Source organism: Phascolarctobacterium faecium DSM 14760, assembly GCF_003269275.1.
GTDB classification, from domain to species: Bacteria; Bacillota; Negativicutes; order Acidaminococcales; family Acidaminococcaceae; genus Phascolarctobacterium; species Phascolarctobacterium faecium.
This window is the reverse complement of record NZ_QLTS01000001.1, coordinates 710439-768109: the sequence shown is the minus strand read 5'-3', so window position 1 is coordinate 768109 and position 57671 is coordinate 710439. Positions and strand designations below refer to the sequence as shown.

The 57671-nt window shown below is 44.5% G+C and carries 50 protein-coding genes and 2 other annotated features (2 of these 52 cut by a window edge); of the genes, 42 read left to right on the top strand and 8 right to left on the bottom strand.

The window, feature by feature from the left end; all coding sequences use genetic code 11:
* The 17 genes from C8D73_RS03720 to C8D73_RS03630 all read left to right on the top strand — a co-directional run.
* On the top strand, positions 1 to 288 hold the end of the coding sequence (locus tag C8D73_RS03720; protein WP_113077380.1) for an MFS transporter. Its footprint begins 1020 nt before the window's first position; only the last 288 of its 1308 coding nucleotides appear in the window; its start codon lies beyond the left edge, outside the window; it ends in the stop codon at positions 286 to 288.
* Positions 289 to 343: 55 nt separating this feature from the next.
* Positions 344 to 1009 (top strand): SGNH/GDSL hydrolase family protein, encoded by a 666-nt coding sequence (locus tag C8D73_RS03715; RefSeq protein WP_113077328.1) that lies wholly within the window; start codon positions 344 to 346, stop codon positions 1007 to 1009.
* Positions 1002 to 1553, top strand: a complete 552-nt coding sequence (locus C8D73_RS03710; protein ID WP_113077327.1) for a DUF4125 family protein — start codon at positions 1002 to 1004, stop codon at positions 1551 to 1553. The genes C8D73_RS03715 and C8D73_RS03710 overlap by 8 nt, the downstream gene beginning before the upstream one ends.
* A gap of 5 nt (positions 1554 to 1558) precedes the next feature.
* Positions 1559 to 2098: a DUF4125 family protein gene (locus C8D73_RS03705; protein ID WP_021717283.1), complete on the top strand. Its 540-nt coding sequence runs from the start codon at positions 1559 to 1561 to the stop codon at positions 2096 to 2098.
* A gap of 83 nt (positions 2099 to 2181) precedes the next feature.
* On the top strand, positions 2182 to 2784 hold the full coding sequence (locus C8D73_RS03700; RefSeq protein ID WP_146739217.1) for a hypothetical protein: 603 nt from the start codon (positions 2182 to 2184) through the stop codon (positions 2782 to 2784).
* A gap of 335 nt (positions 2785 to 3119) precedes the next feature.
* Positions 3120 to 3674, top strand: coding sequence for a GDSL-type esterase/lipase family protein (locus tag C8D73_RS03695; protein ID WP_113077325.1), 555 nt, complete (start codon positions 3120 to 3122; stop codon positions 3672 to 3674).
* A 121-nt stretch (positions 3675 to 3795) separates the two neighbouring features.
* A complete protein-coding gene (obgE, locus tag C8D73_RS03690; RefSeq protein WP_021717286.1) occupies positions 3796 to 5067 on the top strand; it encodes a GTPase ObgE in 1272 nt (423 codons plus the stop codon).
* A 25-nt stretch (positions 5068 to 5092) separates the two neighbouring features.
* Positions 5093 to 6226, top strand: coding sequence for a glutamate 5-kinase (gene proB / locus C8D73_RS03685; protein WP_021717287.1), 1134 nt, complete (start codon positions 5093 to 5095; stop codon positions 6224 to 6226).
* Between the two features lie 12 nt (positions 6227 to 6238).
* Positions 6239 to 7495 (top strand): glutamate-5-semialdehyde dehydrogenase, encoded by a 1257-nt coding sequence (locus tag C8D73_RS03680; RefSeq protein ID WP_113077324.1) that lies wholly within the window; start codon positions 6239 to 6241, stop codon positions 7493 to 7495.
* 212 nt (positions 7496 to 7707) lie between these two features.
* Positions 7708 to 8787 (top strand): efflux RND transporter periplasmic adaptor subunit, encoded by a 1080-nt coding sequence (locus tag C8D73_RS03670; RefSeq protein WP_231997949.1) that lies wholly within the window; start codon positions 7708 to 7710, stop codon positions 8785 to 8787.
* Between the two features lie 22 nt (positions 8788 to 8809).
* Positions 8810 to 9505, top strand: a complete 696-nt coding sequence (locus tag C8D73_RS03665) for an ABC transporter ATP-binding protein (protein ID WP_113077321.1) — start codon at positions 8810 to 8812, stop codon at positions 9503 to 9505.
* A complete protein-coding gene (locus tag C8D73_RS03660) occupies positions 9498 to 10712 on the top strand; it encodes an ABC transporter permease (RefSeq protein ID WP_113077320.1) in 1215 nt (404 codons plus the stop codon). Before C8D73_RS03665 ends, C8D73_RS03660 begins: the two co-directional genes overlap by 8 nt.
* Positions 10705 to 10905, top strand: coding sequence for a hypothetical protein (locus C8D73_RS03655; RefSeq protein WP_113077319.1), 201 nt, complete (start codon positions 10705 to 10707; stop codon positions 10903 to 10905). Before C8D73_RS03660 ends, C8D73_RS03655 begins: the two co-directional genes overlap by 8 nt.
* Positions 10906 to 11176: 271 nt before the next feature.
* Entirely contained in the window at positions 11177 to 12886 is a 1710-nt protein-coding gene (locus tag C8D73_RS03650; protein ID WP_113077318.1) for a ShlB/FhaC/HecB family hemolysin secretion/activation protein, read from the top strand.
* A 17-nt stretch (positions 12887 to 12903) separates the two neighbouring features.
* On the top strand, positions 12904 to 21192 hold the full coding sequence (locus C8D73_RS03645) for a two-partner secretion domain-containing protein (RefSeq protein WP_113077317.1): 8289 nt from the start codon (positions 12904 to 12906) through the stop codon (positions 21190 to 21192).
* Positions 21193 to 21637: 445 nt separating this feature from the next.
* The gene (locus tag C8D73_RS03635; protein WP_170123161.1) at positions 21638 to 22576 is read left to right on the top strand and encodes a hemagglutinin repeat-containing protein; all 939 of its coding nucleotides are present in this window, start codon (positions 21638 to 21640) and stop codon (positions 22574 to 22576) included.
* Between the two features lie 64 nt (positions 22577 to 22640).
* Complete coding sequence (locus C8D73_RS03630; protein ID WP_021717296.1) at positions 22641 to 23339, top strand: Bax inhibitor-1/YccA family protein; 699 nt, start codon at positions 22641 to 22643, stop codon at positions 23337 to 23339.
* 173 nt (positions 23340 to 23512) lie between these two features.
* Here the strand turns inward: C8D73_RS03630 and C8D73_RS03625 are convergent, their stop codons facing one another.
* The 4 genes from C8D73_RS03625 to C8D73_RS03610 all read right to left on the bottom strand — a co-directional run bounded on the left by C8D73_RS03625 (position 23513) and on the right by C8D73_RS03610 (position 28455).
* Positions 23513 to 25534, bottom strand: coding sequence for a TonB-dependent receptor plug domain-containing protein (locus tag C8D73_RS03625; protein WP_113077314.1), 2022 nt, complete (start codon positions 25532 to 25534; stop codon positions 23513 to 23515).
* 169 nt (positions 25535 to 25703) lie between these two features.
* Complete coding sequence (locus tag C8D73_RS03620) at positions 25704 to 26504, bottom strand: ABC transporter ATP-binding protein (RefSeq protein WP_113077313.1); 801 nt, start codon at positions 26502 to 26504, stop codon at positions 25704 to 25706.
* The gene (locus tag C8D73_RS03615; protein WP_346265865.1) at positions 26501 to 27496 is read right to left on the bottom strand and encodes a FecCD family ABC transporter permease; all 996 of its coding nucleotides are present in this window, start codon (positions 27494 to 27496) and stop codon (positions 26501 to 26503) included. The genes C8D73_RS03620 and C8D73_RS03615 overlap by 4 nt, the downstream gene beginning before the upstream one ends.
* 5 nt (positions 27497 to 27501) lie before the next feature.
* On the bottom strand, positions 27502 to 28455 hold the full coding sequence (locus C8D73_RS03610) for an ABC transporter substrate-binding protein (RefSeq protein WP_113077311.1): 954 nt from the start codon (positions 28453 to 28455) through the stop codon (positions 27502 to 27504).
* Positions 28456 to 28647: 192 nt separating this feature from the next.
* On the opposite strand from C8D73_RS03610, the gene nadD reads away from it, so the two are divergent.
* The 18 genes from nadD (at position 28648) to C8D73_RS03520 (ending at position 46359) form a co-directional block, all read left to right on the top strand.
* Positions 28648 to 29256: a nicotinate-nucleotide adenylyltransferase gene (nadD, locus tag C8D73_RS03605; RefSeq protein WP_113077310.1), complete on the top strand. Its 609-nt coding sequence runs from the start codon at positions 28648 to 28650 to the stop codon at positions 29254 to 29256.
* 23 nt (positions 29257 to 29279) lie between these two features.
* Positions 29280 to 29867: a bis(5'-nucleosyl)-tetraphosphatase (symmetrical) YqeK gene (gene yqeK, locus C8D73_RS03600; protein WP_231997951.1), complete on the top strand. Its 588-nt coding sequence runs from the start codon at positions 29280 to 29282 to the stop codon at positions 29865 to 29867.
* Positions 29868 to 29876: 9 nt separating this feature from the next.
* Positions 29877 to 30869: an LCP family protein gene (locus tag C8D73_RS03595; protein ID WP_021717299.1), complete on the top strand. Its 993-nt coding sequence runs from the start codon at positions 29877 to 29879 to the stop codon at positions 30867 to 30869.
* A gap of 13 nt (positions 30870 to 30882) precedes the next feature.
* Positions 30883 to 31245, top strand: a complete 363-nt coding sequence (gene rsfS / locus C8D73_RS03590) for a ribosome silencing factor (protein WP_113077309.1) — start codon at positions 30883 to 30885, stop codon at positions 31243 to 31245.
* Complete coding sequence (locus C8D73_RS03585; RefSeq protein WP_021717301.1) at positions 31238 to 32143, top strand: CvfB family protein; 906 nt, start codon at positions 31238 to 31240, stop codon at positions 32141 to 32143. Before rsfS ends, C8D73_RS03585 begins: the two co-directional genes overlap by 8 nt.
* A 150-nt stretch (positions 32144 to 32293) precedes the next feature.
* Positions 32294 to 35131: an ATP-binding protein gene (locus tag C8D73_RS03580; RefSeq protein WP_113077308.1), complete on the top strand. Its 2838-nt coding sequence runs from the start codon at positions 32294 to 32296 to the stop codon at positions 35129 to 35131.
* 87 nt (positions 35132 to 35218) lie between these two features.
* Positions 35219 to 35965 (top strand): sulfite exporter TauE/SafE family protein, encoded by a 747-nt coding sequence (locus C8D73_RS03575; RefSeq protein WP_021717303.1) that lies wholly within the window; start codon positions 35219 to 35221, stop codon positions 35963 to 35965.
* 398 nt (positions 35966 to 36363) lie between these two features.
* Positions 36364 to 37377: a 3-deoxy-7-phosphoheptulonate synthase gene (gene aroF / locus C8D73_RS03570; protein ID WP_021717304.1), complete on the top strand. Its 1014-nt coding sequence runs from the start codon at positions 36364 to 36366 to the stop codon at positions 37375 to 37377.
* 48 nt (positions 37378 to 37425) lie between these two features.
* The gene (gene aroF, locus C8D73_RS03565) at positions 37426 to 38439 is read left to right on the top strand and encodes a 3-deoxy-7-phosphoheptulonate synthase (RefSeq protein ID WP_021717305.1); all 1014 of its coding nucleotides are present in this window, start codon (positions 37426 to 37428) and stop codon (positions 38437 to 38439) included.
* Positions 38440 to 38547: 108 nt separating this feature from the next.
* Positions 38548 to 39420 carry a prephenate dehydrogenase gene (locus C8D73_RS03560; protein ID WP_231997953.1) on the top strand — a complete coding sequence of 291 codons (873 nt, stop codon included), beginning with the start codon at positions 38548 to 38550 and terminating at the stop codon, positions 39418 to 39420.
* Entirely contained in the window at positions 39420 to 40481 is a 1062-nt protein-coding gene (aroB, locus tag C8D73_RS03555) for a 3-dehydroquinate synthase (protein ID WP_113077307.1), read from the top strand. Before C8D73_RS03560 ends, aroB begins: the two co-directional genes overlap by 1 nt.
* 8 nt (positions 40482 to 40489) lie before the next feature.
* On the top strand, positions 40490 to 41803 hold the full coding sequence (aroA, locus tag C8D73_RS03550; protein ID WP_113077306.1) for a 3-phosphoshikimate 1-carboxyvinyltransferase: 1314 nt from the start codon (positions 40490 to 40492) through the stop codon (positions 41801 to 41803).
* Positions 41800 to 42897 (top strand): chorismate synthase, encoded by a 1098-nt coding sequence (aroC, locus tag C8D73_RS03545; RefSeq protein ID WP_113077305.1) that lies wholly within the window; start codon positions 41800 to 41802, stop codon positions 42895 to 42897. The genes aroA and aroC overlap by 4 nt, the downstream gene beginning before the upstream one ends.
* A 2-nt stretch (positions 42898 to 42899) precedes the next feature.
* The gene (gene pheA, locus C8D73_RS03540; protein ID WP_113077304.1) at positions 42900 to 44024 is read left to right on the top strand and encodes a prephenate dehydratase; all 1125 of its coding nucleotides are present in this window, start codon (positions 42900 to 42902) and stop codon (positions 44022 to 44024) included.
* 12 nt (positions 44025 to 44036) lie between these two features.
* Positions 44037 to 44858, top strand: a complete 822-nt coding sequence (locus tag C8D73_RS03535; protein WP_021717311.1) for a shikimate dehydrogenase family protein — start codon at positions 44037 to 44039, stop codon at positions 44856 to 44858.
* The gene (locus C8D73_RS03530; protein ID WP_021717312.1) at positions 44855 to 45352 is read left to right on the top strand and encodes a shikimate kinase; all 498 of its coding nucleotides are present in this window, start codon (positions 44855 to 44857) and stop codon (positions 45350 to 45352) included. The genes C8D73_RS03535 and C8D73_RS03530 overlap by 4 nt, the downstream gene beginning before the upstream one ends.
* Positions 45352 to 45783, top strand: coding sequence for a type II 3-dehydroquinate dehydratase (gene aroQ / locus C8D73_RS03525; protein ID WP_021717313.1), 432 nt, complete (start codon positions 45352 to 45354; stop codon positions 45781 to 45783). Before C8D73_RS03530 ends, aroQ begins: the two co-directional genes overlap by 1 nt.
* Positions 45784 to 46032: 249 nt before the next feature.
* Entirely contained in the window at positions 46033 to 46359 is a 327-nt protein-coding gene (locus C8D73_RS03520; RefSeq protein ID WP_021717314.1) for a helix-turn-helix domain-containing protein, read from the top strand.
* 58 nt (positions 46360 to 46417) lie between these two features.
* Here the strand turns inward: C8D73_RS03520 and C8D73_RS03515 are convergent, their stop codons facing one another.
* Genes C8D73_RS03515 through C8D73_RS03505 form a run of 3 tightly spaced genes read right to left on the bottom strand, consistent with a single transcriptional unit; the run spans position 46418 to position 51194 of the window.
* On the bottom strand, positions 46418 to 49453 hold the full coding sequence (locus C8D73_RS03515; protein ID WP_113077303.1) for an efflux RND transporter permease subunit: 3036 nt from the start codon (positions 49451 to 49453) through the stop codon (positions 46418 to 46420).
* The gene (locus C8D73_RS03510; RefSeq protein ID WP_113077302.1) at positions 49450 to 50571 is read right to left on the bottom strand and encodes an efflux RND transporter periplasmic adaptor subunit; all 1122 of its coding nucleotides are present in this window, start codon (positions 50569 to 50571) and stop codon (positions 49450 to 49452) included. Before C8D73_RS03510 ends, C8D73_RS03515 begins: the two co-directional genes overlap by 4 nt.
* 17 nt (positions 50572 to 50588) lie before the next feature.
* Positions 50589 to 51194, bottom strand: a complete 606-nt coding sequence (locus C8D73_RS03505; RefSeq protein WP_113077301.1) for a TetR/AcrR family transcriptional regulator — start codon at positions 51192 to 51194, stop codon at positions 50589 to 50591.
* Positions 51195 to 51354: 160 nt separating this feature from the next.
* On the opposite strand from C8D73_RS03505, the gene C8D73_RS03500 reads away from it, so the two are divergent.
* From C8D73_RS03500 to C8D73_RS11200, 4 genes are all read left to right on the top strand, one after another.
* Complete coding sequence (locus C8D73_RS03500) at positions 51355 to 52542, top strand: DNA recombination protein RmuC (protein WP_113077300.1); 1188 nt, start codon at positions 51355 to 51357, stop codon at positions 52540 to 52542.
* On the top strand, positions 52529 to 52750 hold the full coding sequence (locus tag C8D73_RS03495; protein WP_021717319.1) for a hypothetical protein: 222 nt from the start codon (positions 52529 to 52531) through the stop codon (positions 52748 to 52750). Before C8D73_RS03500 ends, C8D73_RS03495 begins: the two co-directional genes overlap by 14 nt.
* Positions 52751 to 52838: 88 nt before the next feature.
* Positions 52839 to 53043 (top strand) — a binding site (T-box leader).
* Positions 53044 to 53098: 55 nt separating this feature from the next.
* Positions 53099 to 54673: a phosphoglycerate dehydrogenase gene (gene serA / locus C8D73_RS03490; RefSeq protein ID WP_167457024.1), complete on the top strand. Its 1575-nt coding sequence runs from the start codon at positions 53099 to 53101 to the stop codon at positions 54671 to 54673.
* Positions 54670 to 54825, top strand: coding sequence for a hypothetical protein (locus C8D73_RS11200; RefSeq protein ID WP_021717321.1), 156 nt, complete (start codon positions 54670 to 54672; stop codon positions 54823 to 54825). The genes serA and C8D73_RS11200 overlap by 4 nt, the downstream gene beginning before the upstream one ends.
* 55 nt (positions 54826 to 54880) lie before the next feature.
* Here the strand turns inward: C8D73_RS11200 and C8D73_RS03485 are convergent, their stop codons facing one another.
* Positions 54881 to 55453: a xanthine phosphoribosyltransferase gene (locus C8D73_RS03485; protein ID WP_113077298.1), complete on the bottom strand. Its 573-nt coding sequence runs from the start codon at positions 55451 to 55453 to the stop codon at positions 54881 to 54883.
* A gap of 206 nt (positions 55454 to 55659) precedes the next feature.
* Positions 55660 to 55879: a binding site (T-box leader), on the top strand.
* Positions 55880 to 55933: 54 nt separating this feature from the next.
* Between C8D73_RS03485 and ilvN the strand changes: the two genes are divergently transcribed.
* The 3 genes from ilvN to leuC form a co-directional block, all read left to right on the top strand.
* Positions 55934 to 56473: an acetolactate synthase small subunit gene (gene ilvN, locus C8D73_RS03480; protein WP_021717323.1), complete on the top strand. Its 540-nt coding sequence runs from the start codon at positions 55934 to 55936 to the stop codon at positions 56471 to 56473.
* Between the two features lie 59 nt (positions 56474 to 56532).
* The gene (gene ilvC, locus C8D73_RS03475; RefSeq protein WP_113077297.1) at positions 56533 to 57525 is read left to right on the top strand and encodes a ketol-acid reductoisomerase; all 993 of its coding nucleotides are present in this window, start codon (positions 56533 to 56535) and stop codon (positions 57523 to 57525) included.
* Positions 57526 to 57599: 74 nt separating this feature from the next.
* Positions 57600 to 57671, top strand: partial view of a 3-isopropylmalate dehydratase large subunit gene (gene leuC / locus C8D73_RS03470; protein WP_113077296.1) — the 5' portion only. The gene runs 1191 nt beyond the window's last position; the window shows 72 of its 1263 coding nt (coding positions 1-72); the start codon lies at positions 57600 to 57602; its stop codon lies off the right edge, out of view.

Here is a 57671-nt window from a genome sequence, read left to right as displayed (position 1 = left end):
ATTGAACCGGGTGGCGTCGTTGGTTATGCCGGTGCTATCTATGGGCGCGTCAGTCTGGGCAAATTGTGGGGGCTTGCCACCCTGATTGTTATGGGTATAGGACCGGCGCTGGGCAGCTTTATGGGCGGATATCTTGCCGATACTACTGGTAACTTTATTGCTTCTATCAAATTTGCTCTCTGTTCTTTTGTTCTTTCGGCGATTATAGCTTTTATTTTACCGCTGAAAATAAAAGTGCCTGATCAACAGGGTGTAGTTTTAGAAGAAAACGAAGACTATACAGAATAAATAAGATTTTAAAACAGTACTGTATTTAGAAAATATTTGTTTAGGGGCTGGAAATATGAAAGTATTGGTAATTGGCGACAGCTACGGTTTACCGCGATATGCAAAAAACAGCTTTAATGTAGAACTCGATTACGCAGGAACATATCCCGAGCAGCTGCGCAGAATGCTCAGCGCAAATTTTACCGAGGATGTATGTCTGGTAAATCGCTGCCGCCATGCTAATACAAGTTTAAGTCTTATAAAAGGCGAGGCCAATGAAATAGAATTTTTACGCCCGGATTATACGATATTACAATTGGGTCTGGTAGATTTATGGCCGGCGGAAGGAAGAAAAATCTGGCCGCTTTACTCTGAACAATACGGTCGTGACCCTTGGGTAACGCCTGATGAATATAAAAATAATCTGCAGCTTTTTCTAAATTTTGCCAAGAGCAGAGGGAGCAAAGTGATTGTTATCAATAATCCTCCTGTAGAGAAAGTCCATCTGTTAAAACATGCAGGTTTAGAAAAAAAGATCGTTCTGTATAATAACCTGCTGACAAGATTAATGCTTGGTAAAAGCGTTAATCTACTGGACTGGTATGACAGGATAAAAAGTCTGGATGGGAAATGTATTTTTGGCAGTGATGGTATCCATCCTACCAGAGAAGCGGCAAATTTACTGGCACGATTGTTACTGCAGCAGATAAGCTTATTTGAGGACGGTGTTGTAAATGGATAGAAAACAGCTTTTGGAAAAGATTATCGCCCGTGAAGCAGCGATGTTTATCGCTGTTAAAGCCAGTGAACCAGCTGATTGCCAGGAAATGCTGAAAACTTTTTATCTGATGCGTGAAATGAGCCATTCGGTTTTAGCGGCTGATACACTGACATCGTATTTACAGGACCTGGAAACGGCAGCGGCGGCAGGGCGTAACTTAATGACAGAAAAATATGCCCGTATGGAAAATTTGATACCATCGTTAAATGAAAATGAACTGATTTACAAAATAGTAGATATCGAAAGAAAATGGCTTTCTGAAGTACATAAAAAATATCCTTTGACAATAGCTGTTGAAGGCGGCTTTACTACATACGCAGTTTGCGAATTGGAAACGTATTCTGATGCAACTTTAAATTTATATTATCGTGATATCTTTTTAGCCGCGACACAAAAACGTAATTTAGTTGAAGAACGTTACCAATATCTGTATGGTAATTTAGGATTTAAAGATTTGGAGGAAGTTGAAGCTTTAGCACAAAAGCGTGCTGCCGTAAAGGAGTGAAAAATATGCAGAGAAATGAGATCATGCAGCGGATCATTGATTTGGAGACCGAAATGTTTATGAGTGTCAATGCGGAAGAAGCTGTTCCTGCTAATACCATACCTGCATTTAAGGAAATGCGCCGTATGACATATTCTGTTTTATCGGATAAAACAGTTGCTTTGTGGCTGTGCGATTTGGAAACAGCGAAAAAAGACGGACGTAATGTTATGACTGAAAAATATGCTTTGATTGGTGATCAGATACCAACCCTGCGGGACAATCCACAGATCGAAAGGATCGTTGATATAGAAGAAAAGTGGATGAATGAATTAGCCTTTAAATATCCACATGCTGTTAAAAGAGAACGGGCTAATGCGGAACTTTTTAGAAAGTATGCGTTATGTGAATTGCAGACATGGTCACCTGCTGCAGTAAATTCGTATTTTGAAGATATAAAAAAAGCTATGGAAGAAGGACGAAATTTAGCAGAAGAACGTTATGATAATCTGTATCAGAATATTGGTAAGGGAAGATTGCGTGATGTGGAAGATTCATTAAAATAAAGTTTTCAGTAAGGTTTTTTGTTTATACAAAGAACCTTACTTTCTGTTATAATGGTAAACAGAACACTTAAGAACGGAGTGGTATGATGCTGCGGAAAATTTTATTATCGATGAGTTTGATTTTTATATTTTCAATAGGGGTTGCCTGCGCTGCTGAAAGAACATATGAAGTGACTGATGGTGGTTGTACTGTCAGCTTGCCTGAACAGTATGCAGTAACAGTTGTGGAAAGGCCGACCGATCCAAATGACGAACTTGGGGTTCAGGTCGCGCAGCTTTCAATAAGTGACCCTGTTAATAAATCGATGACAATGCATGTTATGGTGGAAAGCAGTAAATTGACAAAAGAATTGCCCGACCTGAATTATAGACCTGGCGGAGTGATGAAGGACTATTTTGCGGAAAATCTGCAAAACAGCGGTTGGCAGGAGCCGGTAGTCGCAGGTGAGCTGCAGAATGGGAAGATGTATTTTATTAAATTCAGCAGCTATATAGCTGACAGCGTAGGGCAGAAATATGACGGACAGATTTATGCCACCCTTAAGAACGGTAATTTGATTTATCTGATGATAATGAGTAAAGAACGGGCTTTGACAGCGGACGAAAAAACATTTTTAGAAACGACTGTCAAAAATTTACAGTTTAAAGATGCTATACTGGTAAATACCAATGCACAAAATAAATAAAAGGTTCCGTACGTTAAGTACGGAACCTTTTATTTATAAAACCAAAAAACAGCTGCGACTCGCACCACCGTAGTCGCAACCGCTTTTTGAGGTTGAAAGGATGAAAATAATTGAGAGAGAAGGGAGGAGGTAATTGCATTAAATGCTTTTGCCTTGTCTATATAATACATTATTGCAATAGGGTTTGCATCTTACAATGATTACATAATCTGTTTAATATAATTACATAATTATATTAGGACTAAAAGTTTTTCAAGCTAAACCTCAAAAAATTATTTTGCTTTTTACGAGAAGTCTTGATAAAATGCCATTAAGAATTGGCAGGTGGTGGAAAAATGCAGACAGTGGCATGTTTTGGTGATTCTTTGATTTATGGTTTCCCTTTTGGCCCGCGTATATCGTGGCTTGCCGAAGCTGAAAAACTCACCGGAGATAAATTCTTGAATTATGGAGTATGCGGGGATTGTACAGACGATATTTTATCCCGCCTGAAAACAATGCCTTTGCCGGCTCATATTAAACATATTTTGTTTCTGGGAGGAGCTAATGATATCATTCAAATGCGTCCGCAGAAATTTATTCTGGAAGATTTGGATAAAACCTTGAGATATTGTCAGAGTAAAAACTTTGATTTGGGTATTGTTTTGCCGCTTGTAACGGCGGAAAGCAGGTTAAACGAATATATTTTACCGCTGCGGGATGTAATAAGCGCACGTTTTGCAGAGCGGACATTGCTGCTGGATCTGCAGCCTGCTGTTGGACTGACTGCTGCAGAACTGAAGGATGCTTATCTGGATGGCGTACACCCGACGGCAGCCGTTTACAGGGCGATGGGAACATATGCTGCTCCGCTGCTTAGAACCTGGCTGGAAAAAGATAATAGTAAATAAAGAAACTTTGCTTTCACTGGCCTTTTTGTATTATAATAAGGAAATAGATAAGTAGGCAGGCGTTAAATTTAACGAGACATTTATGCTGAATATTTAATTATTGAAGATAGAGGAGAATATCATGTTTATTGATCGAGCGAGAATATATGTCGAAGCAGGTGCCGGCGGTGACGGACGCAGCAGCTTCAGACGCGAAAAATTTGTTGAAAAAGGCGGCCCGAACGGTGGCAATGGCGGTCGTGGCGGCGACGTGATTTTAAAAGCTGATAAAAATCTCAATACTTTAATTGATTTTCGTTACAAAAGAAAATTTGTTGCCAAACGTGGCGGACACGGCGGTAATTCCAACTGTACAGGACCACGTGCCGATGATGTTATCGTAAAAGTACCTCTTGGAACTTTAGTGCGCGATGATGCTACCGGTGTGCGCCTGGCTGATTTGACTGAGGACGGACAGGAATATGTTATTGCTAAAGGCGGCCGTGGTGGTAAAGGTAATGCCTGCTATGTTACAAGTACCAACAGAGCACCGACTTTTGCAGAAAAAGGTGAACCGGGCGAGCTGCGCTGGATAAAGCTGGAGTTGAAGCTTCTGGCTGACGTTGGCCTGGTAGGTTATCCGAGTGTCGGTAAATCCAGTATCATTGCACAGGTTTCGGCTGCAAGACCTGAAATTGCCGCTTATCATTTTACTACATTGACCCCTGTTTTAGGAGTGGTGCGTATCGATGCTGAACGCAGCTTTGTTCTTGCTGATATTCCCGGACTTATCGAGGGAGCGCATGAAGGTGTTGGCTTGGGTCACGACTTTCTGCGTCATGTAGAACGTACAAAAGTACTGCTGCATGTTTTGGATGTTTCCGGTACCGACGGACGTGATCCTATTGAGGATTTTGAAAAAATCAATTTTGAGCTGTCTCAATACAGCGAACGGTTAGGACGCCGCAAGCAGCTGGTAGTTGCCAACAAAATGGATTTGCCGGAAGGCCAGGAAAATTTCCAGCGTGTTAAAGAATATGTTGAAGCTAAAGGCTATGAAATCGTTAAGGCTTCGGCGGCTACCGGCGAAGGTCTGCAGGAACTGATGTATAAGGCTTATGAGATGCTGCAGAACTTTGAACCGGAACCGGACGAAGAAGAGAATATCATTATGGATGAAATAGACCCGGACAGTTTTGAGATCACCGCTTGTGCGGATGCTGATTTTGAAGTAAAAGGGAAAAATATCGAGCGTTTGGTAGCTATGACCAATTTTGATAATGACGAAGCTTTGTATCGTTTCCAGCTGATTTGGAAAAGCCTGGGGATTGATGCGGCTTTAAAAGAAAAAGGTATTCAGGAAGGTCAAACCGTACGTATCCGCGATATGGTATTTGAATTCAAAGAATACTAAGATTTTAACGAGGGGATTGAGCTGGATGACTTTTGACCGCTCTGCACTTAAAGAAGCTAAACGTATCGTAGTGAAAGTTGGTACCAGTACCATAACTTACGCTAACGGTAAACGTAATTTTGAACAGATAGACCGACTGGCCCGGGAACTTGCCGACTTACAGAATCAGGGTAAAGAAATGATCCTTGTTACTTCCGGTGCCGTTGCTGTAGGGGTAGACCGTCTGGGCCTGTCCGAAAAACCAAAGACTATTCCCGGCAAGCAGGCTGCTGCTGCTGTGGGGCAGGGTATTTTAATGCACACCTATGAGAAGCTTTTTGCCGAATATGGACAGATCGTAGCGCAGGTGCTGCTTACTAAAACAGAATCTTTGGACAGGCACCGCTATACAAATTCCCGCAACACCTTTATGGAGCTGCTGAAAAACCGGGTAATTCCTATTGTCAATGAAAATGACGTTGTAGCTTTAGATGAATTGAAAATAGGCGATAATGACAATATGTCGGCTCTGGTTGCCGGTATCGTCGATGCTGATCTGGTTGTTATCCTTTCTGATGTGGACGGATTATATACCGCAAACCCACAGACACATCCCGATGCGAAACTGGTGAGTATCGTCAGTGATATTACTCCTGAAATTGAGGCCAGTGCCGGTGGTGTTGGCAGCAGTTTGGGTACAGGAGGGATGTTTACCAAGATCCAGGCGGCTAAAGCCGCTACCAGTTCAGGTATCCATCTGGCAATTGCCCGCGGTGATGAAAAATATGCCATAGCCCGTATTTTGCAAGGTGAAAATATAGGTACAGTTTTTGTTTCGAAAGAAAACAGGCTGCAGTTTCGTAAACGCTGGCTGGCTTTTGGCGCCCGTATCATGGGCAAACTTGTTATTGACGAAGGCTGTGCTAAGGCCGTGCGTAAAGCCGGCGGCTGCAGTATTTTACCGGCAGGAATCACGGCAGTTGAAGGACAGTTTGAAGCGGGAAATACCGTCAGCGTTGTCGATATGGCAGGGCACGAACTGGCCCGCGGGTTAAGTCACTATTCTTCAGCCGAGCTGGAGCAGATCAAAGGTGCAAAAACTTCGGAAATAGAAGATAAAATAGGCCATAAAAATTACGATGAGGTTATTCATCGTGATGATCTGGTTATTTTAGGTTAGGAGGTATCTGACATGACAACTTATGAAATGGTGCGTACTAAAGCCGAAGCGGCACATCGTGCGGCCGGTGAACTGGCAGTAACTTCTACCGTGATCAAAAATAAAGCTCTGTTGGCGATGGCAGACGCGCTTGAAGCAGGGGCTGCGAAAATTTTGGCGGCTAATGCCAAAGACATGGAAGCCGGCCGTGCTAATAATATGAAAGAATCGATGTTAGACAGATTGGCGCTTTCCCAGGTACGTATCAACGCTATGGCTGAAGGTCTGCGTCAGGTAGCGCAGCTTGAAGATCCTGTCGGTAACGTTTTAGACGGGCGCAGGCTGCCTAACGGTTTAACTGTGACTAAGGTACGTGTTCCTCTTGGCGTGATCGGGATTATTTATGAAGCCAGGCCGAATGTTACGGCTGATGCGATCGGTTTGTGCGTAAAATCAGGTAATGCGGTTATTTTGAAGGGCGGCAGCGAAGCGCTGCAGTCTAATATTGTCATTGCCGGCATACTGACGCAAGCGGCAGAGTCGGCAGGTATCCCTGCTGGAGCAATACAGTTCGTTGACAGTAGTGATCGTCAGGCAGTAACTGATTTAATAAAAATGAACGGACTGGTCGACGTAGTTATTCCCCGCGGCGGTGCTGGACTTATTCAGGCAGTGGTACAGAATGCAACGGTTCCTGTCATCGAAACAGGCATCGGTGTCTGTCATACTTATGTGGATGCAGGTGCAGACTATGATATGGCGCGTGCGATTGCGATCAATGCTAAAGTACAGCGTCCGGCAGTTTGCAATGCTATGGAAACATTACTGGTGCATGAAGACGCTGCTGCTGAATTTTTGCCGCAGATGCTGACAGAATATTTTGCCGCCGGCGTCACTATTATCGGCTGTGGTAAGACGCAGGCTTTTGATAAACGAATCCAGGCAGCTACAGAAGCAGATTGGGCCACAGAGTACGGAGATCTGCGTTTATCAGTAAAAATAGTAAGCGGATTGGAAGAGGCTCTTGCACATATTGCTAAATATGGGACTAAACATTCTGAATGTATCGTCACCAGTGACTATAACCATGCCCGCACGTTCCAGCAGCGTGTCGATGCTGCTGCAGTTTATGTTAATGCTTCAACACGTTTTACAGACGGCTTTGAATTCGGGTTCGGCGCTGAAATTGGCATCAGTACACAAAAACTGCATGCACGCGGACCAATGGCTTTGCCGGAGCTAACCAGCAGCAAATATCTTATCAGCGGCGACGGACAAATACGTGGTTGATTTTTAAACTAAAAGCAGCCTGCGCCCAGCGCAGACTGCTTTTTCTGTTTTTAGAAATCACTTTTTTGTCATACTTTTTGCAAAAAATGTCATTAAAAAAACACAGAATTTCGTTATCATAGGTTTTGACCAAAAGAATGGAATAAGTTATAATTTTAAACATAGTACGAGCTGATAAGAATTGTTAATTTTACGAAAGTAAAGAGGGATGTATGATGTTAGCATGGATAAAACGTAATAAGTATCTGCTGGGATTTTTGATAGCTGTGATAGCGATCGGTTATTTTGGCTATGGTTATTATAAAAGCAGTACCGAAGTTAAAGAAACGGTGCGGACGGCGACCGTTGAATATGGACATTTATCGGACAGCATATCAGCTACCGGCAGTTTAAGTGCCGTAGATAATGTCGATATCAGTTCCAAAATAACCGGCCGTATCGTTGAAGTCTGTGTTGAAGAGAACGATCATGTCAATGCCGGACAGGTACTGGTACGTTTAGATGATACTTCGCTGGCGGCAACACAAACACAAATGCAGGCCAAAATGGAAAATGCTTTAGCGACTTATAATCGTTACAGTGCACTGCTGGCCAAAGGAGCTATTTCAAAATCTGATTATGATCTGGCAGAAGCCGATTATACAGTTGCGAAAGCAAATTATGACCAGGCTACCTCTAATGTTAATGATACTGTCATTACTACACCGATTTCCGGTTATGTCATAGGCAAACCTACCCCCGTTGGTCAGACGATCAGCTCTGGTATTTCCGAACCTCAGGTCATCATGTCTATTGCCAATCTGGATAATATGCAGATCGAAACCATGGTTGATGAATCTGATATCGGACAGGTAAAAGTAGGGCAGAAAGTAAACTTTACAGTTGATTCCTATCCGGACAGAACATTTGAAGGTATAGTAAGACTGGTATCCCGTAAAGCTGTTACCGAAAATAATGTTATTTATTACACCGTTTATGTAGATGTAGCCAACTCGGAAGGTAAATTGCTGCCAACAATGACAGCCCGCGCAAATATTATTGTCAATGAAGCAGACGGTGTACTGATGGTACCGGCTAATTGCCTGCGTACTGAAGGCAGCAGCCGTTATGTACAGGTTTATAATGAAGCAACAAAAGAGATCCGCAACGTAGATGTTGAAGTCGGTCTGAGCGGTGACGATAAGGTCGCAGTCAGCAGCCCTGAACTTAAAGAAGGCGATAAAATTTTGGTCAAGGCCGCTAAAGCAACGCAAACTAACAGTAATCGCATGGGTGGCCCTCCGATGCACTGATAAAATGAAAGGAGCTGCGCATATGACTGCTGTAATCAGGCTTGAAGATATTATGAAAACATATGTTATGGGCGATGCCGTAGTCCATGCGCTCGATCACGTCAGCGTAGAAATCGGTGTCGGTGAATTTACTTCTATTATGGGACCGTCCGGCAGTGGTAAATCAACAATGATGAATATTCTGGGCTGCCTGGACAGACCAACCTCCGGACAATATTATCTGGATGGCAAAGAAGTCGCCGGCTATAGTGACGATGAACTGGCGCGTACGCGCAATGCTAAAATCGGCTTTGTTTTCCAGAACTTTAATCTGCTGCCGAAACTGTCAGCACAATTAAATGTAGCTTTGCCTTTAGTTTATGCCGGTATTGGCGAAGAGGAAAGGCTGGAACGGGCTAAAACAGCTTTGGAAGCAGTTGGGCTGGGTGACAGGATCGACCATAATCCAACGGAAATGTCAGGCGGTCAGCGTCAGCGTGTGGCTATTGCACGCGCACTGATCAATGACCCGGCCATTATTATGGCGGACGAACCTACCGGTAATCTTGATACCAAATCCAGCTATGAAATTATGGATATCTTTAAAAAAATGAATGATAATGGCAAGACGGTAGTCATGGTCACACATGAGCCGGATATCGCCGAGCAGACCAAACGGATTTTAACTATGCGTGACGGTAAGCTGGTCAGCGACGAATGGAGGGCTGACCATGTTTAACGAATCTATCAAAATGGCCATTGACGGAATGATTTCCAATAAGCTGCGTACATTGCTGACGCTTTTGGGAATAATTATCGGTGTCGGCGCTGTTATTGCCATGGTCAGTTTGGGCTTTGGCGTTAAGGAACAGGTCAAAAACAACATTTCCAGTCTGGGCAGTAACCTGCTTATCGTTATGTCCGGCGGACGTACCGCCAGCGGCGCACGCTTGGCAGCCGGTCAGGGTGCGCGTCTGACGGCGGAAGATGCTTACGCCATCGAAAAACAGATCGAAGGCATTGCTTATATTGCCCCGGCTGTTTCTTCATCTTATCAATTAGTTGTCGGCAACCAAAACTGGACTGCCAGTGTTGAAGGAACGACACCTAATGTATTGGATATCCGCAGCTATAAATTAGCTGAAGGCCGTAATATGACTGAACGTGATCTCAGCAGCAGAGCCAGAGTTTGTGTTATCGGACAGACGATTGTCGATAATCTGTTCCCCGAAGGCGATGCTGTTGGCAAAACTCTGCGTATCAATAAAGCACCGTTTCAGGTAATCGGTGTCCTGGAAGCCAAAGGTCAATCGGCTGGCGGTCAGGATCAGGATGACGTGGTATACATACCGCTGACAACGGCGCAAAACCGCATGATGGGTATTACCCATATAAACAGGATCACGATCCAGGCCGAAAATGAAAATGTTATCGACCAGGTGCAGGGCGAAGTAGAACAGCTGCTGCGCCAGCGGCACAAAATCAAAGCAGGCGACGATGATGACTTCACCGTACGTAATTTGGCAGCTTTGATGGAAACAATGATGGAAACTGCTAATACCATTACCCTGCTGTTAGGCTGCATAGCTGCTATCAGCCTGCTTGTCGGCGGTATCGGTATTATGAATATCATGCTGGTTTCTGTTACCGAACGGACACGGGAAATAGGTATCCGTAAAGCACTTGGAGCGACTTACAACAATATTCTGCTGCAGTTTCTGATCGAAGCTATGGTGATCGGCGTTGTCGGCGGTACACTGGGTGTGATTTTAGGTATCGGTTCCTCCTATGCCATCAGCTATTTTGCCGGCTGGCAAACGGTGATCTCCATACCGACTATTATCATTGCGGTGGTATTCTCCGTTGGCATTGGTTTGTTCTTCGGCATCTATCCTGCACGTAAAGCTGCACTTTTAGATCCTATCGAGGCGTTGCGCTATGAGTAAAAATTATTGCAGTGAGCATGAAGTTAAGCAAAATATCACTAAAAAAGTAACCTGTCACGAAAAAATGCAGGCCTTCTTAGATTATCTAAGAAGGCCTAAAACTGTTTTTGATTTAAAAGACCGTACTAAAGCACTGCTGCTTTTAGTTGCCATCATTATTGGCGTTCAGTATCTGCTGAAAGTTTTTTTCTAAATTTCTAACTGAAATTGATATAGAAGACTGATCTGTTTTCAGGTCAGTCTTTTTTTTTTGCCACTTTTTTGATAAGCGAATTTTATACAAAAACGAGAAAATTTATGTTTGATACAAAATTTTTTTAGAATAGTTAATATACTTAATACAAACGAAAACAAATAAAAAATTATATTATAAGGAAATCTTGACAGCAAGAGTATAATTAATTATATAAAGTTACAAATTATTAAACTAAAATAAATGAAATAAAATAAAGGAAGCAAATTTGATGAAACAAGTTTTAGTAAAAACGGGGATTGTTTTAATTTTGAGCTGCAACGCTGTTCAGGTACAGGCAGCACCGGCAGATATGCTCTCACAGCAAAGCCGGATAGATCAGATCGAACAGCAGCAAAGTGCCAAAAGGCAGGCCAGGGAAGAACGTGAGCGCATTAACGCGCCTAACGTAAATTTGGCTCCACAGACGGAAACAGCGGAAGCAGTACAGTTACCAAAAGAAAAAGTAAGCTTTTTGATCAGAAAGATAGAAATAGAATGTGCAAATAAAAAATATAAAGCCAGTTTTAACTGGACGAATCAAGTATTAAAACAGTACGAGCATCATCGTATTGGTGTTGAAGGAATAAATATTTTAGCAAAACTGTTATCCGAAAGCATCATTGATAAGGGTTATGTTACAAGCAGAGTAGTTATTCCCGAACAGGACTTATCTCTTGGTACATTAAAATTTATTATTATTCCGGGTACTATACATGATATCCGTTTCGCACAGGATACATGGGGTACCTGGCGCAACGCATTTCCTGCCGGTCCCGGTAAACTATTAAATATCCGTGATTTGGAGCAGGGACTGGAGCAAATGAAACGTGTACCCAATCAGGATGTTACCATGCAACTGGTTCCGGGAACTAATCCTGGTGAAAGTGATGTTGTGATAGATGTCAAGCGTGGCGATAAACCGTGGACTGTTGGATTATCCATAGATGATTCAGGTACTGAAAGTACTGGCAGATTGCAGGCTACTGCTAATATTGCCTTATATAACCCAACTGGATTGAATGATATTATGAGTTATAGCTATACCAAAGACGCAGAGGGCAATGACAGTGCCTATGGTACTAAAAATTATTATTTTTCTTATTCGCTTCCATATAAAGACTATACTTTCAGTGTCAGTAAATATCGTAACCGCTTTTATCAAACTGTTCCCAGTATTGTGCCATTCCTGTCGAGCGGTCAGACAGATGGAATGGAAATCAGTGTACAGAAGCTTTTATACCGTGACCGGACCCGTAAGACGCAGGGACAATTTAAACTTATCAAACGTAAACGTCACAGCTTTATCAATGATACGGAAATAGAAGTGCAGCGTCAGGAAACCACTGCTTATCAGCTCGGCCTGCTGCACAGGCAGTATTGGGGATCAAGCACGATAGATATGCTGCTATATTATCAAAAGGGTATGCCATGGTGGCAGGCGGAACCGGGTTTGACAGATCAGGTTGAAGGCACTGCTACTACACGCTACAGTTTATATGGTTTGAATCTGAATATTGCTGCGCCTGTAAAATTGGGCAAGGTACAGGGGCGGTATACTTTTAACCTCCGCGGTCAGTATACGACCGATGTTCTGTATGGTGCAGACCAGTTCAGCATTGGCGGACGTTATACGGTGCGGGGATTTGATGGAGAGCAAACTCTTTCTGCAGAAAATGGGATAATTATTCGCAATGAGCTGAGTGTTGCGATACCTGAACTGAGTTTGGAGCCTTATCTTGGACTGGATTTGGGACATGTTTGGGGACCTTCAGACGAATATCTGCTTGGGAAAAATCTGGCAGGAGCCGTTTTCGGCATCAGGGGCAATTTGCTTAAAGGCCTGCAGTATGACGCATTTATCGGTACGCCGATCTATAAACCTGAAGGCTTTAAAACATCGAAAACAGCTTTAGGATTTCAGGTGTACTACCAATTTTGAGCAAAGAAGGGTAAATAATGAGTAACTATAGAAGAAAAGAACTGGCAAAAAAAATCACTGCTTCACTGCTTTTGTTAAGTTTTTCGTCACAGCCTTATTTCAGCACGGTTGTTTTTGCCAATACTAATACTACAGTGTCTGCACCTGCTGCAGGACAGCAGGTAAATTCACAGAATATTGTCGGTACAGTTGTCGTCAATATAAATAATCCACAAGGGCCGGGCGGACTGTCGCACAACAAGTTTAGCGACCTGCAGGTAGGTAAGGAAGGCATTGTTTTTAATAACAGTCAAAATGCGATAAATACACAACTGGCAGGTAACATAAGCGGTAACAGCAATCTTACAAACGGCCCGGCTGGTATCATTCTGAACGAAGTTACAGGCAGTAAGTTATCGGAGTTAAACGGTATGTTGGAGATTGCCGGACAACAGGCCAGCCTTATCATAGCCAATCCCAACGGCATCAATGCCGCCGGAGTAGGCTTTATCAATACTAACAGGGTAGTTTTGACGACTGGCGTGCCCACTATTGATGCTGCCGGAAATTTAGAAGGATTTACAGTTAACAATGCTTCCGAAATCACTTTTGCTGATAGAATTGAAACAGATACCGCTGGTGCAGAAACAGGTTTTATTAACGGTAGCAGTACTACGCCGCGAATTGACCTGATCAGCCGGGCTGTAAAAATAAACGGAACCTTGCAGGCCGAAGAACTGAATGTAGTTACCGGTGCCAACAAAGTAGACTACAGCGATCTGCAAGCAGAGCAGATGTCAGCAGCAACAGCAAAACCAGCCCTGGCGCTTGATGTTTCTGCTTTGGGCGGTATGTATGCCGGCAGAATAACGATGGTGGGTACAGAAAACGGTGTCGGCGTAAAAAATGCAGGCGTTATGGAAGCTGTCGGCGAAGCCGGCAGTATTTTGCTTAATGTCAATGGCAGAATAACCTTTATCCAAAGCGTAGAAACAGAAAACGGAGAAAGCAGTGTCCTCAGCAGGGTTACAGCTCAGAAAAATATTGAGCTGCAAAGTTCAGATACCATAGAATTTGCTGATGATGTAACTGCCGGAGTTGATTTTACAGCAAACGCTAAAAACATTATTGCAGATAAACAGCTTACAGCCGGCATCTACAGACCAACCAGCGCAACAGACGATGGAGCGGAGCCGGAACCTGTTGTTAATGCCGCAGCAAAAATGACTTTGACAGCTGCCGATACTATCACTAATGCCGGAGCTGTCAGCAGTGAAGGCAGTTTAACGACTACAGCCGGACTCTTTACAAATAGCGGTTCTGTCAGTGCTGCCTCAATCACAGTCAGCGGTAAAGATGTGATCAATCAGGGCAGTATCGACCAAAGCGGTACGGGAGTGACAACTGTTGTTCTTAGCGGTACTTTAAGCAATACAGCAGCCGGCAGCGGACAAAACAGTATACTGCGTACATCGGGCGACCTGAAACTTACTGCGCAGGAAATCGTTAACGCAGGTAACAGTATCATTCTGTCTTCACAGGCAGCAGAAGTGACTGCTGCAGATATCAGCAACGAAAACAGTACTATCTCTGCCCAAAACGGAAATCTGACGATAACAGCAGATAATTTAAAGAACGATGGCGGGTTTCTGAAAGCCAGGCAGGCTTTTTCTCTAAGCAGCAAACAAAATTCTTTGACCGGCACCATTGATGCCGGTACCGATCTTGACATTACGAATACTGATAACGGCAGCCTTACCCTGGCGAAAAATGCTGTTTTGCGCGCCGGCGGCGATATCAGTGTTATTGCAGGCGTGATCGATAACGCAGGCGTACTTTTAGCTCAAAATGATATCATCTTTACTGCCGGCAGCGCTGCCAACCAGACTACAGGACGGATTTCTGCACAGAAAAATGTCGATCTGCCGGATAATTTTACTAACGAGGGCACGCTTACCGGCAGTAATGTTGTTGATATCCCGCCCGAGCAGCCCGATAAAATACCGCAATTTACGGCTCCGGATACCGGTGTCAGCACTGACAAAGCTGCAGCTTCAGATTTTGTAAAAATAGAAGCCGATAAAAATGCCGCAACAGAATATAAGCCGATCGTTGAGAAAACCAACAGTGGCATTGATATCGTTCAAATCGCATCCGCTAACAGTGACGGCGTTTCGCGTAACTTATATACATGGTTTGACGTCAATAAAAGCGGGCTTATTTTAAATAATGCCACAGAATATGTAAATACCCAGCTGGGTGGTTATGTTGATTACAACTATCGGTTAGGGCTGCGTCCGGCCAAAATCATCCTCAACGAAGTAACAAGCGCCAATCCCAGCAGCATCAACGGATTTATTGAAGTTGCCGGTCACAGAGCCGGTGTTGTTATTGCCAACGCCAATGGAATCGTTGTGGATAATGGCGGCTTTATCAATACAAGCCATGCCGTGTTTACTACAGGCAAACCGGTAATGAATGGCGGACTTGATGCCTATCAGGTCAATGGCGGCAGCGTGATCATTACCGGGAAGGGGCTTGACGCCAAAACTACCGATCGTCTGGATATTGTAAGCGCTGATGCAGCCGTTACCGCAGGTGTTTGGGGCGGGGATGAAATAAATGTTGTTACCGGACATAACAGCGTTGATGCCCAAAACCTGCAAACGCAAAAATTAAATAACAGTACGGCCGGTATGGACAACACTATTGACATTGCCTCAGTAGGCGGCATGTATGCCGGCAAAATAACGCTGGTAGCCAATGATACTGATGCCGGCATCAAGAACTTTGGCAATATCAACGCTTCCGGTTCAGGGATAACGCTGGCATCTGACGGTAAACTTGCTCAGCATGGCAGGCTTGCCGCTCAAAAAGGGTCCGTCAGCATTACGGCTGGCGGAGATATCTATAACAGCCAGCAGATCTTGGCCGGTACGGATCTGCAGCTGCAGACGAAAGGTGATTTGCTCAGTACAGGTACTATTGGCAGCGAAACCGGTATAATAAACCTTACTGCGGCCAGAGATTTTACGCAAACTGGCAGCGTGCGTCTGGAAAAAGGCGCTTTAAATATAAACGTCGGCAGCGATCTTTACCAATATGGAAACATATCTGTACAGCAGGGGGGGACTTTGCTGGCGGTGCAAGGTAATAGCGGCCAGTATGGCACGATCAGCAGCGAAGGTGACTTTACTTTTGATACTAAAGGCACCTTGCGTCAGCATGGGCAAATCGCAGTTACTGATGGTAATGCCGATTTCACTGCCGGATCTGCCTTCCGCCAATATGGAGATATCATTCTTGCCAATGGCAGCGGTACTGTCTCGTCTGGCGGCGATGCATTGCAGGCAGGAAAACTCGTTGCCCAAAAAGGCAGCATTGCTGTAACTGCCGCGAATGACCTTAAAAATACAGGAACTATTTCGGCAGCAGCAAAACTTGATATAAATACCGTGAAAGACATCACCCAGATACAGGGAGTGATGATCGGCGGTAATGGTACTGTTGTCAATGCCAATAACCTTACCAATAATGGCGGCGTCATTTTTTCAGGAGCTGATATTGACCTGACGATCAAAAATAAACTGCAAAACCTCAATTCTGCTTCCGTTTATGCACGGGGCGATGTAACGATTGGCAGCGGAACAGGTAAAACGGCCGAGCTGCTGAACCAATCCTCCACTATCAGGGGCGATAAAAATGTGCATATTGCTGCCGGAAGCCTGACTAATGAAAAGCGTGAATTCATTACCGGCTGGGACGTAACAGAAACAGATCATGATATAGCTTTACCGGGCTTCAGCCTGTCTGGCAAATATTATAATGCCCGGCGCTATTTTCATCGCGTTGTGCAGGATGGCACCATTTATCTGGACAGCCCTGCCGCCTATATTCTTTCCGGTGCTGATATGACTATTGACGCCGATACTGTTGATAATGAATACAGCTTTATCACAGCCGGTCATGATCTTGACCTGGCAGCAGCCAGCCTTACCAACATTGGTTATAAAAATATAAAACGTACCACTGAGACTGGTACTGATGTCAAATACTGGAAATATAAAAAGCATAGAAGATGGCACCGTCATTGTCACTATGTTTATGGTCAAGACCGTTCACCTTACTATCTGCATACCCGTGAGCTGATTGACGGCGGCGCCGACAGCGTTATTTCGGCCGGCGGCAATAATACTACTACTGTAGGCACCACTACTGTCAATCGCACTATTGATGCCCAATACGAAGACTTAACAGTCACCTATACGCCAACGGCCCAGAATCCGGCAGGGATCGAGCCGTCTGTCAGTGTGCCCCAAATCAGTGACCTCACTTCTAAAAATCCGCTTCTAAAACCGGCCGACTCTACTGCTGGCTATCTTATTGAAATGGACCCAAGATTTACCAATTATAAAAATTTCCTTTCCAGCGACTATCTGTTCGAACGCATCAGCCGCGACCCGCAAAAGGTCATGAAACGCCTGGGTGATGGCTTCACTGAACAGCAGCTGATTCGCGATCAGATATTGAACCTGACAGGAAAACAGTATCTGGCAGGCTTTACCAGTGATGAAGAACAATTTAAAGAGCTGATGAACAATGCTGCTATAGCAGCCGATAAATTTGACCTGACGGTAGGTGTAGCGCTGACAGCTGAACAAATGGCCAATCTAACGACCGACATCGTCTGGATGGTAGAACAGGAAGTCAACGGACAAAATGTACTGGTACCAGTCGTTTATCTGGCTTCTGTGCGTAAAGGCGAGCTTAAACCTGACGGCGCATTACTGGCCGGCGGCAATATCCATCTGGTAACAGGTGATACGCTTACCAATACCGGCAGTATCGTTGCTTCTGACCGCAGTGATATTACCGCAGGCAGCATCAATAATCTGGGCGGTACTGTCAAAGCAGGGAAGGAGCTTGCGCTTACAGGCAAACAGGATATTATCAATGCCGGAGGCACCATCAGCGGCACCAATATCAGCCTGGAAGCCGGCAACAACATTGTCAACGAAACTACGACCAGTGACGTACAGTACCGTGAACTGCATCAGGTAACTGTTGATCAGGTCGGCAGCATCACGGCCAGCGGCGATTTAAAACTTAAAGCAGGCCAAAACGTTGAACTGAAAGGCTCGGTAACGGCGGCAGATGGCAATACGTCCATCACAGCCGGCAATAAAATCGATATCAGCAGCATCGCTACCGGCGACCGTGTCGCCGTAGTGGGTACTGATCGGGATAAACGTATCAACATCAACAATAACAGCGCCCTTGTCGGCGGCAAAAACGTGCAGCTACAGGCGGGAGGCGATCTTGCTTTAACAGGCTCGCATGTAACGGCAACGGACAGCATCACAGCTGAAGCCGGCGGCAGCATAGAGCTTAAGGCCGTCAAAGACCGTAAAATGGAGGATGCCGAAATTGGGCACCGCGGCGGCTTCTACTACAACCGCGTAATGACCGACGACGAAAAAGTCCAGGGCAGCAGTATGTCTGCCGGAGGCGATATCAGCCTGCAAAGCGGCCGCGATATCAATATCATCTCCAGTAATATTGCCAGCGAACAGGGCAAAATTACTGCCGATGCAGCAGGTTCGGTCAATCTGAATACCATGACGGAACATCACGAAAGTATATTTGAAGAACACAAGAAAAAAATCGGTTTCCTCTCCAGTAAAACAACCGATATCTATGACGCCAAAGCTGCAGACTACAATGTAGGCAGCAATATCAGCGGCGACAGCGTTGATTTGACAAGTGGTAAGGATACTAATATCACGGCTTCCAATGTAGTTGCCGATAACGACGTCAACATCACAGCCGGCGGTAATGTCAACATCATAGCAGCCGAAGATACCTCGTCTTCGACCTATAAAAAACAAGTCAAAAAATCGGGACTGCTGTCAGGAGGCGGACTGGGATTTACCATCGGCAAAGAAAAACGCAAAGACCAGTACGACAACCAAAACTTTGAGCAGGCTGGCAGCACTGTAGGCAGTATCAAGGGCAGCGTCAATGTCGAAGCTGGTAAAGACGTAAGCATCAGTGCCAGCGACGTGCTGGCAGGCAAAGACATCAACCTGACCGGGCAAAACGTCACTATCGAAAGCGCCGACAATACCTACAACGCACAGGAAAAACACGAATATAAAAAGACAGGTATCACTGTGTCGTTGGGTGGACAAACGGTTGAAGCCGTTCAGAAAATAACTGATCCGATACAACGTGCCACAGAAGTAAAAGATGAAAAATTAAAAGCTCTATATGAACTGAATACGCTGCATGATCTGCAGAAAAATGTTAATAATATCTCTAATACTTTAGATAATATAGATGCCAAAGATGAAAGTGCGGCCTTCAAGATCAGCATCGGCATTGGTTCGGCTTCTTCTAAATCCAAACTGGAAAGTGAAGTTACTGTTGCCAAAGGCAGTAATGTTGCAGCAGGCGGTGATATTACTGTTACTGCTACCGAAAAAGATATCAACATCAAAGGTAGCAATGTAAGCGGAGAAAACGTAACTTTAGACGCCAAAGAAAATATCAACATTACTTCTTCAGAAAACAGTACTAACAATGAGTTTGACGCCAGTAACAAAAGCTTTGGGGCGTCGGTAGACTTTGGTGTTAGTGGTATTATTGGCGGCGGTATTAACTATGGCAAAGGCAGCAGTACTGTAGATAGTGACGGAACGACGCATACAAATGCTAATATTACAGCCAATAAAGACCTCACTATCACGAGCGGAGAAGATGTGAATATCAAAGGCGGTAAGGTGAGCGGTGATAAAGTAACAGCAGAGATAGGCGGGAATCTGAATGTTGAAAGCCAGCAGGATACTGATAACTATACAGCTAAAGATAAAAACTTTGGTATTGATATCGGTATAGATAAAAAACCACAGGGCAGCGGTATTGCTTTTGGTAAAGATACTACAGACACTGATTCCAAATACAGTAGTGTAACCGACCAAAGTGGTATTTACGCCGGAGAAGGCGGGTTTGATATCACAGTCGATAAAAACACCGGCCTTAAAGGTGGTATAATAGACAGCGATGCAACGCCTGATAAAAATAAGCTGACTACTGGCACGCTGACTTGGGAAGATGTGGATAACAAGGCTGAATACAGCAGTAAGAGCGATGGATTTAGCGGCAGTATCAGTCAGAACAAAGATAAAAATGGAAAGGTACATACTAATACTGTAGGAGGCCCTGAAACGGGGGTTGAAGTCTCAGATGAAGACAGCAGTACGACTAAATCAGGCGTAGCAGAAGGAACTATCGAAATAACGGACAAAGAAAATCAAAAACAAAATATTGAAGACCTGAATAGGGATACCAAAAATACACTGAATTCTCTTGGTAAAATTTTTGATGAGCAGGAAGTACAAGAACGCCGTGAAATGGCAAATTTATTTAGTCAGATGGCACATTCAGTTATCGGTGATATGACCTTAAAACTTACACTGGAGCAAAAAGCAATGCTGAATATTGCAGCAGGGGCATTAACGTCATATTTTGCCAGTGGAGATTTTTTATCTGGAGCAGCTGGTGTGGCAACAACAGAAGCTCTGCAAAATATTTTGCGTGATGTGAAAGACCCCACAGTAAAACAGCTTATTGTGAGCATAGCGGCGTCTGCTGCATCCAAATTAGCAAAATTGAACTCACATAATAGTGTGGCCAGTGCGTTGGATGTAGAAAAGTTTAATCATTTGACACATGAGCAACAAGAAAATTTTGTTCGTGATTTTGGAAAGGCTGAAAATCAGGAAGATAAGGTTAAGGTTATAGAAGCATATTATAAGATGAGCTTGGATAATATCAAAAATGATCCAAAAGCAGCTGAAGATATGGAAAAGGCGTTTATGAACGCGCTGTCTACTTTAACCAAGTTTGATGATAGTGGAGTAAGTTTTGTTGTTGATCCAGCTAAAGGATTACATCAGAATTTAGAAGATGCTAAAGCGTTTTTGGGTATTTATAATGTTGTTAAATATTTGCCTGATGTGTTTAGTACTGGAGTGCAAGTTGTTGCGGGACAAGTTGTAGGACCAATAAAAGTTGTAAGAGGTATAGTAGAATATGGGAATGTACCTTTTGAGATTTATGATAATTATAATAATCGTATAGATGATGCTAGTTTTCTTCTAAATAGTGGAATTGATTTAACAAAGGCTGTGGTATTCCATATTGTTGGAAACAAGCTAGAGAATAATGTGCCTCCAATTATTTCAATTCCTGTTGAAACAGGATATATTACTTTAGTTAATTCATATGCATCTAATATGAAAGATTGGAATGGAATGGGGGATTAAAGTGTTTTATATTTTACCAAAGTATTTTTGGGTAGTTATTATAGTTATCGGGATTTGTGCCATAAGCCATAAATTCATCAAAGATAAAAATATGAGTAAGCATAAATATAATAAATTGTTTTATATTTTGGGATTCTTGATTTGTTTACTTGCAGTTGACAGTTTGACTACGAAAATTTTTTATGAATCACGATTGTTGATAAAATGTATTATACCGTTGTTAATAATATTTTTTACTAGTATTTTGTATTATAAGAATTACAAAGAAAAAGATTATCAAAGTAGACCTTTAAAAAATAAAATCTTAGAAATTTTAGAATTTCTTTTTGTAATAATATTTTTAATGTTTTTATTGTTTAGATAACACTTACAACTCAAATATGTAAGTGAAAAGCGATAGGTAAGAACAATGTTTTTCGGGATGCTGATAACTGGAGGATTAAAATTGCTGCATATTTTTCCACCGTATATTTGGATGTTGATTTTACTTGTTGGGATATTCTATTCTGTTAAATTTTTGATTAAAAAATCACAAAAAACTTTTTTATTAAAATTAACGATCATTGAACAGGCTGGCAGCACTGTCGGCAGTATCAAGGGCAGCGTCAATGTCGAAGCAGGTAAAGACGTAAGCATCTGTGCCAGCGATGTGCTGGCAGGCAAAGACATCAACCTGACCGGGCAAAACGTCACTATCGAAAGCGCCGACAACACCTACAACGCCCAGGAAAAACACGAATATAAAAAGAGCGGCTTAACGGTGTCGCTCACCACACCTGCGTTATCAGTAGCCGAGAGCGTACATGATACCATCAAAAAAGCAGACAGCGTTAAAGACGATTGCTTAAAAGCGCTGATCGTTGGCAAAGAAGTAAACGACCTGACCAAAAGTGGAAAAGACAGCGTTTTGAATCAAACTAAGGACGGGTTAAAAGATGGCTTCAATGCTGATGATTTTAGCCTTAATATCAGCATCGGCAGCCAAAAGTCAAAAACTGAATCTAGTAGTAGTACAACTATTGTTCAGGGCAGCACAGTCAAAGCCGACGGCAATGTCAACATCACTGCTTCTGAAAAAGATATCAACATCAAAGGCAGTGATGTCAGCGGCGAAGATGTCAGTCTTGCTGCAAAAGGCGATGTCAATATTACATCCGGCAAAAATATAAATACGTCTAGTTCAGACTCCAAAGCCAGCAGCGGCAGTATAGGGGTCAGTATCAACACGTCTGGAATCAGCGATATTAATGCCGGTTATTCCAAGTATAAAGGCGAAGTAAAAGAAAATGGCACTACACATACGAACAGCACAGTTAGTTCCAATAAAATTATTGGGAAAGAAATCAGTGCTTTGGTTAATCAATGTATGTTTTTTTGCAATTAACTAAATTTGGAAAAGTGGAGTATTTTTAGTATTATATAATTAGTATTTTAAGGAGGGTAAATTTATGGAAAATCAATCATATGTGGAATCAGTTAAGCGTACAAGTATTGTACAAAGCTTTTTTGCCCAGGTTTATGGGTGGATGTTTTTTGGACTTTTATCAACGGGGATAGTCGCCTATTATACGGCACATTCTCCGGCATTGTTAAATCTGATCTTTGGCAGTCAAATAACGTTTTATGCGTTTTTGTTTGCGCCGATCGTATTGGTTATGATCATCAGCAGCAAAATCAATTCGCTGAGTGCGAGTATGGCCAGCTTTTTGTTTTTTGTTTATTCAGCTGTAACCGGCGTTACACTGTCGGCAATTTTTCTTATGTATACGCAGGAGTCCATTGCAACGACTTTTGGGATAACGGCAGGTACTTTTGGCGCCACCGCTCTTTTTGGTTATGTCACTAAAAAGGATTTAAGCAAAATGGGCAGTATCTTGTTTATGCTTTTGATTGGTCTGATCATCGCTTCGGTCGTCAATATGTTTTTGAAAAATGACACTATGATGTGGATTCTTACTTATGTGGGGATCGTTATCTTTGTTGGCCTTACTGCTTACGATATGCAAAAGCTTAAAAAAATCGCTCACAGCATAGATGACGATGAAAGCAGTATTGCTAAATTTGCGGTGCTGGGTGCTTTGACTTTGTATTTGGATTTTATTAACTTGTTTTTACGGTTGCTGCAGATTTTTGGTAAGAAGCGTTAAAAGTTGCATGTTTTGATAACAGATAGATTGTTTATAGATGCGGGAGATTTTGTTGGTGAATGTAAAAAACAGCTGACCTTTATTTTAGGGTCAGCTGTTTTTATTTGTTCAGCAGTTATAAAAGTTGAAAATAGTTAGAGTATCCAATGAAGTATTAAATAGGTATCTTCTGATTAGAATGTCCATTCAGCTCCAAGACGCCAGGTACGGCCATCAATATCGTAAGCATGATTATCGTCAATATTGAAGGTTTTATCAAAAATATTATCGACGCCGGCATAGGCTCGGAAGTTTTTAGTAAACTGTTTGTTGACGATAAAATTAAGAGTGTTATAGGTATATTCGTTATCATAAGTTATGCTGTTATTGGTGGTTCTGGATAAATAGTCTACATACCACTGGCTCCACAAGGTTGCTGTTAATGGATTTGGTTTATTGTCGCTGTAAACTAATTGTACCGTACCGTTGTGTTTTGCGCGTCCGTTTAAAAAGCTGTTATCTGATTTGTCACGGGCGTCTAAATAAGTATAGGTTGCTTTGACTTGCCAGTTATTATTAAAACTGTAACCAACTTCCCCTTCAATACCGTCGATCTCTGCTTCAGAAATGTTTTCGTATTGTGTTCTCATAATTATTGAAGGCGGCATACCGGGACCAATGATAGTCTGCACAGAGCCGCTTTCAATAAGGTTTTTTACGTTGTTATGGAAATATCCGAGTTTAGTAAAAGCTTTGCCTTTTTCGCCTTCGATACTGATGTCAAAAGAAGTCGATTCTTCTGGTTCCAGATCAGGGTTTCCCAAAACCTGGACGCGCATAGATCCCATGGTTCGATCCATTGAATAATAGAGCTCGGCAATGCTTGGCGCGCGATAACCTTTGCCGTAGTTGATTTTTAAACGGCTGTTGTCGCTTAAATTATAAGTGCTGCCTATTTTAGGGGAAACATGGCTTCCGAAGCTGCTGTGGTTATCAAAACGGATGGAAGGAACCACGAAGAAACGGTCGTTGATTTGCCATTCGTCCTGGATATAAGCTGAATAGGTTTCCAGATTTTTCTCGGAACCATATTTGCTTATTCCGTAGAGAGTATCTTGGTAAACTTTGTCCCCGCCGGCGCCTAGACGAGTTCCTTTATTACCAAGATTGCTGTATTCTGCGCCGTATGTCAAGGTATGCTGATCTGTCAATTTAGAAGAATTTTTTCCTTCGATAACTAAAGTGTTGTATTCGCTGCGATCCCAGTCTGTCCAGTCGATGCCATTCCAGTTAGAACTGGGACGTTTTTGGTTTGCCTTTTTTAATGTATTATAGTAAGCCCTGATATTATAATTGTTTTTGTCATCTTTACCGTAATAATTTATGCTGTAATCAGAACGATTATTGTTATACCATTCGATATTGCTGGAATCAAAGGCTGTAAACTGTTCTTTCATAAAAGAGGCGTCAAAGTCGAGGCCTCTGTTTTTGCCAAGGTCGTAGTTTGCAGAAAGGTTAAGGTAGCGTCGTGGACCGTACATGTTTGTGCTGACGCCATCTGACTTTGATACTTGTTTGCGGATATCTTCAAGATTACCACTAATTTTAAAGCTAAGATTTCCTTGTTTTCCTGAAGCGTAGGTCATATTGGTTCCCATTTCTTTGGAACCTGTATATACGCCGATGCTCGCGCTGGGATCGGTTGCTTTTTTAGTGATAATGTTGATGACACCGCCCATAGCGTCGCTGCCGTATAGTGCGCTGCCGGGGCCGCGAACTATTTCTATACGTTCCACGTCGTTGATATTGATACGGCTCAGTTCGTATACGTTAGCTGTAACACTGGTGTTTTCACCTGCCATCCGTCTGCCGTCGATCAAAATCAAAGCGTGGGAATTATTCATGCCTCTGATTTGAACAACATTACCGGTCATTCCGGTTTCCTGAACGTCAAGACCAATAGACATTCTTAAAGCATCACGGACACTGTAGGCGCCAAGATTTTTGATTTTTTCCTGGGTGATGACTTCTGTTGCCATTGGGACTTTCTTTTCAGATAATGCTGTTTTGGTGGCTGTTACAACATATTCGTCCAGAACGTATTTTTCCAAGTCGTTCTGACTTTTGCTTGTTTCCGCAGCGTAGACATTATTGACGAGTGCGCTGCATAGACATAGGGCTAATAATACCTCCCTGTTTTTCTTAAAACTACCCATCTCATTACACTCCCTTACGTATGGAAATATATTTATTTGCTATGAGGTATTTATAAATTGGCCTCATAAACAAAAACGTGGTTAGCGATCGCTAACCACGTTGATTATTACATAACTTCACAATTTTGTCAATAATAAAGTTAGCTTTAGCTAACTTTATTTGTAATTTTTACGAAACAGTGTAGGGGAAGCAGACAGGATAACAGTTTTCGTCCTTTTGCAGAGTGGTGATCAGAGCTTTTACGTCATAAAGATGTTCGATGACTGGCTCGGTAAAAACTTCACTTACTTGCCCGTCTGCAACTATTTGGCCGTTTTTGACAGCGACTAAACGCTGGCTGTAACGAGCTGCATGGTTAAGGTCATGCAGTACCATAATGACTGTTAACTGTTTTTCGTAATGCAGCCGTACTACTAATTCCATCAATTCCAGCTGATGGTGTACGTCTAAATAGGTAGTAGGTTCATCTAAAAGCAGGAGCTGCGGCTGTTGGGCCAGTGCCATTGCCAGCCAGGCTCTTTGGCGTTCGCCGCCTGAAAGTGTATTGATAGAGCGGCTGCGGAACTTATCCAGTTCTGTGATTTTTATCGCTTCTTCTACTGCGGCAAGGTCTTCTTTCTTTAGTGAATCAAAGAATTTCTGGTAGGGCAGACGGCCATATCGTATCAGTTCTTCTACAGTTATGTCGGAAGGAGCGTGAGAGGATTGCGGCAGTACAGAAATTATCTGCGCTACGCTTTCGGTGTTCATAGCGTTAATATCGCTGCCGTTCAGATAAACTGTACCTGCATATGGCGTGAGCAGCCGGCAGAGTGCTTTTAACAGGGTGGATTTACCACTGCCGTTGGGGCCAATGATAGATACGATCTCGGGTTTGGGAAAGCTGATATTCAGATCATCGATTATTTTATGAGCTCCATATTGCAGAGTAATATTTTGTGCTTTTAGTGTGGCTGCCGCGGTATTCATTTTCTCATCCTCCGTTTTAATAGATACAGGAAAAAGGGTGCGCCCAGGAATGACATAAAAATACCTACCGGTACTTCCAGCGGAGTGAACAGGGTGCGTGCGGCAGTATCTGCCAGGGTTACGATAACTGCGCCGCTGATTGCCGAGCATGGCAGCAGATATTCATGGTCAGAGCCAACTATGAGACGCATGATGTGCGGGACTATCAGTCCGACAAAACCGAGCATACCGGCTACGCTGACTGCTGATGCTGCCAGCAAAGCCGAAAGAATGATCAGCAGAGTGCGGATACGTACAACACGAATACCAAGGTTTTTTGCAACTTCTTCGCCTAGCTGCAGGGCATTAAGCTGCCTTGCACATAGAAGTGTTCCCAGAATACCTATAAAACTATAAGGCAGGATCATTTCGACATGGCTCCAGCTGTGGCCTTGAAATCCGCCTGCCATCCACATGACTGTACCCTGTATACGTTCTGAATAAAATACGCTCAAAGCAGTCATACCACCACCGAAAAAAGCGGCGATGGCTACGCCGGCTAAAATCATACGCAGTGGATTGATGCCTTTTTCCCAGGCAAGGAAAAATACCAGGCCAGTAGATAAAACAGCGCCGATAAAAGCGGCGGCAGGTACAAGGTTCATTGCTTCGGGGGCTAAAATCATCAGGAACATAGCAAACAGCCCGGCTCCGGCACTGACACCGATGATACCGGGGTCAGCCAGAGGGTTGCGCAATACGCCCTGCAGGATACAGCCTGCAAGCGCCAGGTTGGCCCCTGTCAATGCTGTGACCAGTGTGCGCGGCAGACGCAGTACGTTGACGATACGGGTAGTATCAGCAGTGCCACCTCCTGTAAGTGCAGTATATATATCAGTATAGGTGATCGTTATAGCGCCGCAGGAAATACTTATAAAGAAAGAGAGGAGTAAAAATATGCCTAAAGCACAGAAAATTATTATACGTAATTTATTTCTTTTTTCGAGGCTGATCGGGTTCAATTGCTGCCACCTGCTTTATCAAGATATTGCTTCATGATTTTCATAGCGTCGATAGTGTGCGTGCCTGGATTTACCAGGAATAAGTTTGACGGCAGTTCATAGACGTGGCCTTTTTTTACGGCATTGATATCGTGCCATAGAACATTGTTTTGCATGTCGTTTCTAAGCTTTTTAATAATTTTTGTTCCCTGATCCATGGTGATGATCAGGATAAGATCGGGATTTTCTTTGCCGATATATTCCAGGCTCAGAGGTGCGTAGGCTGAATCTTTGACTGGTGCGGCATCGGCGATGTTACGACCACCGAGGCGTTTTAGAAGATCGCCGCTGAAGCTTTGAGATGTAGCCATGTTGAAGCTGTCTGATGAACCGAAGATGATCATTGTTTTAGGACCAGAAGCAGGAGCTGCATCTTTTACAAGCGCTGAGTAATTTTTTTCTATTTCTTCGCGTTTGATTTGCGCTTGCTGTTCATGGCCTGCTATTTGACCGTAAAAAGAAATGGTATCTAAAACATTTTCGTAAGATGTGATGCTGTTGATGTAAACAGGAACGCCGATTTTTTTGAATGGTTCAATGAGCAAAACGTTAAATGGAACGTTAGTGCCGATAACGAGATCAGGCTTTAGTGACATTATTTTTTCGACGTGAGGGGCATAAATAGCTCCAACATCGGGAATATCTTTGATTTGTTCTTTTATGTCTTCAGGATAGGAATCGCTGGTGGCTTTTCCAGCCGCCTTTCCTCCGATAGCAGTGTAAATTTCTAGATTGGAGGGGTTTAAAAATATTATTCTTTGTGGGTGTTCCGGCATGACAACTGTTTTTCCGATACTGTCGGTAACAGTTAATGTCCCTGGACCGCTCAATTTTGATTCGCTTTGAGCAAATAAAAAATAGCCTGTTAAGGCTAAAAGTAAGACAAAAAATGCTAATACAAATTTTTTCATATAAGCCTCCTAATAGTTAGCGTTTGCTAACTATTAGGATACCACATTAGGCTATATCTTTGTCAATATCGGCCGAAAAATATTTAGATTATAGCATTAAAAAATTTCCTTTTTGCAAAATCTCTAATATAGTTGTGCAAGCTTGCCTGTTTTTGGTATAATATAGTGATAATAAGGAAGGTGGGTAAACGAGTGAAGAGCAAAAAGCTTGGCATTATGGGCGGCACTTTTGATCCTGTTCATTTGGGGCATCTGCAGACAGCCAAGTTTATTTACGAGCATTTGGGCTTGGAAAAAATAATTTTTGTTCCTGCGTTTATTGCGCCTCATAAGGTTGGTCTGGAGTTTGCACCTGCTGCTGACCGTTATCGGATGACGGAGCTGGCAACGGAGCCTTATCCTTATTTTGAAGTTACTGATATTGAATTGCAGCGCAGCGGAGTTTCCTATACTTATGATACGGTTATGGAGTTAAAGGCCCGCTATTCAGAATATGAGCTGTATTTTATTATTGGTGCCGACGCTGTGCCGATGCTGAACACCTGGCACCGCATCAGGGAATTGCTGGCAGAAGTGACTTTTATAGCTGCTGACAGGCCCGGTTATGGGCAGACTATTGACAAGGTTTGCGAATTTTTTGGCGAGCCTGCTAAGAATAAAATTATACTTTTGGATACTCCTGAAGTAGATATTTCTTCGACTGGCATTCGTGAACGTGTCAGACGAGGACTTTCTATTAAGGGTCTGGTACCGGAAAGTGTAGAAAAGTATATTTTAGAGGAGCATCTCTACCAGTCTTAATGGTAGTGAGAGGAGTTGTTATCATGCTGGATATCACAGAAATGAAAAAACTTCTTAAAGCATCTTTGCCTCATAAGCGTTTTAAACATTCTTTGGCTGTATACGATACTGCTCTTGAACTGGCAGTTTTTTACGGACTGGATAAGGAAAAGGTTGGCGTTGGGGCATTACTGCACGATTGCGGGCGTGAGATACCTACGCGTGATCTTTTGATGCATACAATTGCTTTGGGTTTACCGATGGATGATGTCGAAAGGAATCAGCCTATTTTACTGCATGCCAAACTGGGCGTATATTACGCCCGGGAAAAATACGGCGTTACCGATCAGGAAATTTTGGATGCTATCCGTTTTCATACTACTGGTGCGGCAGGCATGAGCAAGATGGCGATGGTTGTCTATCTGGCTGATCTGCTGGAGCCGACCCGTGATTTTGCAGGTATCGAGGAAATGCGCCGGCTGGCTAAGGTTGACCTGGAACAGGCCATGATAAAGGCTTATGCGCAGACGATACGTTATTTGCTGGAATACGACCTTTTGGTACACCCTCATTGCATAGAGGGGTATAACGAATTGGCGGCTAAGTTTAAAAGGCTTAAATTGAATTTGTAGGAGATGCCAATGTCTGTGGAAGAAAATAGAGAAATCAGGCCTGTCCGCAAGAAACGTAAATTACGTTGGGGCAGGCTGGTATTTGTACTGTTGGTTTTGGCGGTACTGCTGACGGGAGCTTTTTGGGGAACAGTCTGGATCTATGACAATTTTATCAATCCGCCGAAGGTTGATGTTGTTGGTGCCAGCGACAAGATAACCCAAAATGAAAAATTGAACAAGCGCATCAATATTTTGCTTTTGGGTATAGATGACGGTGACAGTGATGCTGCTCCGGATGAACCAAAGCGAACTGACGCGATGATGCTGGCCAGCTTTGACCCCGGCGATAATAAGGTTGCGCTGCTTTCGCTGCCGCGTGACACCAAGGTGCAGATCCCGGGCCGGGCTGGTTGGGATAAGCTGAATGCAGCCTATGCTTACGGCGGTGTGATGATGGCCAAGCAAACGGTAGCCAATCTGCTGCAGGTACCGATCCATTATTATGTTTTAGTGGACTGGCGTGCGTTTATTGATGTTATCGATCTGATCGGCGGCGTTGATTTATATGTGGAAAAGGATATGTATTATGAAGATCCTTATGCCGATCTTGTTATTGATATTAAACATGGCTATCAGCATCTGGACGGTAAGCGGGCAGGCGAATATGTGCGTTTCCGCAAAGATGAGCTGGGTGATATTGGCCGCGTGCAAAGGCAGCAGAAGTTTATGAAAGCGGCGGCAGCACAGATTTTCAATATCGATACGGTGACTAAGATCCCGGCGCTGTTTTCGACTGTTGACAGACATGTGGAGACCGATATGAACACTTTGACGATGATCAAGGCTGCAAACAGCTTTAAGCTGTTTGGTGACGAAAAGGTCAAGTCGGGTATGCTGTATGGTAATTTTGACGATACAGAAGGTATCAGCTATTGGGCTACATCACGCGAGGAAGTTCAAAAATCTTTGGACGAAATCGGCATTCCCTATATGAAAGATGATGAAGATGAACAAGAATAAAGGAGGCGAAAAGATGGATTTTACTACTAAAGAAATTGCACACAAGATCGCGGCGGCAGCCTGCGATAAAAAAGCAAAGGATATTTTGCTGCTGAATATGGAGAACATTTCTCCTGTAACTGATTATTTTATTATTGCCAGCGCTGGAAATAATATTCTAGTTAAAGCTATTGCTGACAATATCGAAGATAAATTGGCGGAGGCAGGCATTTTTGTTACTCACAAAGAAGGCTATGCTGAAGGTCGTTGGATTTTGTTGGATTATGGTAATTGTGTTGCGCATATCTTTATTGAAGAAGAACGCGAGTTCTATAATCTGGAACAACTGTGGGCTGATGCTCCGTCGGAAGAATTTGTGGAGAGCAAAAATGACTGATGAAAAAGACATGGCAAAGCAGCTTAAATATCGTGCGGGTGACGTTGTTACTTTAAAAGTGGCACGTCTGGGCGAAATGGGCGCTTTCCTTGACGCTGGTACGGGCGATACTTCTGATGATATCCTGCTGCATAAGCTGCAGCAGACGGAAGCGGTCAATGTTGGCGATGAAGTTAAAGTCTATTTGTATAAAGATCCGCATGGTCGTTTGACGGCGAGCCAGAAATTACCGAAAATGCGCGAAGGGCAGATCGGTTACGTTAAGGTTTTAAGTGTGACCAAGGACGGCGGGTTTGTGGATATCGGCGCTGAACGCGGTGTATTTTTGCCGTACAGCGAAATGCGAGGGCATGTGTCGCCGGGTCAGCTGGTCTGGATAAAGCTGTATCGCGATAAAACAGGACGCCCTGCTGTCAGTATGCGGGTGGAAGAAGAAATGCTGAAGGCTTCCAAACCTGCTGTTGGTGTCAAGGTCGGCGACAGCGTGACAGGTACTATCTATAATATCCTGCCGGAAGGCTTCTTCATTTTTACTAATCAGCGCTTTTTGGCGTTTCTGCATCGCAGTGAAGTTCCCGGCGGGCGTTTGGATTTTGGTCAGGAGATCACGGCTCGCATTACTTATATTCGTGAGGATGGCAGGGTAAATCTGTCCTTACGCCAGCAAAAAGAAAATGCTATGATCGCCGATGCGGAAGATATTTTAAATTTTTTACATAAACGGAATGGTAAAATGCCTTACTGTGATACTACACCGATGGAAATCATTAAGGAAAAATTTGGTATCAGTAAAGCAGCTTTCAAACGTGCTTTGGGGCATTTAATGAAGGAAGGCCTGATCGTGCAGGAAGAAGGCTGGACTATGCTGACTGAAAAAGGACTGCAAAGCGAAAAATAAGTAAAGACTCTCGTTTGGGCGAGAGTCTTTTTTTTTGCGCGTTATTTGTGGATGCTAAAAAACATTTCTTAAAGAACAAATATTGGAAATTGTTTAAGAGTAAGGTATAATGTAGACAATAAGAAGTTTGAAATAGAAAGAGGAACTATTATGGACTCTAGCGGCTTAAAAGAAGATATTTTTTACAGTTCCAGCTGGATGCAGGAAATATTGGAAATCAGTAATATTGGTTTATGGCTTTTGGAAATAAACAAAAATAATACTGACGTGCGTCTGTATGCCGATGATAAAATGTTAGAACTTTTAGGGCTGCAGAAGAGTTTATCGCTGGAAGATAATTATAAACATTTTGCGCAAGGCGTGCTTGCAGAAGATCTGGAAATAGTGCAGAAATATATTGAACAGATGCTGACGACCAAAAGGCTGGTAGAGGTTCAGTATCGCTGGAAGCATCCATGGTGGGGCACAATTTTTATTCGCTGCAGCGGCAAGTTATATAAAGAAGACGATAATGCTTATTATATTCGCGGTTATCATCAGAATGCCAGCGATGTTGAGGTCTTAAGACAGGCCAATATCGAAAAGAGCAGGCAGCTGATAGAAGTTGTACGTAAACGTGATTATTATGACGAGCTGTTTCAGTCCGTATTGTGCGGTATCGTTCAATACAGGCCACAGGCTGACGGAAGTATTGTTTTTCAAAATGCCAATATGGAAGCTATCAGGATTTTTGGTTATGAAAAAGAAGAATTCTGGAAGCGTAAATCCTGGCGGATAGAAGATCTGGCTGCGCCGGAAGACTGTGATAGAGTATATCAGAGCATGAACGCGATACTGCTGGGCAAGGGGAAACAGTCTTTTGAATATCGGGCGCTGAGGGCCGATGGTACTTATTGCTGGATCATTGGCAGCGGTGAATATATCAAAAATATTGACGGAGAACGTGTTATTCAAAGTGTTTTTCTGGATATTGATAACAGAAAGCAGATGGAGCTGCTTAATCAGGAATTGCTGGAGCAGGATAAGGGTACTCAGGAACTGCTGCGCCAGGTTCTGGAAGGAACAAAAATTTTCCATTTTTATTATTATCCGCAAAAACGTCTGGAAGTTATGCCGGTAAGAACCAGTAAATATTTTAACTGTAGTATGGAATACAGGAATATTCCGGAAAGCTTTGTGGAAGATTTTGTGAGCGGTGAAAGTAAGGCAGATTGCTATGCGATGTACGAAGCTATTCATAATGGGGCTAAAACTGCATCTTCCACATTCTGTGACAAGAACAAGCAGTGCTGGGTGCGGGTAACAATGACTGTTATGTCATGGGATGATCAGCAGCAGCCGACTTTTGTCATTGGTATCATTGAGGATATCAGCGAGCAAAAAGGAATGGAGCTTGAAAAAATCGAGTTGCAGTCTATTTATAATTTTACGATAGAACATGACTATGATGCTGTTTGCATCTGTGATTTAAACAGTGGTGATTATGTGATGCGTTTTGCCGGTTATTGCGCTCATTACGGTTTGCCGCTGCGTGGCAGCATTAATGAACAGCTGCCGGTATTTATAAAAGAGTTTGTTTGTGAAGAAGATTGTGAGCATTTAAAAAGCTGGAGTATTGATAGTTTGCTGAAGTGCCTGGAGCAGGAAGATGCTGTTATGCTGTATTTCCGTTCATCCGCTAAAGACGGGTACAGATATAAAGAAGTTAAGCTTTCATATTTTGGTAAATTAAAAGAACGGCTGCTTTTGACGATGCGCGATATCCATGAACGCACGATGCAGGAGGAAGCAAATAAACAAATCATCAGTGACGCATATCAGCTGGCTTTACAGGCCAATCAGGCCAAAAGTGAATTCTTTTCAAAAATGTCGCATGATATCAGAACGCCGATGAATGCTATTATGGGGCTGGCGGCTTTAGCGGCACATTGCGACGACAAAGATCATGTAGATGATTATTTGAAAAAAATTGTCACTTCTGGCAAACATATGCTGGAGCTGTTGAATGAGGTTCTGGATATGTCGAAGATCGAAAGCGGCAAAACAGAATTGAACTCGGAAGCATTTTTATTAAAAGAAAAAGTTGAGGAAGCATTAGATATCATTAAACCTGCTGTTGAGGAGAAACGGCATCAGCTGATTGTGGAAACAGAGGCACTGAAAAATATAACTGTGCTGGGTGACGCGTTGAGACTGCAGCAGATATTACTTAATCTGTTGTCCAATGCCGTTAAATATACGCCTGATGAAGGTGTGGTAAAGCTGACGGTTACTGTTAAGCCGTTACCGCATGATCTGGCTGTTTTTGATTTTATTGTAGAAGATAACGGCATTGGGATGGAACAAAGTTTTATCGAGCGTATTTTTGAGCCGTTTATAAGAGCAGAAGATTCTCGGGTCAGTAAAATACAGGGAACTGGTCTGGGCATGACGATCAGTTTGAACCTGGCAAAACTGATGAACGGGTCGATCGATGTTGAGAGCTGTGTTGGTAAGGGCAGTAAGATCACTGCTTCTGTTTGTCTGAAGGTGCAGCGTCAGAACGGAGTTGCGGTCGAGTATGAACAACCTGCCGGTGATAACGAAAATGCTGCTGATATTGATTATAGCGGTAAACGGGTATTGGTAGTTGAGGATAATGCAATCAATCTGGAAATTGCTTTAGAGTTTTTGAAGCTGTTGGGCTTGACTTGTGAATCCGCTGGTGATGGTGCAGAAGCATTGGAAAAATTCCTGGCGGCGCCTGAAGGATATTATGATTTGATTTTTATGGATATCCAGATGCCAACTATGAATGGCTATGAAGCGGCAAGAGCAATCAGAGCTGCTTCTCGCAGTGATGCGGCCCGGATTCCGATTATTGCCATTACTGCGAATGCTTTTTCGGAAGACGTGAAAATGGCGCTGGCCGCGGGGATGAATGCACACATAGCCAAGCCGTTTGAACTAAAGCTTTTGAAAAAAATAATACGTCAATGGCTGAAATAAGACGACTGGAAGAAGCTCCGTTTTGTAGGGGCTTCTTTTTTGTGTTATAATGCAGATATCTATTTCAGAAAAGAGCGGAGAGAAACCATGGATTATTTTGTCTTGACAGTTGCTTCGTTGATATTATTTGCTGCTACTTTTTTCAGTACTGTAACTGGTTTTGGCTTTGCGCTGATCGCAGCTCCTGTATTAACGATGGTCATGGGGCCGAAAGAGACAGTTGTATTTGTTATTATCGCCGGTGTTATTGTGCGGGTGATCATGATGTGGCGTACCTGGGGAGAATTTGAGTGGCCGACAGTTTTGATAACAGCTGCCGGCAGTCTGTTGGGGATTATTCCCGGAGCGTATCTGCTGAAAGTGGCTGATGCTAATCATTTAAAGATTTTATTAGGGATAGCGCTTTTGCTTGTAACGCTTTTGATGGAATTAAATTTTGTGCCTGAGGTCAAAAATAAAAAGCTGGGACGTGTTTCTGCTGGTTTTTTAAGCGGTTTTTTCAGTGCGACTACCAGTATCAGCGGGCCGCCGATCGCTTTATATTTTTTGAGTGAGAATATGGAGAAAAATTTGCTGCGCGCCAATATGATCTGGATCTTTGCTATCGGCAGTTTTTGTACTTTAGGCAGTTTTTTTGTTGCGGGTACATTTCAGGGTGGAAATTTGATTGCTTTGTCGCTGTATGTGTTGCCGGCAGTACTTTTAGGCTGGTGGCTGGGAGAAAAAATGTTTTTCCGTATCAATCAGCATTTATTTAAGCGCATTGCGCTGCTTGTAGTATTGATAGGCGGGGTAATGACTTTGGGAAGTGGCATCAACGGTGTGCTCCATTGATTTTGTTGTAACATTGTTTACAATAGACGGTGCATAAAAATTAATTTTTTTGAATTTTATGCTTTTGCTTGACACCTTTTTGATACGGGTCTAAAATAACAACAATTAAGTTTTACACAAGAAATTTAAATTAGGTGGGTTGATCGTGGAATCTGTTTTGAGAACTAATTGGGTAAATGAATATGCTTTTGACTTTAGCCGGGGCTATTTTTATTTTAGCGCTGGTTATTTTACTTGCTCAAAACTGCATAATTCTATTACCGTAAACAGATGCCGATACTGTAGCTGAGATATGCTGCTGTAAATAAGAAGATGAATTTTTAATCAGGCTCTCTTACGAGGCCTGATTTTTTTTATTATCTTGTGTAAATAAAAATGAAATTAAGGAGTGGAGATAAATGATTATAGTAATGAAACCGGGGATTCCCGCAGAAGAGGAATTGAGAGTAAAAAGCTTGATGGAAGGTAAGGGTTTTCAGATCCATGAAAGCCGCGGTGCTAATTTTACCCTGTTCGGTGTAGTAGGCGATACGGCTGCCTTCGATATGAATCAGCTGAGAGTATATGACTGCATTGACAAGGTTATGCGTGTGCAGGAGCCTTATAAACGTGCTAACAGGATGTTTCACCCGGAAGACAGTATCGTAGATGTATGCGGGGTGAAGGTGGGAGGCAAACAGATCACGGTAATGGCAGGCCCTTGTTCAGTAGAGACGCGGGAACAGATTATCGGCGTGGCGGAGGATGTGAAGCAAATGGGCGCTGCGATCCTGCGTGGCGGCGCTTTTAAGCCGCGTACTTCTCCATACTCTTTCCAGGGACTGCAGGAAATCGGACTGGATTTATTAAAGGAGGCTAAAGCTGTTACCGGGCTGCCGATCATTACAGAAATTATGTCAGCAGATAAGATCGAACGTTTTGTAGAAGATGTGGATGTGATTCAGGTAGGCGCCCGCAATATGCAGAATTTCGAGCTTTTGAAGGAGCTGGGCAAGACAGATAAACCGATTTTGCTGAAACGCGGTTTGTCTGCGACGATAGAGGAGTGGCTGATGTCGGCTGAATACATTATGGCCGGCGGTAATGATAGTGTTATTTTATGCGAGCGTGGTATCCGAACCTTTGAAAATTATACTCGCAACACTTTGGATCTGAGCGCGATCCCGGCAGTAAAAAAACTCAGTCATTTGCCGGTGGTGGTTGACCCCAGCCACGCGGCTGGTATGTGGTGGATGGTAGAGCCGCTGGCTAAGGCAGCAGTAGCCGTAGGTGCTGACGGACTGATCATTGAAGTGCATAATGATCCTGAGCATGCGTTATGTGACGGAGCTCAATCCCTGAAACCTGAACGCTTCGGCAGGTTGATGCAGGATCTGAAGATCATAGCAGGAGCCGTTGGACGTGAGCTATAACAGGTTATAATTAAATTTAACCATATAAATTAAAAGGAGAGAACAAAAATGATTATTGTAATGAAACCAGGCGCACCGATGCAGGAATGTGAGAAGATTAAAAACGGACTGATCAATAACGGCTTCCAGATCAATGAGATCGTCGGCGTGAATATGACGATCCTGGGCGTTATCGGAGATACCAGTACTTTAGATATCAATCTGCTGCGCGTTAACGATTGGGTAGAAAAGGTCATGCGTGTGCAGGAGCCGTTCAAACGGGCAAACAGGATGTTCCATCCGGAAGACAGCGTAGTGGATGTCAACGGGATCAAGATCGGCGGCAAAAAAATCATCGTTATGGCCGGTCCATGCTCGGTAGAGACCGAAGAGCAGATCATTTCCGTTGCTAAGTCGGTAAAGCTCGGCGGAGCCGCTATGCTGAGGGGCGGAGCTTTCAAGCCGCGTACTTCACCGTATTCTTTCCAGGGATTGAAAGAAAAGGGATTGGAGCTCTTAAAAATCGCTAAACAGGAAACTGGCCTGCCGATCGTTACCGAAATCATGTCAGCTGATAAAATCGAACGTTTCGTGGAAGATGTGGATGTTATTCAGGTAGGGGCCCGGAATATGCAGAATTTCGAGCTTTTGAAGGAGCTTGGCAAGACAAATAAACCAATTTTGCTGAAACGTGGTTTATCAGCGACGATAGAAGAATGGATCATGTCGGCTGAGTATATTATGGCCGGCGGTAATGATAATGTTATTTTGTGTGAACGCGGTATCCGTACCTTTGAAACTTATACCCGTAATACTTTGGATCTGAGCGCGATCCCGGCAGTAAAAAAACTAAGCCATTTACCGATCGTCATTGATCCGAGCCATGCTTCCGGCATGTGGTGGATGGTTGAACCGATGGCCAAAGCTGCTATCGCAGCCGGTGCAGACGGATTGATCATTGAGGTACATAACGATCCCGAGCATGCACTGTGTGACGGGGCACAATCACTGAAGCCGGAACGCTTTGCACACCTGATGGGTGAATTGAAGGGCATTGCGCAAATAATCGGCAGAGAGATGTAGGATATAGTATAATAATGTTAAAAACGGCTGTTTGCTTGATAAAAAACAAGAAGCCGTTCAAATTATCGTAGGATTGTAGAATGGAGAAAGTTTAACGAGGTGAACGTAGTGGAAAGTGGTTTTAGAAGCACGGATTGGCAGCAGCTTACTTTTGCTGTGGTAGGTATGGGACTTATCGGCGGTTCTTATGCCAAAGCGCTGAGGCGCCTGGGCGTAAAGAAGATCATCGGTGTCGATACTGACGGCAAGGTGCTGCGGCAGGCTCAGGAACAGGCTGTTATCGACGAAGCTCTTTGTGGGGCAGGCCCAGGACTGCAGGCGGCAGATGTAGTGATCTGTTCGGTTTATCCGGCAGCTACGCTGGATTTTGTAAAAAGTGCGGTGCCTTTTTTGCAGAGTGATGTTTTGATAACCGATGCTACAGGCATTAAAGGCAGCTTGCCTGAGGACGTGCAGCGACTGCTTACCGGAAGGATGGAATTTATTGCGGGGCATCCGATGGCCGGCCGTCAAGGCAGCGGTTTGGGTATGTCCCAGGCCGAGATTTTTGACGGTGCCAATTATATCGTGGTGCCGGCAGCTTTTAACAGCAGTGGGGCGATCGAATGGCTGAGCAGCTTTGCAGGCGCGATTGGCTGCGGGCAGGTAGTGCAGGTTGATGCCGTTGAGCATGACCGCATTATCGCCTATACCAGTAATTTGCCTCATGCTTTAGCGGTAGCGCTGATCAACAGTGCTTCTTATAATGAAAATACGAAATATTTTATTGCCGGCAGTTTTCGCGATGGAACAAGGGTCGCAGATATCAATCCGTATTTATGGAGCGATTTGTTTTTGGCGAACCGGGAAAACGTTCTGCAGGAATTAGCTGCATTCAGCCAGCAGTTGGAACGCTGGCGCGAAGCGCTGACAGCTGCCGACGCGCAGGCCCTGCAGGAAATGATGCGGGAAGCTGCGATTAAAAGAAAGGATTTGTACTGATGCGTACGATTACAGTAGCGTTAGGTGAGAAAACATATAATATTGAAATCGCAGCCGGGCTGCTGGATCAGATCGGGGCAAAGGCCAGAGTGCTTTCTCAGGCGGTAAAAGCGGCAATCATCAGCGACAGCAACGTAGATCCCTTATATGGCGAGAGGCTGGAACGCAGCCTGGCTGCCAGCGGGTTTGAGGTTACGAGGATAGTTTTTGCCGCCGGTGAGCAAAGTAAAAATTTAACTGTGCTGGGTCAGGTTTATGACGAACTGGCACGGGCAGGCTTGACGCGCAGTGATTTGATCCTGACTTTGGGCGGTGGTGTGCCGGGCGATTTAGGCGGATTTGCGGCAGCTACCTTTTTGCGCGGCATTGATTTTATTCAGGTACCGACCTCGCTTTTAGCGCAGATCGACAGCAGCGTAGGAGGCAAGGTGGCTATTGACCTGCCGTCAGGCAAAAATCTGGCAGGCAGCTTTTATCAGCCAAAAGCAGTATTTATAGATCCGGATTTATTGAAAACTTTACCGCTGCGGTTTTTGCATGATGGTTTGGCTGAGGCGATCAAATACGGCTGTATTCGCGATGCCGGTCTGTTTGCTCAGATCGCTGCTGTTAAAAGTGATCAGGAGCTGCTGGAGCAGGCGGACAGTATTATTGAGACCTGCTGTAATATCAAGGCGCGGATCGTTGAAAAAGACGAATTTGACACAGGAGAACGTATGCTGTTGAATTTTGGGCATACTATCGGACATGCTATTGAAAAATGCTGCGGTTTTACTACTTATACTCACGGTGAAGGCGTTGGCATCGGTATGGTACAAATGACGCGTCAAACGGAGAAGCTGGGACTTACGGCAGCAGGTACTGCAGAGGAGTTGAGCCGCGTACTGAAAAAGTTTGCTTTGCCGGTAACTGCAGTATTTGATGCTCAGGAAATTTTACAGGCAATGGCTTTGGATAAAAAAAAGAGCGGTAAAAAAATTAACCTGGTAATTATTGAAAAAATAGGCGTCGGACGCCTGCATAAAATAGACTGGCAGGATATACCTGCCTATATTGGATAGGAGAGCGCATGACGACATTGAAGATTACACCGGCAAAGCTCAACGGCAGTGTTTGCGTGCCGTCATCTAAAAGCATGGGGCACAGGGAAATTATCTGTGCCGGACTGTCGGCGGGAACCAGTATTGTTGATAATATCAGTATGTCTGACGATATGGAAGCTACTCTACGCTGTCTGACTGCATTGGGGATCGGTTTTCAAAAAGTTCCTTCAGAAAGATCAGGACGCACAGCTTTGGCTATTAATGGCAGTGGTAATGTACGAGTTTCGCAAAGTACTGTCGATTGCGGAGAATCAGGTTCGACATTGAGGTTTATGATCCCTCTGGGGGCATTGTGCGGTGAGCCGCTGACATTTACTGGTCACGGAAAGCTGGTAACGCGTCCGCTGCAGGCTTATTATGATATTTTTGACAGGCAGGGGCTGTCTTATACAACTGCCTCTAACGGGTATTTGCCTTTGACGGTGAACGGTGTGCTGAAAAGCGGCGATTACGAGCTTCCCGGTAATGTCAGCTCGCAGTTTATCAGCGGTCTGCTGTTTGCTTTGCCGCTGCTTGCAGGCGATTCTGTTTTGAAAATTACTTCTGCACTGGAGTCGCAGAGCTATGTGGATCTGACCTTGTCGTGTCTGGCAAAATACGGAATCGTTATCGAACACGAAAATTATTATAAATATCATATCGGCGGCGGTCAGAAGTATCGCTGCGGCAGGAACATGGTGGAAGGTGACTGGTCTCAGGCGGCGTTCTGGCTTGTAGCCGGCACGCTGGGCAGGCAGATTACCTGTACTGGACTAAACAGGGACTCGTTGCAGGGGGATATGGTCGTTGCGGATATTATCAACCGGATGGGAGGAAAAATAACCTGTGATGCCGAAGGTAATCATACGGCCTCGAGTGCGTCGACTAATGGTGTAGTTATCGATGCGGCAGACTGTCCTGATATCATTCCTGTCTTAACGGTACTGGCAGCGGTCAGTGAAGGTACAACTGAAATCATCAATGCAGGACGGCTGCGTATTAAAGAGTGTGACCGTCTGGCAGCGATGACCAGTGAATTGAATAAACTGGGAGCTGCAGTTACAGAACTGTCTGACGGGCTGATTATCAATGGGCGGCCGGAAGGTCTGCAGGGCGGCTGCGTTGATTCCTGGAACGATCACCGCATCGCGATGAGTTTAGCGGTAGCGAGTCTGGTTTGCGAAAAGGCGGTTATTATTAGTGGCAGCGAATGTGTTCAAAAATCATATCCTGAATTTTGGCAGGATTTTACAGCCTTAGGCGGAATGATCAAAACTGTGGGAACGGGTGAAAGTATATGAGCGGTGTTTATGGCAGAAAAATAAAAATGACGATTTTCGGCGAATCCCATGGTGCTTCTATTGGTCTTGTGATTGACGGGTTGCCACCGGGGCTGGGAATTGATATTGATTTTATTAAACGCGAGATGGAAAGGCGTGCTCCGGGCCGCAATCTGCTTTCGACACAGCGTCAGGAAAAAGACGCTTTTTTGATCCAGAGTGGTGTTTTTGAAGGGCGGACGACGGGGACACCTTTGTGTGCGCTGATCCCTAACAGCGATAGTCATTCTAAGGATTACAGTATTCTAAAAGATAATATGAGACCGGGGCATGCTGATTATTCCGGTAAGATCAAATATAAAGGCTTCAATGATTACCGTGGCGGCGGGCATTTTTCCGGACGACTGACTGCGCCGCTGGTTTTTATGGGAGCTGTTGCCAAGCAGGCTCTGGCTCGGTATGGCATTGTTATAGGGGCACATATCAATAATGTGGGTGAGATTTTTGACAGGAAGTTTGACCCATTGGGAGAAGAGACTGAATTATTGATGAGTCTGCGGCAGAAGGAATTTGCCGTATTGGACGATGTACGTGGGGCAGAGATGCAGGCGCTGATTTTGGAAGCGCGTGAGCGTCAGGATTCTATTGGCGGCAGTATTGAGTGCATGGCGCTTAATTTGCCGGCTGGTTTGGGCGAACCATTTTTTGATTCACTGGAAAGCCGTCTGGCACATGTGCTGTTTTCTATTCCGGCGGTAAAGGGGCTGGAGTTTGGTATGGGCTTCGGTTTCTGCCGCAGCACCGGTTCACAGGCTAATGATCCGCTGTATTATGATGGAGATTCTGTGCGAACTGAAACTAATAATAACGGCGGTATTTTGGGTGGGATTACCAATGGCATGCCTGTTGTATTCAAGGTAGGGTTCAAGCCAACGCCTTCGATTTCCCTGCCGCAGAAAACGATAAATGTGTCTGAGCATACGAATACGGTATTGGAAATTAAAGGTCGTCATGATCCCTGTATCGTGCAGCGGGCAGTACCTGTCGTGGAAGGTGTTACGGCCTGGACTGTTTTAGATATGCTGTTGACTGCTGATATTGACGGTGAGGTGTGAGCATGGAAAAATTGGATTTAGAGGCGATCCGCCGCCGTATCGACAAGATCGATGCCCAGCTGGTTGCGGCGTTGGAAGAACGGATGGAGGCAGTGCTGGAAGTTGCGGCCTATAAAAAACAGCAGGGGCTGCCGGTGCTTGATGCGGCTCGGGAAGCTCAGGTGCTCTCAAAGGCCTGTATGCGTTTACAGCATAAAGAGTATGCACCGGCTGTTACAGCGATGATGACGACCATCATGGAGCAGAGCAGGGCTTTGGAGCATGTACTGCTGGCAGAGCCGCGAGTTCTGCCGCAGGAGGAGGTCATGGAGGTTGGCTGTTTTGGAATGCCGGGGTCTTACAGTCATCAGGCTTTGGAGAGATATTTTGCAGGACAGCATATAAACAGACATCATTATGCTTTGTTTGAGGATGTAGTGCAGGCGGTCAAAAACGGTGAGATCAAATACGGTGTTTTGCCGATCGAAAATTCTTCGACCGGAGGTATTACCGAAGTTTATGATCTGCTGCGGCATCACGATTGTTCTATTGTTGGTGAGCAGTGCGTGAAAATAGAGCACAATCTCTTGGGCGTTCAAGGTGCTAAGCTCGAAGATGTTACTACTGTTTATTCACATCCGCAGGGCTTTGCACAAAGTAAAGAGTTTTTTCATCAGTATCCGCAGATGGAGTTAGTGCCTTATTTCAGCACATCTAAAAGTGCAGAAACAGTGAGGGAAAAGCAGGATAAGCATTTGGCGGCGGTGGCTGGTAAGCAGGCTGCGGAAATGTATGGGCTGCAGATTCTTGCCGCCAATATCAACTATAATTCCAATAATTATACCCGGTTTATCGTCATTTCTAACGAAGCGGAACAGGCGCCTAATGCTAATAAAATTACGGTAGTAGTGGCAGTAAAACATGAACCGGGGTCATTATACAGGACTTTAGGACATTTTTATCACAGCGGTTTAAATATGATGAATTTGGAATCCCGGCCGATCGAAGGTAAATCATGGGAATATTTCTTCCATATCGACCTGGTAGGCAACCTGCGTGAAGAAAGAGTACGTCAGGCATTAGAACAGCTTTCCGACAGCTGTGCATATTGTAAGATATTAGGCAATTATCCTGCCGATGGTAGATAGGAGGTTTGTGTTATGGTTCATTTTGGCTTGATTGGAGCGCGTTTGGGACACAGTTTATCACCGCAGATACATCAGCTGATCTTTAAAGAATTGGGTGTCGAAGGAACATATGATCTGCTGGAGATACCTCCTGAAGAATTATATGCGAGCGTGCATGAATTGCGTGGTAAATACTGCGGAGTCAATGTAACCATTCCGCACAAGATCAATGTAATGGCTGCTTTGACTACTTTAAGTATGGAAGCGCAGGCTATTGGAGCCGTTAATACGATCCATTTTCATAACGGTGCAATTCGCGGCTATAATACCGATTATGCAGGTTTTGGGCGTTTGCTGGAAAATAACGGCATCGAAGTACAGGGCAAAAGCGCGGCTGTTTTAGGTACGGGCGGCGCTTCAAGAGCTGTACTTCAATATTTAATCGATCACGGTGTTTCTAAGATATTTTTAGTTTCCCGTAATACTCAAAGCATAGCTCCGTATATGAAAACCTTGTGCAGTAGTGTACCGACGCAATTCGTCAACTACGTACATTTAGAGCGTTATACCGGTGATTTACTGATCAATTGCACTCCTGTTGGGATGTATCCCAAGACCGATGTATCGCCGGTAGGTCTGGAAACTGTCGAGCATTTTGAAACAGCGGTCGATCTGATTTATAATCCCGCTAAAACTTTGTTTTTGCAGCAGGCAGAGCAGCTGGGTAAAAAGGCTGTGAACGGGATGCTTATGCTGGTAGCTCAGGCTGTAGCAGCAGAGGAGATCTGGCTGCAAAGAGAAATTTCAAACGATGTCATTTTAAAAGTTGCCGCTGAGATGGAAAAACAGCTATGAAAAATATCGTCTTGATCGGAATGCCGGGCTGCGGGAAATCAACTTTGGGCAGATTGTTGGCGCAGCATCTGAAGCGTCCTTTTTATGATGCTGATAATGTGCTTGAAAAGCTGGAAGGCAAGACTATCAAGGAGCTGTTCGCAGTCAGCGAAGCGTGCTTCCGCGATGCTGAAACCAGGGCAGTCAGGCATCTGTCAGAATTGGAAGGGTGTGTGATCGCTGCCGGCGGCGGTGTAGTCAAACGCTCAGAGAATATCGAGGTATTAAAAAACGGCGGCATTATCGTTTTTATAGACAGGCTGCCAGAAAAAATTGTACAGGACATAGATACAGAAAGCCGCCCTTTATTAGCAGCAGGGCGGCAGAAAGTTTTTGACTTGTATGCGGAACGAATCGAACTATACCGCAGGTATCACGATCATATCATAGATAATAACGGTGAGCGGGAAGCAGCGTTACAGGCATTACTGGAGTTGGCAAGGAGAGAAAGCTGATGAAAAAAATTTTGGTTTTGAATGGTCCGAATATCAATATGTTGGGCGTACGTGAAAAAAATATTTATGGTCAACAGGATTATGCAGCCTTGTGTGAATATATCGGGCAGGAAGCTGCGGCATTAAATGTGGAAGTAGAAGTAAGGCAAAGTAATTTTGAAGGTGAATTAGTCACGCTGATCCAGCAGGCTTATGGAAAATTTGACGGTATCGTTATCAATCCTGCGGCATTGACGCATTACAGTGTAGCTTTGCTGGATGCTATAAAAGCAGTGGCTTTGCCGACGATAGAAGTGCATTTGAGCAATATCCATGCCAGGGAAGAATTTCGGCATAGATCAGTAACGGCTGCTGCCTGCCTGGGGCAGATATGCGGGTTGGGTTTCCAGGGTTATGCTTTAGCGCTCAGAGCGCTGGCGGAAAAGGGTTAAGCTTATAAAAACTGAAAAAGAAGTAAAAGATGTAAAAGATGTAAAGCACAACTGGGTTGTGCTTTAATTTTTGTTAATTTCAATATACTCTAGTATATAAACATCAAAAATAAACAATAAATAGGGTTCAAGAACTTTACAAAATTAAATTTTATGTTATATAATTTATGCATAGCAAATTTTGCATACCTGATAGTGAAATTTATATGCTAATATGAATATTAGGAAAATATATGGGGAGGCTTATTCATGATGATTGATTACTGTTCCATCGGCAAAAGAATCAAATTGACGAGGATCAAGCAAGGTGTTCTGCAGAAAGATCTGGCAGAGAAGATCGGCATTTCCAAACCGCATATGAGCAATATTGAAACTGCTCATACTAAAATTGGACTGGAGACACTGGTTGCCATAGCTAATGCCTTGAACACTTCTGTTGATGAATTTTTGAGTGATACTGTCAGCAACAGTCAGGTTATTTTTAATGATGAGTTGAAAACAGTGCTTGAAAGAGCCGATATGGAAGAATTAAAGGTTATTTGCAAACTGGCACGTGTTATTTTGAAAAAGGATTAAAGCTGTTGCAATAATAAAGCAGACTGCGAGCTGTAGCTCGCAGTCTGCTTTATTTTATTTATTCGGGTTTGATTTTAAAAACAGCCGCATAGATGACCGGCAATACGATCAAGGTCAGCAATGTAGCAGCGGACAGCCCACAGGCAATAGCTACGGCCATCGAATTCCAGAAGGGGCTGGTAAACATCGGTATCAGTCCCAGGATCGTTGTAAGTGCAGCCAGCATAATAGGGCGGAAACGTACGATAGCTGATTCCAGTACGGATTCCCAGGGAGATTTGCCGGCCTGCAAATGCAGGTCTATCTGATCTATCAGCACGACAGAATTACGAATGATGATACCAGTCAGGGCCAGGATACCAAGTTCGGCCATAAAACCAAGCGGTGCGTTGAAAATTATCAATCCCAGCATAACGCCTGTTACGCCAAGCGGTGCTGTACAAAGAATGATAAACAGCTTGCGGATATCTTTCAGCTGCAGCATCAGGAGTATCATCATGAGCAGCAGCATTACAGGTACAGGTTCTAACAGATAACCTAAAGTTTTAGCGCTGTCTTCCAAACTGCCTCCGATTTCGATCGTAACGCCATTCGGAAGATTTTGCCTCAGTTCTGCAAGGTCATCGTAAACCTGCTGCGTGATATCGTTGCCGGTAACGCCTTCGCCGATACCGCCGCAGACAGTGATTGTCGGCAGCAGGTTACGGCGCCAGATCATACCGTTTTCTGATTCGTAACTGAGACGGGCTACCTGTGACAACGGCACCGCACCTGCAGATGTGGGGATAGTTAAGGTCTCAAGCTCGGTGACGGTAGAGCGGTCAACAGGCTGCAGACGGAAAACCATGTCAATAGCCTGGTCTCCTTCCAGATATTGAGCTACGGTATAACCGGAAATTTCGGCCTGCAAAGCAGTGGCGACTTCTTTACGGCTCAATCCCATCTGCCGCAGTTTATCGTTGTCGATGGTAAGTTTAGCAGCTCCGTTTTGCTCCATCCAATCGAAACGCGTCATGGTCACGGCTGGATTCTGAGCCATAACTGTGCGTACTTTTTGGGCATATTCTTTAACAATATTGTCATCCGGACCGGTTACGCGCAGCATCACAGGATAAGCTGCCGGCGGACCCAGCGGGATAGAACGTGAATAACTGACGACATTGGGGAGATTAGCTGCTACAAGCTCGCGTATTTGCGGTTCTAAACGTTTACGGGCATCAATATCTTTAGCAACTACTACCAGCTGTGCATAATTGTTACGCGGTTGGACAGGGTCCATTACGAGGACGAAACGCGGAGCACTTTTTCCAACATAAGAACCGATGCTTTCAACATCAGGATTATCCTTCAGCATATTGGTCAGTTTCAGGGCGGCTTCATCCGTGGCTTTGATACTGCTGCCTTCAAGTAAATTGAGCTCTACCAGAAGTTCAGGGCGCACAGAAGCCGGAAAAAATTCCTGCTTGATCAGCGGGACTAATAACAGGGAACCGATAAAGATACTGACCGTGCTCAGAATAACTATTTTCTGGTGCAGCATCGACCAGGAAAGGACGCTGCGAAACTTTTTATAAAAAGCAGTATTGTAAACATCGTTTTCGTTAATGAGCTGTTTAGGCTTGATCCAGGCGTGTCCCAAAACAGGCGCTACAGTTGCTGAAATGACCCAGGAAAGCAGCAGTGCTGTTGAGATAACAGGAAAAAGTGAAGAAGCAAATTCGGCGGCACTGGATTTGGCGAAAAATATCGGCATAAAGCCGGTACAGGTAATCAGTGTACCTGTCAGCAGCGGCATGGCACAGGTTTCAAAGGCATAGCTGGCCGCTTTAGTGCGTTCCCAGCCTTCTGACATTTTGACTTCCATCAGCTCGACGACAACGATCGCATCGTCTACCAGCATGCCCAGAGAAATGATCAGCGCTCCCAGAGATACTTTGTGCAGATCGATGTTCATGGCATACATGCCGATAAAAGTTCCTAAAAGTACCAGCGGTATGCAGACCGAAATGACATAGCCGCAGCGCCGTCCCAGACTGAGCAGACTGACTGCCAGCACGATAAGGATGGCTTCAAGCAGGCTGTCGGTAAATTCACCGATGGCGTTTTTTACTACCTGCGGCTGGTTGGCGACTTGTCCCAGTTCGAAGCCGAGCGGCAGTTCCTGTTGGATTTGCCGAACAGCCTGATCAAGATTTGCACCCAATTTGATATTATTACCGCCGTCTTCCATAGAAATGGCGATACCTACGGCTGGCTGACCATTAAAGTACATTTTCGGTTCAGCCGGTTCAGCATAGCCGCGTTTGATTTCGGCAATATCACCCAGACGGAAGGTACGGTCATTAGCCTGGATGGGAATATTGCTGATATTGGCCAGTGTATCAGGGGAACCGGTCAGACGCAGATAGGTATTAGTGCTGTCACTTTCAGCCATGCCGGACGGTGTGACAGCTGTTTCTGCCTGGATCGTAGAAGCCAGTGTATCGATCGGTATGCCCAGCTGTGCCAGCTTGGCATTAGACATCTGGATATAGATTTTTTCAGGCTGTACTCCTACTAGTTCTACTTTTTTGACATCAGGTATCTGAAAGAATTTATCTTTGATATTTTCGGCTACTACGCGCATTTCCTCATAGGAGAAGCTGTCAGAGGTGACTGCGTAGATATTTCCATAGACGTCGTCAAAACGGTCGTTGAAAAACGGTCCTAAAGCACCATCGGGCAAGTCACCTTTGCCATCATTGACAATATTACGCAATTCCAGCCAGCGCTGTTTGATTTCTTTGACCGGTACTGTATCCTGCAGATAAACATTGATAACAGCAGTTCCGGGACGTGAATAGCTGGTTATCCTGTCAATATTAGGTACTGTCTGCAATTGTTTTTCGATCTTGTCTGTCAGGTGTTCTTCTACCTCTTTAGCGGTTGCTCCCGGCCAGGCTGCCGAAACTACCATTTGCTTGATAGTAAAACTGGGGTCTTCGCTGCGGCCTAAGGAATTATAAGAATAGATGCCCATGACCAGACAGAGAAACATAAAAAAGTAAATTATTTGCTTATGTTTGATCGACCAGGCGGCCCAGTTGTTTTTCATTGGCTGACACCAGCTTCCAGACGGACGTTTTGGTCTTCTGCCAGTTTGTTGACGCCGCCGACAACGACGATATCTCCCTGCTGCAGACCGTCAGAGATCCTGACGTTATTGCCTTCATAACCGCCGATAGAAACTTCATGGGTATGTACTTTATTATTGGTAACGAGCCAGACCTGAGGGTTTCCTCCTGTTTGATAAATGGCGGTGGCCGGCAGCAAAATACTGCTGTCAGTACCGTTTTGCAGGTGTACTTTGGCAGTCATCCCCAATTTGACTGCTGCAGGCATTTGCGTTACGGCTACACGAACTTTGTAGGTACGGGTAACGCTGTCAGCCATTGGTGCTATTTCGCGGATATAACCATCTGCCGAAACGTTTTCTAAAGCCCAGAAATTGATCTTGGCTGACTGTTGAGGATAGATTTTATCCAAATGGTTTTCAGGGACATAGATCTGGATTTCCTGTTCGCCGCTTTGGACAACTGTCACAACAGGAGTTCCGGCAGCTACTACTTGACCCACTTCGCCGCTTACATTGGCTACTACGCCGTCATGGTCTGCAATAAGCTGCGTATAGGATAATTGGTTACTGTTGGTGATCAGTTGGGCCTGGGCTTGACGCAGGCTGGAAGCGGCCGCTTCCATCTGCGTATTATATTGCTCCATCATGGCTTTGCTGACACCACCGCTGTTGTATAAGGCCGTGTAACGGGATGCATTGTCGCGGGCCAGCTTATAATTGGCTTCGGCGGCTGTTACAGCTGCCTGGCTGGCTTCAAAACTCTGCTCGATGTCTTTGGGGTCGATTTGCATCAGGATATCGCCGGTTTTTACTGTATCGCCTAAATTGACGCTGCGGCTGATGATTTTACCGGCAACCTGAAAGGCCAGATCGCTTTCATAACGACCGCGTACCTCGCCGGGATAGGAAGATGTATTATCGACAGTTTTTTTACCGACGGTTACAGTACGGACATAAGGAACTTCTTTTACTATATCGGGCTTGGCGAAAACATTGCTGATTATATGGTACAGCAGCAATATAGCCACTGTTGCTGCCAAAATATACAAATGACGTTTTGTAAATGGAAGCTTGCTGAAAATTTCTTTGATCGACATGTCGGTGCCCTCCTGAACTAATTGGTAATGGAAGACAAATAAGTGTTTAAAGCTTCTTCCAAATAAGTGCTTTCAGTACCATTTTCAAAATGTCCCAGATCACGGATCTGATCATGTGTGAGAAAAAAGAAAACGATGATGCTTTCCAAAGTAAAAGCTACATGTGTAGGCTGCATATTATTACGGATACTGCCGTCAGCTATGGCTTCTGTAACCAGCTCGGACATAAATTTATGGATTTTGTATAAGCGGTTTTTAATAAAGCTGTCACACATAAAAGTGGGGGTCAAAAGCTCGCGGTAAATGAGATGGATACGGTGAGGATGCAGCTTCTGTACCTCGGAAATTGCAGTGATATATTCGCGCAGCTTAGCCAGAGGAGCTATGTCCTTACTGCTGACTCGGGCGATCAGATTTAAAAATAAATTTGACTGTTCGTTGAGAACTTCCTGATAAAGATTTTTTTTGCCGCCGAAATAGTAAGAGATCAAAGCGCTGTTGACCCCGGATTTTTTTGCGATTTCTTTGATGGAAACGCCATTAAAGTGATTAGCTGCAAATAAATCGGTTGCTGCTAAAAGAATTTTTTCTGCTGAAGAGGCAGATGCTTCAACTGGATTCATATAGAACACTCCTTTGAATATTAATTAAACAATTAATTATTAATAATTATATCACCAACTGGATCGTAACGTAAATATGTAAAAATAAGAAAAGACAGTGTAGAATACTTGCTAATCTGCTATAATAAATTAATAAATATCAAGGAAAGAGAGTTTGGCTATGACAGTGGAAACGATACTATTATTGCTGCTGGTTTTAATGCAGGCGGTGATTTTCATAATGCTGTGGCGGCTTCTGCAGACACGGCGGCAGCAGGGACAAGAACTGGGAGCTGAGGTGAACAGTCAGCTGGAAAGCCTGGAACGACGTTTTTATGAGAATGTACGCGATCTGCGCAGCGAACAAAACACTCTGGCCCGTGCGGCCAGAATGGAAAGTCAGGCAGCTTCTGACCGTTTGGGAGAGCAGCTGGATAAAAAACTGGAAAAGCTGACGGAAAGCACTGCGGCTAATTTGGAACAGATCCGCCTGACTGTTGATGAAAAACTGCAGTCGACTTTGGAACGGCGGTTGGGAGAATCCTTTCAGCAGGTCAGCCTGCGGTTGGAGCAGGTTCATCGAGGGTTAGGTGAAATGCAGACCCTGGCCGGCGGTGTCGGCGATTTGAAACGCATCCTTTCTAATGTAAAGAACCGTGGTATCTGGGGCGAAATGCAGCTGGGAGTTTTGCTGCGTGATTTGCTGGCACCGGAGCAATTTGCCGAAAATGTTGCTGTGAAGCAGGGCAGTGCGGAAAGGGTTGAATTTGCGCTGAAGCTGCCGGGCAGCAAGGATGAAACGGTATGGCTGCCGATTGATGCTAAATTTCCGCAGGAGGATTTTCAGCGCCTGCTGGAGGCGCGCGAGCAGGCTGATACAGCTGCTGCCGATATTGCGCTCAAGCAGCTTGAACGGCGGCTGAAAAGTGAAGCCAGGGATATCCAGAATAAATATTTGTGTCCGCCGCAGACGACTGATTTTGCGATCATGTATTTGCCGATCGAGGGGCTGTTTGCCGAAGCGGTAAATTTGCCGGGACTGCTGGATGAGCTGCAGAGAACGTACCGCGTTTGCGTGGCAGGGCCGACTACCTTGGCAGCGCTGCTCAACAGTCTGCAAATGGGTTTTAAAACTTTGGCTATCGAAAAACGTACTGGTGAAGTCTGGCGAACGATCGCTGCCGTTAAGCAGGATTTTGTGACTTTCAGCTTATTGCTCGATAAAACAAAAAAGAAACTGCAGGAAGCCAGCGGGCATATCGACGCTGCAGCCAGACGCAGCCGTGTAATCAATAAACGTCTTGACGGCAGGAAAGACGAAGAAGATACTTTGGAGTGGCAGGAGGAGGTTTTGCATGAACGAGAATAATAACGAACAGGAACAGCCGCTTTATAAGGAGCAGCCCTGGTGGGTGCAGATTTTTGTGGCATTGTACGCTATGTTCTGGCTGACGATGATCTTTGCTGCAGGGCTGAACAGCCTGTACATTGGCAAAATAGATATTGACAGTGTCAGCATGGCTGTTGCTTTGACAGTTGGTATTTATCCTTTGATAAAAATGTTGGAAAAACTGTAAGATGTATTACACAAAAACATTTTTGTGCTGCTTGACAAGCCAAAAGTGTCGGACTATAATTGATACAAGCTTGAAAATTACATAGTTCATTTATCCGACGATGGAGAAAAGTAAGTTGGCAGGCGGCAAAGAGAAGCGGCGGTCAGTGCAAGCCGTAACGTCTAAAAACTGAATTCCGCTCCGGAGGAGACAGGGGTAGCAACCTGTCCGGGTCCGACCGATATATCGGCAATGAGGCCGCGCTGTGCGGCGAAAAAAGGTGGCACCACGTGAGTAGAACTCTCGTCCTTGATTGTAATTGATCAAGCCGGGAGTTTTTTATTTTACAGGTGAATGGAGCGATGGACAATGAAAATTATTGTAACTGAAAAAATTTCCGACAAGGGTGTGGCTTTGCTGCAGGCAGTGCCGGATTTTGATGTAGACGTGCGTTTTGATATCGAAAGGGAAGAACTGCTGAAGATCATTCCTGAATATGATGCAATCGTAGTTCGCAGCGTTACTAAGATCAATGAAGAATTTTATAAGCACGCCACTAATTTAAAGGTGGTTGGCCGCGCCGGCAACGGTGTTGATAATATTGAAATGGAAGGGGCGACTAAACGCGGTATTATCGTTGTCAATACCCCGGAATCTAATATCGTATCGGCTGCCGAGCATACTATCGGCCTGCTGCTGAGTTCTGCCCGTAATGTCGTCAAAGCTCATAAAATGATCGAATCCAGGGTCTGGGACCGTACCGGTTTAAAAGGCAGCGAGCTGCTTGGTAAAACTCTGGGCATCATCGGCCTTGGCCGTATCGGCGGTTTGGTGGCTACCAGACTGCAGGCTTTCGGGATGAAGATCGTAGCTTATGATCCGTATATTGCCGATGCACGTTTCCGTAAATACAGCGCCGAAAAATGTGAAACACTGGATGAATTGTTGGAACAAGCTGATTTTATCAGTATCCATACGCCTAAAACGGAAGAAACTTTTGATATGATTACAGCCAAAGAATTTGCAAAATGCAAACGTGGCGTGCGTGTAGTAAACTGCGCCCGCGGTGGCCTGATCAATGAAAATGACCTGGCGGCAGCTATCAAGGAAGGCATCGTTGCCAGCGCCGGTATCGACGTACTGGTAGACGAACCGAAACCGATCTCGCCGCTGATCGATCTGCCGGAATGTGTCTTAACGCCTCATCTTGGTGCTGATACAACAGAAGCGCAGGATAATGTGGGTATTGCCATTGCAGAAGAGGTCATTGCAGCTTTGCATGGAGAAATGGTGCCGAATGCAGTCAATCTGCCGACTTTGCAGCCGACAGAGCTGAAAGAAATGCAGGGCTACCTGACCTTGGGCGAATATCTGGGCAAGCTTTATTATCAGCTGGAAAAAGCAGCTGTCGAAAAGGTAGAGATCATCTATACCGGCGAGGTTGCAGAAATGGAAACAGGTATGCTGACGCGTGCTGTTTTAAAAGGCGTTTTTGAACCCATCCTCAAGGAACGCGTTAATTATGTCAATGCCGCGCTGACTGCAGAAAGCCGCGGAGTCGACGTTATAGAGAGCAAACATGCAGGCAAACATAATCTTTTAGAGGTCAAGATCCATTCTAAAGGTAATATCTTTACCGTAGCCGGTACTGTCTTTGGTGAAAAAGAGATCCGCGTCATCGAAATCGACGGTTACCAGTTCGACCTTACTCCGGCTCCGTTCATGCTGGTGGCACGCAACCAGGATAAACCCGGTATGATCGGGCAGATCGGCACGCTTTTAGGTGCGAGCAAGGTCAATATCGCGACCATGCAGGTCAGCCGTAATCTTAAAGACGGTAACGCCATGATGTTTATGACCGTGGACAGCGAAGTAGGTAAAGAAACACTGAAACTTCTGCAGGGGCTCGACGGTATCCTGCAGGTCAACCTTGTAAAACTGTGATTACGAGCTTCAACAGAGAAATTGGTATCGTCGTTTTGATGGGTTATGTCGCTTTTAAGGACTTGAACGAGGATATCAACCTTCTTGCATATATCGTGATGGGACTTGCTGTTTGCCATATGTTCATCAAATATAAACGTCGTAACGATTAAAAAAACACCCGTTACTCATTGAGTAACGGGTGTTTTAGTATCTATATCCGATAAATTATTCGGCAAAAATTACTTTACCGTCCTTAAAGGCCTGGACACGGGCCAGTGATTCTACACGGAAGCCGGCGTCGATAAGGCGCTGACGCCCCGGCTGGAATGATTTTTCGATAACTATGCCGATACCTACTACTTCGCTGCCGGCCTGCTGGACGATGTTAGCCAGACCAAGGGCCGCTTCGCCGTTAGCCAGAAAATCATCGATGATGAGGATCTTTTCGCCGGCCGGTAAAAATTTTTTGAGAACGGTCACATCACTGGTGACTTTTTTGGTGAAGGAGTATACTTTGGTGCTGTAAGCCTCGCTGCTCATAAGCGCCGATTTCTGTTTGCGTGCGAATACTACCGGTACATGCATACACAGACCGGCAGGCAGGGCGCAGGCGATCCCTGAGGACTCGATCGTAAAGATTTTAGTAATTCCGCAGCCTGAAAAACGGCGGTGGAATTCTTTGCCGATCTCCATCATCAATTCAGGGTCGATCTGGTGATTTAAAAAAGAATCGACTTTTAAAATAGCGTCGTTTAAGACCAAGCCTTCGGACATGATTTTTTCTTTGAGCAGTTTCATGGACAAGCACCTCGAACTTTTTACTTTCTTATAATATTATAGAATATGATATTATTGACATTTAGTCCAGTGTTTTTGTAAAAGAAAAACAAAATTCAGAAAAATCACAAAAGAATGATACAAAAAAATCTTGACAAGCATAGAAAATGCTGGCATAATGTAAAACATAGCACGAACAAATTAGCTTTTGTTTGTACAACTTGATAATAAAGGCATTGAATGGGAACAAAGTTGCTGATGTTACCGATTTTAGAGAGACGGCGGTTGGTGAAAGCCGTAGCGGTACAGCGATAAGACTCACCCGGGAGCCGCGTTTCTGAACCAGCAGTAGGAAACGACGCCGGCGCAGCGTTAGGCGTTTAGAGCGAAGGCTCTGAGACAATGAGGTCAAATTAGGGTGGTACCGCGGTGAAAGTCGCCCCTATCTGCTAAGCAGGTGGGGGCGTTTTTTTATACCAATTTTCCATGGGAGGTGGCAAAATGGAGCAGATCCTATCTATCGTAGTGCGTAACCAGCCCGGTGTTCTGATGCGGGTCGCGGGCATGTTCTCGCGGCGCGGCTTTAATATCGACAGTCTGGCAGTCGGCATTACGCAGAATCCTGAATTTTCGCGGATGACTGTTACCATGCAGGCTGACGATGCAACTATCAAGCAGGTCTGCAAACAGTTGGCCAAGCTGGTCGAGGTAGAGGCTGTGAAAGTCCTGCCGCCTAAGGCAAGTGCCAAACGCAGTATGGTCATGGTCAAGGTGCACGCCGGTGACAAACGGCTCGAGCTGCTGCGGCTGGCAGATGTTTTCAGGGCCCACGCTGTCGATGTGACCGGGGAATCGCTTATCTTTCTGGCTACAGGCATCGATGATAAGCTGAATGCTTTTGTCGACGTGATGCGTCCCTACGGTATCCTGGAAATGGTACAGACCGGCCTTGTGGCGCTGGAACGGGGCGATGCGGCTATGGATGTCAGCAAATCGCGTTATTCCTGGCCTGAAAGCAGTTGTAAACCTTCAGCTATTTAGTAATATGTCAGTTCTCAAAATTAAATAAATCTGGTAAACAAAAAGGAGATGTAGACACAATGGTAAAAATGTATTATGACAAAGACGCAAACTGGGAAATGCTTAATGGTAAAACTATTGCCATTATCGGCTATGGTTCTCAAGGCCATGCACATGCCCTTAACTTAAAAGAAAGCGGCGCTAAAGTTATCGTAGGTCTTTATGAAGGCTCCAAATCCTGGGCCAAGGCAGAAGCGGCAGGTCTGACTGTTATGACTGCGGCTGATGCAGCTAAAGCAGCCGACGTAGTCATGATGCTGATTCCTGACGAAAAACAGGCTGCCACTTATAAAAAAGATATCGCGCCTAATCTGAAAGCCGGTGCTGCTCTTGCTTTTGCGCATGGGTTCAATATCCATTTTGGGCAAATCGTACCTCCTGCTGACATCGACGTGTTCATGGTCGCTCCTAAAGGACCAGGTCATCTCGTACGCCGCGTCTTTACTGAAGGCGCAGGCGTGCCCTGTCTCGTAGCTGTGCATCAGGATGCCAGCGGCAAAGCTTACGACATTGCGCTTGCCTATGCCAAAGGCATTGGCGGTACACGTGCCGGCGTGCTTGATACTACCTTCCGCGAAGAAACTGAAACAGATCTTTTCGGCGAACAGGCTGTGCTTTGCGGCGGTGTTACCGCTCTGATCACTGCAGGCTATGAAACTCTGGTAGAAGCAGGCTATAAACCTGAAAGCGCATATTTTGAATGTATGCATGAAATGAAACTTATCGTTGACCTGATGTATGAAGGCGGTATGGCTAAAATGCGCCACTCCATCTCTGATACTGCCGAATACGGCGACTATGTGACCGGCAAACGTATCATCACCGACGAAACTAAAGCTGCTATGAAACAGGTTCTGGCCGAGATCCAGGACGGTACATTTGCTAAGAACTGGATCCTTGAAAACCAGGCTAACCGTCCGGCGTTCAATGCTATGCGCCGCAAAGGCGCCGAGCATCCGATCGAAGAAGTCGGCAAAAATCTGCGCGGCATGATGAGCTGGATGAAAAAATAATCAGTACACACCTTAGGCAGAGCGGGGCTGAGGCCCCGCGATCTGCTTCGTATAAACTTAGGAGGGTTATAGTTATGGGTATGACAATGACGGAAAAAATCCTGGCCCAACATGCAGGCCGCGATGCGGTCCAGGCAGGCGATCTG

What these genes read in the sequence shown, in the direction of transcription:
- C8D73_RS03715 (WP_113077328.1), top strand. Translation starts at nt 344, where the DNA reads ATGAAAGTATTGGTAATTGGCGACAGCTACGGTTTACCGCGATATGCA.
- C8D73_RS03710 (WP_113077327.1), top strand. Translation starts at nt 1,002, where the DNA reads ATGGATAGAAAACAGCTTTTGGAAAAGATTATCGCCCGTGAAGCAGCG.
- C8D73_RS03705 (WP_021717283.1), top strand. Translation starts at nt 1,559, where the DNA reads ATGCAGAGAAATGAGATCATGCAGCGGATCATTGATTTGGAGACCGAA.
- C8D73_RS03700 (WP_146739217.1), top strand. Translation starts at nt 2,182, where the DNA reads ATGATGCTGCGGAAAATTTTATTATCGATGAGTTTGATTTTTATATTT.
- C8D73_RS03695 (WP_113077325.1), top strand. Translation starts at nt 3,120, where the DNA reads ATGCAGACAGTGGCATGTTTTGGTGATTCTTTGATTTATGGTTTCCCT.
- obgE (WP_021717286.1), top strand. Translation starts at nt 3,796, where the DNA reads ATGTTTATTGATCGAGCGAGAATATATGTCGAAGCAGGTGCCGGCGGT.
- proB (WP_021717287.1), top strand. Translation starts at nt 5,093, where the DNA reads ATGACTTTTGACCGCTCTGCACTTAAAGAAGCTAAACGTATCGTAGTG.
- C8D73_RS03680 (WP_113077324.1), top strand. Translation starts at nt 6,239, where the DNA reads ATGACAACTTATGAAATGGTGCGTACTAAAGCCGAAGCGGCACATCGT.
- C8D73_RS03670 (WP_231997949.1), top strand. Translation starts at nt 7,708, where the DNA reads ATGATGTTAGCATGGATAAAACGTAATAAGTATCTGCTGGGATTTTTG.
- C8D73_RS03665 (WP_113077321.1), top strand. Translation starts at nt 8,810, where the DNA reads ATGACTGCTGTAATCAGGCTTGAAGATATTATGAAAACATATGTTATG.
- C8D73_RS03660 (WP_113077320.1), top strand. Translation starts at nt 9,498, where the DNA reads ATGTTTAACGAATCTATCAAAATGGCCATTGACGGAATGATTTCCAAT.
- C8D73_RS03655 (WP_113077319.1), top strand. Translation starts at nt 10,705, where the DNA reads ATGAGTAAAAATTATTGCAGTGAGCATGAAGTTAAGCAAAATATCACT.
- C8D73_RS03650 (WP_113077318.1), top strand. Translation starts at nt 11,177, where the DNA reads ATGAAACAAGTTTTAGTAAAAACGGGGATTGTTTTAATTTTGAGCTGC.
- C8D73_RS03645 (WP_113077317.1), top strand. Translation starts at nt 12,904, where the DNA reads ATGAGTAACTATAGAAGAAAAGAACTGGCAAAAAAAATCACTGCTTCA.
- C8D73_RS03630 (WP_021717296.1), top strand. Translation starts at nt 22,641, where the DNA reads ATGGAAAATCAATCATATGTGGAATCAGTTAAGCGTACAAGTATTGTA.
- C8D73_RS03625 (WP_113077314.1), bottom strand. Translation starts at nt 25,534, where the DNA reads ATGGGTAGTTTTAAGAAAAACAGGGAGGTATTATTAGCCCTATGTCTA.
- C8D73_RS03620 (WP_113077313.1), bottom strand. Translation starts at nt 26,504, where the DNA reads ATGAATACCGCGGCAGCCACACTAAAAGCACAAAATATTACTCTGCAA.
- C8D73_RS03610 (WP_113077311.1), bottom strand. Translation starts at nt 28,455, where the DNA reads ATGAAAAAATTTGTATTAGCATTTTTTGTCTTACTTTTAGCCTTAACA.
- yqeK (WP_231997951.1), top strand. Translation starts at nt 29,280, where the DNA reads ATGCTGGATATCACAGAAATGAAAAAACTTCTTAAAGCATCTTTGCCT.
- C8D73_RS03595 (WP_021717299.1), top strand. Translation starts at nt 29,877, where the DNA reads ATGTCTGTGGAAGAAAATAGAGAAATCAGGCCTGTCCGCAAGAAACGT.
- rsfS (WP_113077309.1), top strand. Translation starts at nt 30,883, where the DNA reads ATGGATTTTACTACTAAAGAAATTGCACACAAGATCGCGGCGGCAGCC.
- C8D73_RS03585 (WP_021717301.1), top strand. Translation starts at nt 31,238, where the DNA reads ATGACTGATGAAAAAGACATGGCAAAGCAGCTTAAATATCGTGCGGGT.
- C8D73_RS03580 (WP_113077308.1), top strand. Translation starts at nt 32,294, where the DNA reads ATGGACTCTAGCGGCTTAAAAGAAGATATTTTTTACAGTTCCAGCTGG.
- C8D73_RS03575 (WP_021717303.1), top strand. Translation starts at nt 35,219, where the DNA reads ATGGATTATTTTGTCTTGACAGTTGCTTCGTTGATATTATTTGCTGCT.
- aroF (WP_021717304.1), top strand. Translation starts at nt 36,364, where the DNA reads ATGATTATAGTAATGAAACCGGGGATTCCCGCAGAAGAGGAATTGAGA.
- aroF (WP_021717305.1), top strand. Translation starts at nt 37,426, where the DNA reads ATGATTATTGTAATGAAACCAGGCGCACCGATGCAGGAATGTGAGAAG.
- aroB (WP_113077307.1), top strand. Translation starts at nt 39,420, where the DNA reads ATGCGTACGATTACAGTAGCGTTAGGTGAGAAAACATATAATATTGAA.
- aroA (WP_113077306.1), top strand. Translation starts at nt 40,490, where the DNA reads ATGACGACATTGAAGATTACACCGGCAAAGCTCAACGGCAGTGTTTGC.
- aroC (WP_113077305.1), top strand. Translation starts at nt 41,800, where the DNA reads ATGAGCGGTGTTTATGGCAGAAAAATAAAAATGACGATTTTCGGCGAA.
- pheA (WP_113077304.1), top strand. Translation starts at nt 42,900, where the DNA reads ATGGAAAAATTGGATTTAGAGGCGATCCGCCGCCGTATCGACAAGATC.
- C8D73_RS03535 (WP_021717311.1), top strand. Translation starts at nt 44,037, where the DNA reads ATGGTTCATTTTGGCTTGATTGGAGCGCGTTTGGGACACAGTTTATCA.
- C8D73_RS03530 (WP_021717312.1), top strand. Translation starts at nt 44,855, where the DNA reads ATGAAAAATATCGTCTTGATCGGAATGCCGGGCTGCGGGAAATCAACT.
- aroQ (WP_021717313.1), top strand. Translation starts at nt 45,352, where the DNA reads ATGAAAAAAATTTTGGTTTTGAATGGTCCGAATATCAATATGTTGGGC.
- C8D73_RS03520 (WP_021717314.1), top strand. Translation starts at nt 46,033, where the DNA reads ATGATGATTGATTACTGTTCCATCGGCAAAAGAATCAAATTGACGAGG.
- C8D73_RS03515 (WP_113077303.1), bottom strand. Translation starts at nt 49,453, where the DNA reads ATGAAAAACAACTGGGCCGCCTGGTCGATCAAACATAAGCAAATAATT.
- C8D73_RS03510 (WP_113077302.1), bottom strand. Translation starts at nt 50,571, where the DNA reads ATGTCGATCAAAGAAATTTTCAGCAAGCTTCCATTTACAAAACGTCAT.
- C8D73_RS03505 (WP_113077301.1), bottom strand. Translation starts at nt 51,194, where the DNA reads ATGAATCCAGTTGAAGCATCTGCCTCTTCAGCAGAAAAAATTCTTTTA.
- C8D73_RS03500 (WP_113077300.1), top strand. Translation starts at nt 51,355, where the DNA reads ATGACAGTGGAAACGATACTATTATTGCTGCTGGTTTTAATGCAGGCG.
- C8D73_RS03495 (WP_021717319.1), top strand. Translation starts at nt 52,529, where the DNA reads ATGAACGAGAATAATAACGAACAGGAACAGCCGCTTTATAAGGAGCAG.
- serA (WP_167457024.1), top strand. Translation starts at nt 53,099, where the DNA reads ATGAAAATTATTGTAACTGAAAAAATTTCCGACAAGGGTGTGGCTTTG.
- C8D73_RS03485 (WP_113077298.1), bottom strand. Translation starts at nt 55,453, where the DNA reads ATGAAACTGCTCAAAGAAAAAATCATGTCCGAAGGCTTGGTCTTAAAC.
- ilvN (WP_021717323.1), top strand. Translation starts at nt 55,934, where the DNA reads ATGGAGCAGATCCTATCTATCGTAGTGCGTAACCAGCCCGGTGTTCTG.
- ilvC (WP_113077297.1), top strand. Translation starts at nt 56,533, where the DNA reads ATGGTAAAAATGTATTATGACAAAGACGCAAACTGGGAAATGCTTAAT.